The following is a 57,671-nucleotide window of genomic DNA, read 5'->3' on the forward strand; positions in this document are numbered from 1 at the left end:
ACGGTTGTTTCAGCTTGAAAAATACGGAGATAAACTGAATCAAAAGTTAAAGAAGCGGTCGGATGAACAAAAAAATCGCTTAAATGAAATCACTGCTGAGCAAACGGGTCTAGGAGAAGCTTCCTTAGAAACTCTTCAGCAGGCAACCGTTTATCTGAAGGAAAATGAAAAAAAGTTAGAACAGATATCCAAAAAGTACAAAGAAAAAGAAGAGAACCTCAAAAAGCTTGAGGTGTATTGGGATGCTCAAGTTCAAAATGAAAAGCTGATCCAAGAGAGGAACGAACTGAAGAAACTGGAAATCCCTATGGGACGTGTTCAAGGGAATCTAAAGAAAGCTATTTCTGCAGACAAAATTTATCCTTATGCAAACGAATGGAAGCATTCGCTCACAGATGAGAAAAAAATCCGTGGAGAGCAAGAGGAACTAAAAAGACAAACTGAAAAGCTTAAAACCATTCTTGAAGAGCTTGAAGAGAAATATGAATCAGCCAAGAAGGCAATCAATCAGGAAGAGCCTGTTCTTATCGAAAAAAGAAGTGGCTTAAAAGAAGCGGTTGACTGGGAAAAGGATCTTGATAGAAAAAATGAATTTTTGCAAAACGAAACCCAAAAGCATAAACAATTAGTGACATTGTACGAAAAATGCGAAAAAGCTGAGTATGATGCCACGCAAGTACTTAAGCGTGGGAAGGATAAACAATCTGCGTTAAAGAAAGAATTGTCTCAAATTGAAATAACACAAAAAGACCGGACTAAATTTCAACAAGCCATCTTGCTAAATCAACGATTAGAAGATGTTCACGATGAAGAGAAAAAGATACAAAAAGAAATCTCCTTTTCAGAAACTGAAATGATTTCTGCAGAAAAAACAAAAAAACAGATCAGTTCAACAATAGCTGACAGTTACGATGCAGGAAAGAAACTGCTGAAACATATTCAAGATATGTATGCAGAAGTGGCAGAAGCTCTGCGTTCGAATGAAATGGTCTCAAAAAATTTAAAGGCTAACCTTCGTGAATTGAAAAACGAACAAGAAAAAATGAGGATCAACCATTTAGCTGCACAGCTTTCTGCAGAATTAAAAGAGAACGAGCCGTGCTCTGTATGTGGTTCAACAACCCATCCTTCACCGAACCGAATGCATGAGACTTTTGAACATGATAACGAGCGTATTCAAGAATTAGAAGAAGCGAATGAAAGTCTGAAAGAGCATTATCATGTGCTAAAACATCTTAGTGAAGGACTTGAAAAGGATTCCCAAACGCTATGGAAAAAGCTAAATCTTGCTGAAGCGGAAATTGCAGCAGCAGATCAGAGTATGACTTTGGTGGAGAAAGAAAATATCAGCGTGTTTTCTTTGGAACAATTCAAGGATCATGTAACGAGAGTAAAAGGTATTCAGCAAGATAAGCTTCAAGTGGAAGAACGCATGCAGAAGTTATTGTCCAAATTAGAAGAAGATCAAAAACAATATGAACGGATTTCTATTTCTGTTGAAAATAGTGAAGAGACAACGAACAAGTTAAGTCAACAGCTTTCTTTGATATCAACAAAAATGGAACAGATTCATTCGGAATGGAAGCAATCTGAGATACCTTTTTCATCAACAGAGCTGAAAGAGCAGCTAGAAATTTTTCAGCAAAAAGAAAGTCGTCATGCGGAAATCGTAAAAAGCTTGAACATTGCGGAAGAATTTCTAGAAACACAAACGAAAAAAATGGAATCTGCCAAAGAGCAAAAATCTGAGTTGAAGATGAGTTTATCGGTCTCTTCTAATCAACAAGAGATGCTTCAAAAAGAAATTCAAAATTTAAAAGAAAAGTTATATAACAGAGTAGGCAATGAAAAAGTTCAAAAAGTTCTTGTAGAAACACAGAATGAGTTGCAGAATCTGAAGACAGCATACATTGATTCAGAACGGGAGTATGACATTGCGAAGAAGCAATATGTAGAAAGTGATAAAGTATACCATTCTTCTGTTCAACGGATGAATGATGCTGTATCAAGAGTAGAAAAAGCAAAACAAGAATGGAACAAACAGTTAAGAAAGTCAGATTTCCAATCGTATGAAGACTTTGAAAACTGTTTGAAAGATGAGCAAGTTCAGATGGAATGGGAAAAGCAGATAGCGGATTACCATGATCGGTGTAAATCAAATGCTTTGGCTTTAGAAGCGATAAAAGAAAAGCTCCCTGAGGAGATTCTTTCAGATCAACATGTTGAATCTGCGAGAAGCCAACTATTAAGTCTCAAGCAAGAAATGAATCATACGCATGAGGCTGTTGGTGAAGCGCGACAAAGATATATGATGATTGAGAAAAATCATAAACGTTTCAACGAGTTGGAAAAGGAAAAGAAAAAGGTTTCTAACTTATTAGAGCAATTAGGTAAGCTTCAAGTTGTATTCCGTGGAAATGCTTTTGTTGAATTTATGGCCGAAGAGCAGCTGCATCTTGTAACACGCGATGCATCTGGCAGACTCGCAAAACTTACTCGTGGACGATATGCGATCGAAGTAGATTCAGCGGGTGGTTTTGTTATCCGGGATGATGCTAACGGAGGAATCAAACGCCCCGTAACCTCTTTATCTGGTGGAGAAACCTTTTTAACATCACTCGCACTCGCGCTTTCGCTTTCTGCTCAGATTCAATTAAGAGGAAAGTTTCCTCTTCAGTTTTTCTTCCTAGACGAAGGATTTGGCACACTTGACCAAGAGCTGCTAGATACAGTTGTAACTGCGTTAGAAAAAGTTAGGATGGAAAACTTTTCGATCGGAGTAATATCTCACGTTCCTGAGTTGAAAGCAAGATTAACGAAACGACTGATCGTCGAACCTGCTGAACCTTCTGGCAGAGGAACTCGGGTTAAATTAGATCAGTTATAAAAAGGATGCAGGGCGTTTAAGCCTTGCATCCTTTTATTATTCGATAATTCCATGACCGATGACTTTTACCTTAACTGAAGCGGTATAATCGATGTTTGGATACTCTTTGTTCCAATCTAATTTTTTCCATGTTGGGTTGTGAAATGCAATTAGCTTTCTGCCAACGCCGAATGTATCGCTGTTCATGTCTTGTAGTTTTTTAATAATGATGTTAGCATCTTTTGTTAGTGATTTGGTCAACGCGTTTTCGATATTTTGTATTTTCTTTTTTGAAGTAAGGTTATCTCCAGGGTACTCTGTAATAACTACTTTCATATTGAGTTTAATATGAGCAGATATCTTATCATCAGGTGAAACATTTACATTGAAGGTTCGTTTATTTCTCTTCACTTTTATCGAAGCGTAGTTCAGAATTTTGTCCTTATGTTTATCGGAAATCTTTTTTGTCAAAGACATAGAGATCGTCTTCTGTTTTCCGGTAAGCAACGTAAACAATACCGCCTCAGCACCATGCATCTTACCTACCATCTCATAACCATGAAAAATTGCGATTCCATTTACTGAAACGGCATTCTTTTTGGGAACAAGATAAGGTAAAGCAAAATCCTGACCAGGATCAAACATTACTGGACATACGGTCTGAATGTTTTCCGCTGGCACTGTTGAAGCACCTTCTGCAGCACGAATTGATTCACTCAGATACTTACCAATTCCTATGGAGGATTTTGTTTCTTCAAACCTTGCACTGATCACATCTGATGCCTTGCCTTTCGCTACTGCTATCCGAGCATTAAGAGCTGACTTTGGATCTCGATAGAAGACATCTAAAATGTGATAAATGTCCTTCTTTGCTGCCTCTTCTCCGAACACGACAATTAGGTTCTTAGAAGCTTCCACTCTTTCGGAAACCTTTCTATCTAAACGTATTCGACTTTGTCTTGCCGTATTTCCCTTAGCGGAAAATATCTCATTAAATACTTTCCCGGTCCCAGTGTCAGCACTCATTGCCTGCGGTACAGCAGCGGTTGTCTTGATCTTACCATCCTTCGTATAATCAAAACCTGCAGCTCGGATCAGCTTCGATTCGTTAAGCTGTGCTTGATCCCAGCAACCTGATAACAATACTAGGCAAGAAAAGAAAAGGAGTAATTTTTTAAGTATCATGTTGAAGCAGCTCCTTTTTCTTTTCTTTTCCGGATAATGGCAATGAACAATAATAATATTGGGAGTAGAGCTGAAAAGATCATTGCCGTCATTCCGATTGTCTTGGACCACATTTGGACATCTAACTTACTTCCTGGTATTGATGCTATTAAAGCACATATGATTCCTACATATGGTGCGGCAGATTTGTGATGGTGAAGCTTAAATAAGGTCTGAACACCTTTTGCCGTAAAGAATAGATAACTGATCAAAGACGTTGTAACAGAAACGATCCATATCGTTAAAAAGATTAAGTCAGTACGTTCCAAGAATTTAAAAGAGAACGCTTTTAACATATAAAGGACTGGTTCCGGTACGATAACAATCTCTGCAGGGTTAAAGAATATATAAGTTGTAAATGTTACAAAGCAATAAAAAAGTGTAACACATAGTGAGGTATACGACATCGCTTTTAGCTTACTAGTAGACTTTCCTTCCGTATAAGCTAAAAAGACTAAAGCGGTATCAAAGCCAAGTAAGGCGATCAACGCATCAGTAGAAGTAGAGATAATGGTTTTAATACCAGTTGCCCCTACTGGAAAAGCGTAAAGAAGATGTACATCTGTATACGCGTAACCAACAAAGAAAAATAAGATGAGTAACAATGGTGAACAGAGCATTAAAAATCTCGCAATTTCTCTTGCTGTACATGTAATACAATAAACACAAGTAAGAGCTAGGATAATGATGACTATGAATCGCGGCGTCTGAAAAAATATCCATTTTGATACAATGTTATTATAGAGAATTAAAATTACGATACATACTGAGAACAGATGAACGATAAAAAGAATATTTAATAGTAAACCGAGTTTAGTGCCTAAGATCTTAGGCATAAAATCAAAGATTGTCTGTTTTGGATACATCTCGCAGAGCTTCCAAATCGCAAGGATGGAAAACTGTATAAAGATACCTGCTAACAGTAGAGAAATCCATCCATCTGTTTTTGCTTTAGCAAACAACGTGTATGGTAGTGAAAGGACTCCGACTCCGATCTGGGATTGTATGAGAACAAAGAACAGCTGTCTATGAGTAATTGTATGGCTGCTATTCATTGTTTTTCCCACTTTCTAGTGTGATTATCTTCGTCTTTCTTTAACGGCCTAATATCTTCAGGTCGGGAGTTCATTTTGAAAAAGGGTAAACGAATGATTGTATCCTTTAAGTCTCCCATTCTAAAAGGCGCAAGTGGTGCGAAATACGGTGTTCCAAAAGAATAGAGACGACATAGATGAAAGAACATAATGATCAAACCAAAAATAATACCTAGAAACCCGAAAGTTGCAGCAGCTACCATGAAAGGAAAACGTAGTAAACGAACAGCTAAGCTCATCTCGTTTGAAGGTACGGTATAGGCAGCGATTGCCGTTGTAGCCACAACGATAATCATTAGGTTCGAGATCAGCCCGGCTTTAACTACCGAATCTCCAATAACTAAACCACCAACAATGGCAATGGTAGAACCAATTCTTGTAGGCAGACGGATTGCTGCTTCACGGATTAATTCAATCGTCAGCTCCATCACTAACGCTTCAAATAATGGTGGGTAAGGTATATTCTCTAGTGAACTCTTCATCAACAATACTAACGCAGATGGGATGACTTCAAAATGGAAGGAAACGACGGCAATATAAAAAGCCGGGAGTCCTATGGCAATGTAAAAGCTAAACAATCGGATCAGTCTATAAAAGCTTCCTAACATCCAGCGTTTATTATAATCATCTGGTGTTTGATAAAAGACAAAAAAGTTCACGGGAGCAATGTTTACAGTTGGTGAACTGTCATACAATAATGCTATTCTTCCTTCCATAAGGTTTGCAGCAACACGGTCAGGCCGCTCTGTACTTAAGGTTTGTGGAAACAGACTAAATGTTTTATCTTCTATGCTCTCCTCAATATTTCCAGGAGTCATAACAGCGTCAGCTTCTATTGAATTGATTCTTCTTTCCATCTCATGAAGTAGTTCTGGATTGGCGATATCCGACATATAAAGCATGGCTACATTCGTATGTGTCTCTTTACCAACTTTTAAGTATTTAACAACCAACTTTTGACTCTTCAGCCGTTTCCTAATAAGAGCGATGTTCGTAGACATACTCTCTATAAAACCTTCGTGAGAACCGCGAATAACAGCCTCGTTATCTGGTTCGGAAATGTCTCGTTCTGTTTTAATCGGTGTGAATACTGAATAATAACAGGTCGTATCCTTTGTAAATATAATCGTATAAGATTGTAAAAGTAACTCTTCTATATTTGTAAAGTCTGTTTGTTTCCTAAAATCAATATTTATTACTTTTTCAAATGTGCTAAGATCAATATCTTTGTCCAATTCAAACAAAGGATTAAGAATCAAATCCTGAATTTTTTGTTTATCGATGATAGAATCTAAAAATATTAAAGCAACGTCACTCTTATCAGAGGGCATTTCAATCCAATGCGTCTGCAAATCTTGTGATGAAGAAAAACTCTCCTCAATTTCAGCTAACAGTTGATTTATTGTCTTATTTTGATTGTTGCTTTTCTCCTGTTCAAACTGTGAATTTTGAGATGAATTTGTTCTAGCGGATGGATTAGGCTCTTGGTGTTTTTCTGTACTTTTTTGTTCTAGTAATTTTTTTGGTTTTTTAAAGAAAGTCATGATGAACATCATCCCGATTCGCAATAATTTGGTTTAGTTTTTGCTACCCTAATTTATTTATGCGGATAAGGTACTATTTTTCAAAAATGAGTCAGAAATTGTCATTATGAGTAAAAAATTGTGATAACATAGACAGAGATAAAGAGAGAAGGGGGCGGCACCATGACAGGAAGGGCACAATTTATTCCTGCTTTAACTAAGCCGAATACATATTTTGCGTTTTATAATGAATGGAAAGATAAAGAGGGTTTTTGGATCCGTTTTTTTGCTATATTAGTTGCTAGCGGGTTGCTGCATGCACTTTCTTTTTTTGCAGCGTTTCCATCGTTCAAAACTATTTCTTTTGTAGAAACAGCTAAACTAAGTGGAGCGGAACTTGAGCTCTTGCGATACCTTATCGCTTTAGTAGGTGGTGCTTGGGGATTGATCGTACCATTCATAGTAATAAATTCAGGAGCATTATTTTTGTATGTTTTTTTTCGGGACATCGGATATAAAGCACTTTTTTATGTAATGACAGCGGTATATCTTTTATTTATTCTCGGGCTGCTATTCGAACTACCGATCCAGTTTGTAACAGGTGCTGAAGAAGTAGTTCAGCCTTTAGGGTTCGGTTTTGCTGGTGTACTATTCTTTAAGCATGGATTTTGGCAAGAATGTTTAAACGCCATCAATATCTTTACAATCTGGGGTTCTGTTGTTTTGTATTTTGCACTTCGACAATTATCGTTTAAAGAAAAGAATTACTGCCTGATTGTTACACTAGGATTTTTTGTTGTTTTCATTTTATTATCTTCACTATACGCTGCATTAACTAGTGGACAGCTGGTTTAAGGAGGAGACAAGCTTATGAATAAACTAAAATGGGTTGCTGCAGCTATTATAGTCATCCTCCTTGTCGTGATGAACATCGTGATTTTCGATAAAAAGGAATCAGCCGCAGTTGAAGCACCTAGAGTTGAAATGGGTCTATCTACACAGAAAGATTTTACAAAAAAACACGAAACAACAGGTGTTGCTCAGTCAAAGAACACATTTGAGATTTTTGAAAATGCATCACTAGGCTCGATTAAAGAAATAATGGTATCGAAGGGGGAGACCGTTACATCTGGTCAAACTTTAATTACATATGAAAATGCAGAGATTGAAAAAGAACTTCGCAACTTGAAACGAGACCAAGAAGCAGCAGATGTTCGAAGCAGCCATTATTCTGGACAAATAAGTGAATGGAAAAGTGAACTCTCGGATTTTGATGAAGAAAAAGACAGCAAAGATGCTAAAGTACTTCTTCAAGAAAAATTAGCAGAAGCTGAGTTACAAAATGAGTTAGCTGAAAACGAAAGTTCCGTCTTATCAGATGAAATATCAGATCTAGAAAAACAGCTTGATGATCTTAGTGTAAAAAGTCCGGCTGACGGTGTAGTTTCAGAATTAAATGGTGTAGGCGATGATGAACCACTTCTATCCATTGTAGGGCAAGGAAACTTTGAACTTGTTGCTGACATCGATCAGAAAATGGCTTCTCTCGTGAAGACAGGAGACTCAGTTCTAATCAAGTCCAACGGTGAAAAGATGATGAAGGGTACTGTTCAAACTGTATTACCAGCTGATCAGAATAATTTTAAGTTAACCGTTCTCGTAGAGGATGAAGCGGCTTGGGTTGAAGGACAAACTGCTCAGATCATCGTAACAGAAAAACTTGCAGAAGAAGCGATTACTGTGCCAAAACAAGCAATCTTAAAAGATGATGGGAAAACGTATGTGTTAACGATTATGAAAAACAAATTGTATAAGCTGAAGGTTTCAGCCGGTCTTGAGCAAAAGGGTACTGTTCAGATTACCAAAGGACTTAAAAAGGGTCAGGTTGTCGTACTTAATCCTTCGCCTGTTTTTGTTTCAGGGCAGCCGGTCTTAAAGAAGTAATTGCTATTTAGATCTTAAATTTTTACCAATAAAAAACAAGTGGGATTACACTAGTGTTACGTTTTATAAGAAGAAAAAGGGTTTCGCAAGTCTATTACTTGCGAAACCCTTGTTTTTTTACTTAGCTTTTTTTAGTTCGTGTCTTTAATCTTTTTCGTGCTAACTTTTAGGGATTGGAGTGGAAGGGTACTGACTCCTGCGGGACAAGTGGGACAGGTGAGACCACTAAAGGCGTGTAGCGACAGGGGGCTCACCGCCCGCCCCGCGGAAAGCATGTACCCTGTAACGGAGATCCCCGCTTTCACAATTTACGAATTTTTTGTTAGCAATGACTTTTTAGATGTTGTGAACACTTTTGTTGATTGTTGCTTAGGATCAAACAACGCAATAAGTAAGAAATTTTTCTCCCCTTGTGGCACTAGTTGATCTGATAATGGATCAATCGCTGTTTCTGTGACAAAAGCGTGTTTATGCATATCTTTTTCAGAAAGAGCTGGAAAGCCATCGATCATTTCCGGGTATTGAGCGAGCAGCGAAAGCACTCTAGATGTTTCTTCTTTGTTCTGTGTGTTCTCCCACCATGGTTTACGAGGTTTGAACTGTTGTCTTTCTAAATAATCAAGCTTCATCAGGCTTTCAGCAACAGGAAGTGCATGTGGTGCAGCTTCCGTTAAGAATGCGATCAAGCGCGTGTATAAGTCTTCTAATTGATGGCCGATTCTTGACCAACCGCGCGTTTCCCAATAAGTCCCGAATTCTTGGAAGAAATCAAAAGGCGATTGGAATACATGGTGTATCAGGTATTTAACGGTATGATCCATTCGATGGTCGTTCCAATATTTTTCTAATACGTCTTCAACTTGTTTGATACGGATAATCTCATCAAACGTTAAAACGTTGTTTCCTAAGATCTCATATGGAGAATGATCCATATATACATAATCATGTTGTTCGGCTGTTAATCGTAGTCCTGTACCTCTTAACATCTTTAAGAAACCTAACTGAACTTCTTCGATGCCAAAAGCGAATACATCGTTAAATGTCTTTCTGAACGAGTTGTAATCTTCCTCAGGCAAACCAGCGATTAAATCTAGATGCTGAACGATCTTCCCGCCATCGCGGACAGTTGTTACGGTACGAGTCAGCTTTTCAAAATTCTGTCTGCGTTGTACCAATTCGTTTACAGCGTCGTTTGTTGACTGAACACCGATTTCAAAACGGAACAAACCTTTTGGAGCATGTTCATTTAAATAATCGATGACTTCGGGTCTCATGATATCTGCTGTGATCTCAAACTGAAAAACAACTCCTGGTCTTCTGTTTTCTATTAAGAATGAGAACATATCGAGTGCATAGTCTCTGCGAATGTTAAACGTTCTGTCTACAAACTTAATAATCTTTGCACCGTTGTCCATTAAGAAGATCAGATCGTCTTTAACGAGTTTTGGATCAAAATATCGAACACCAACTTCAATCGAAGACAAGCAAAACGCACATGAATAGGGACAGCCGCGGCTTGTTTCAAAATAAGTGATCCTTTTTGATAGTGACTGGATATCTTCTTCGAAGCGGAAAGGTGATGGTACGGCCTTTAAGTCCAGTTTTTCACGCGGACCATTAATCTTTGGCTTTCCGTCTTTTCGATAAGCAAGGCCAGCTACGGAATCAAATCCAGCACCGTTCTGAATTTGAGTCAACAAATGCTTAAATGTTTCCTCCCCTTCATTAACAACGATAAAATCCACTTCTGGAATGCTCTCGAGCCAATGCGCCACATCGTAAGATACTTCAGGTCCACCTAAAACGATTTTCGTTTCTGGCTTGATCTTTTTAAACATCTGAATTACTTTTATCGTCTCTTCAATGTTCCAAATATAGCAGCTGAATCCGAGAACATCAGGCTCTTGGCTGTAAAGATCAGTCACGATATTAAGAGAAGGATCCTTGATCGTGAACTCTCGAATCGTCACAGGGAAATCAGGCTCGCTATAGGCCTTTAAATAGCGCAGCGCAAGACACGTGTGTATATATTTAGCATTTAACGTACTTAGTACAGTTTTCATAATTTGATAACCTCATTACTGTTACCCATTCAATTGGGCGTTTTAGATGACAAACTATTTTACCATATTTTAAAAAGAATCAAAAATGAGTATTGTGTTTTCATACAGCAAATTTCTTTACGGTACAAAGTCAGAACCTATATAGTAGTAATAATTACTTTGTAAGCGTTTGTTAAAAAGGAGGAATTCGTTATTGTGAAATGGGTTACAGCTGTTAGGAATGAAAAGACGTTTATAGGCATCGTAAAAGAAGAAAAGGTATTCAATTTAACAGCACTTGCTAAGAGCAGTGATGTGAAGTTTCCATCAACATTAATTGAAGCTATTTCACTTGGAGAATCAGTTTTTGAGCAAGTCGAGACTTTGATTCATTCTGATTCTGCACAGAACCATACATATGAGTTAAATGAAGTCCAGTTAAAATCACCTATCCCGCGTCCAAGGAAAAATGTATTCTGTATCGGGAAAAATTATCGCGATCATGCGATAGAGATGGGAAGCGAAGCAGACATTCCTGAAGATATCATGGTATTTTCAAAAGCTCCTACATCTGTGATCGGTCATGGAGATGGTATTCCAAATCACTCGTCTATAACCAATCAGCTTGACTATGAAGGTGAACTTGCCATAATTATCGGCAAAACGGGTACAGGTATAAAGAAAGAGAACGCGATGGATCACATTTTCGGCTATACCATCATCAACGATATTACAGCACGGGATCTTCAGAAGAAGCATAAGCAATTTTTGCTCGGGAAAAGTTTGAATGGAACTTGCCCGATGGGTCCATGGATCGTTCATCATTCTGATGTACCAAACCCGGAAAACCTATCGATCGTTACAAAAGTAAACGGAGAAGTAAGGCAGAACGGAAACACATCTGATTTTATCTTTGATATACCGACGATGATCACAGAGCTTTCAAAAGGCATGACGCTTGAAGCGGGAGATATTATCGCGACAGGTACCCCTGCTGGAGTAGGTAAAGGAATGAAGCCGCCTGTTTTTTTAAAGCCTGGAGATTCTATTGAGATTACAATTGAAGGAATCGGGACGCTTCGTAATGAAATAGTAGATTGAAGTCGAATTAACTAGTTACATAGAGGAGGAATTCACATGGAAAAGCTGCTTTATATTAACGGTTCATGGACAGGAGATTCTCTCGAAAAAATAGAGGTTTACAACCCTGCTAACGGTGAAGTGGTAGGAACTGTGGCATCTTGTGGAAAAGAAGAAACAGATGCTGCAATTGATGCAGCTCACAAAGCATTTCCGAGCTGGTCTAAGTTAACAGCTTATGAACGCGCAGACTATCTTATGAAACTGCATGACTTAATGATCGAACAAAAAGAAGAATTAGCAGAATTAATGACGCTTGAGATGGGAAAACCGTTAAAAGAATCAATAGGTGAAGTGATGTATGCTGCATCTTTCATCAAATGGTACGCAGAAGAGGGTAAGCGGATCTACGGCCGTACGATTCCTTCAAGTGCAGAAAACAAGAGAATGCAAGTTTTACGTCAGCCTGTTGGGGTCGTTGCGGCCATCACGCCATGGAACTTCCCAGCAGCAATGATCACTAGAAAGCTCGGTCCAGCGCTAGCTGCAGGCTGTACGTTCATTGTGAAGCCACCAAAAGAAACACCATTAACTGCGATTAAATTAGTAGAATTAGCCGATCAAGCAGGCTTTCCAAAAGGCGTAATCAATCTCGTAACAGGATCATCTTCTGTGATCGGCAAAGCGATTATGGATTCAGAGAAAGTTAGAAAAGTTACCTTTACCGGCTCTACAGAGATCGGTAAGAAATTGATCGAGCAAAGTGCCGCAACTGTAAAGAACGTTTCTATGGAACTTGGAGGTCATGCTCCAGCAGTTGTACTAGAGGATGCAGACATAAAAAAAGCAGTAGCTGGAATTGTAGCTTCTAAGTTTCGTAACGCAGGTCAAACGTGTATTTGTATCAATCGAGTATACGTGCAAGAAAGTGTTTATGAAGAGTTTGTAGAACGAGTAGCTGCTGAAGCAAAGAAACTAAAAGTAGGAAACGGTTTAGAAGAAGGTACAGATATCGGTCCGATCATCAACAAAGACGGATATGAAAAAATCTCCGAGCACGTGGAAAATGCTGTTTCAAATGGTGCAGAGTGTGTAACAGGCGGAAAAGGAAGAGCAGATAACGGTGGGTATTATTACGAGCCGACAGTCTTAAAGAATGTTTCACAAGATATGCTGATCATGAATGAAGAAACGTTCGGTCCAGTCATTCCAATTCACAAGATCAGCAGTGTTGAAGAAGGTATTCGTCTCGCAAACACGAGTCCGTTTGGTTTAGCGGCATATGTTTATACAGAAAGCATGTCCAAAGGAACTCAAGTTGTTGAAGGACTAGATTATGGAATCATCGGCTGGAACGATGGTGTTCCTTCCGCTGCACAAGCACCGTTCGGAGGTATGAAAGAGAGCGGTCTTGGACGTGAAGGTGGCGTAGAAGGTATGGAAGCTTATCTGGAAACGAAGTACGTAAGTTTCGTATTGTAAAATCTCTCTAAGAAACCAGGTGATTGTGATATGGATCTAGGATTAAAAGGAAAAAATGTACTCGTCCTTGCTTCAAGTAAAGGGCTCGGAAAAGCTTGTGCATTGGAATTTGCCCGTGAAGGTGCGAACGTGATGTTGACAAGCCGAGATGCAGATCAGCTTTCTCTGACTGCAGAAGAGATAAAGCGTGAAACAGGTACGGATGTTCATTATAAAAAATGTGACATCACACAGCGTAATGAGATCGATGAACTCGTTGCAGCTGCCGTAGAGAAGTTTGGCAGTGTGGACGTGCTTGTGAACAATGCAGGTGGTCCTCCTGCTGGTAATTTTAATGATTTTGAGGATGAGCATTGGCAGGGAGCATTTGAGTTAACGTTACTGAGCCTTGTACGTACCGTTCGAGCCGTTACGCCTAATATGATTAAAAACGGAGGAGGACGCATCGTAAATATCGCTTCTTCGTCTTTTAAACAACCAATCGACGGACTCATCTTATCAAATACTTTTCGAACAGCGATTAATGGATTATCAAAGAGTCTTTCACAAGAGCTAGGGAAAGATGGCATTCTGATTAATACCATCGGACCTGGACGCATCGGAACAGATCGAGTAGGTGAATTAGATCAGATGATGGCTGATAAAAAAGGAGTTTCTGCTGAAGACGTTAGAACTTCCATGGAAAGCGGAATTCCACTTGGAAGATACGGTAAACCTGCGGAATTTGCTAAGATGGTCGTATTCCTGTGCTCAGATGCAAACACGTATATAACAGGGCAGTCACTGCTGATCGATGGCGGTATGGTGAAAGCACTATAAAGGGAAGAAGCAGCTCATGGCTGCTTCTTTTTTTGAGTTAAGTGAGGGGTATCAGTTCCAGTACAGATGTCGATATTTGCAGACTCGTGGATAAACAGTGAAAACTTTTGGATTGAGAGCTAAAACTTCTGGATAAACCGCTAAAACTTTTGGATTGATCCATAAAAGTTGTGGATTCATCTATTAAAAAGCGGATTAATACCCTAGTCCGTATATGAAATTGAGCTCAATTGTAGCCCTAAAAAAAGCTGACTCCAAAAAGAGTCAGCTCTCAATAAATTAAATTAAACAGAAAGTACGTTTTTAATGCGTTCGATCGCCCAATCTAGATCTTCATCAGAAATGATTAATGGCGGTGCGAAACGAATAACGTTTTCGTGTGTTTCTTTACATAACAAGCCTTGCTCTTTTAAGCGCTCACAATATGGACGAGCTGGTTCGTTCAGTTCAACACCAATGAACAGGCCTTTACCGCGAACTTCTTTGATCACTGGATTATCAATCTTCTTTAACTCGCCTAAGAAATATTCACCCAATTTAAGCGAACGCTCAACTAAGTTTTCTTCTACAAGCACGTCTACAGAAGCGACTGATACCGCACAAGAAAGCGGGTTTCCTCCAAAAGTTGATCCGTGTGATCCAGGATTGAACACGCCAAGTACTTCACGGTTTGCTGCTACACAAGAGATTGGCATTACGCCGCCGCCAAGTGCTTTTCCTAAGATGTACATGTCTGGCTCGATCTCTTCCCAGTCACAAGCAAACATTTTGCCAGAACGGCCAAGTCCAGATTGAATCTCGTCTGCAACAAAGAGTACATTTTCAGACTTACAAACGTCAAGCGCTTCTTTCAAGAAACCTTCACGTGGAATAACGATTCCTGCTTCACCTTGGATTGGCTCTAGAATGAATGCAGCGGTATTAGGTGTAATAGCTGCTTTCAGGGCGTCTAAGTCACCGTAAGGAATCACTTTGATTCCTGGTAGCATAGGACCGAACCCACGTTGGTAATCAGGATCAGATGACATCGAAACGGCAGTCATCGTGCGTCCATGGAAGTTTCCTTCACATACGATGATCTCTGCTTGATTATCCGTAACACCTTTAACATCATATGCCCAGCGGCGTACAGCCTTAATAGCTGTTTCAACAGCTTCTGCACCGGTGTTCATCGGTAACACCATATCTTTTTTTGTTAGGCTTGATACTTTTTCATAAAAGTCACCAAGCTGATCGTTATGAAATGCGCGTGATGTTAATGTAACTTTGTCTGCTTGGTCTTTAAGTGCTTGGATGATCTTAGGGTGGCGGTGTCCTTGGTTTACCGCAGAATATGCACTAAGCATGTCCATGTAGCGGTTACCTTCCGGATCTGTTACCCATACACCTTCAGCTACCGAGATAACGATAGGAAGCGGATGATAGTTTTGTGCACCATATTGTTCCGTTTTAGAAATTACAGTTTCCGTATTTCTCGTTTCTGTCTGTTTCAAAGGAAACACCTCTATTCTGCAAGATTTCTCACATTGCTATTATAGCAATGAAAGTGCTTACTTTACAGAGGGAACTCTTTTGATTGCCTAGTTCATAGCAGTTCATGGTATAGTAATATGGAGAATTATACATAGGAGGATATATTTATGATTCATGCTCATGTAACATCGTGGTTTCTGGCATTAATTTTGTTTTTTGTAACGTATATGCTATACAAAAAAAATGCAGGAAAAAAATCAAAAATTTTGCATATGATTCTGCGCGTTCTGTACTTAGCGATTCTGGCAACAGGTGGTCACATGCTGGCTGGTTATTTAACCGATCCAGGAATTGTTAATCAAGGGCCGATAATTATTAAAGGAACTTTAGGAGTAGTCCTCATTGGTTTAATGGAAATCATCCTTGTTCAAAGAAAACGTGGTGAGAGCCGCCTGCTCAATTGGGTGTTTTTCTGGATTACTTTATTGTTAGTACTATTTTACGGTTATTCCGTACTTGGTTAATGCGTTTTAAGCCGCCCTTGCAGGACGGCTTTTTTTATTGGATAAAATAACCAATCTTTGTTTTGTTAACAATGCCTCCTGTACACCGATATAAATGATAGCACGTATCACTTTATAAATTGGTTCATTGGACAGATGAGGTGTAAGAATGAAAGAGATGGATGAATATTTAGCGCTATCTCATTTAATCAAGATGAATACGAAAGAGATGGAAGAGCTTAATGATAATCTAATTGAATCTGAACAACGTTATAAATCGTTGTTCGATCATAATCCTGATATGATCTATTCTATGGATCTACAAGGTTATATAACGAGTGTGAACCATGCGCTCGTTCAGTCTTTAGCATATTCAGAAGAAGAGTTACTCTCAACCCACGCTCTGCAATTTGTGTGCGATGAAGATCATAAACGGGTTGTTGAACACTTCAGGCTCGCCGTACATGATAAACCGCAAAATTTTATAGCGAGTATCAAGAAAAAAGATGGCGGACACATTTTAAGCAGCATCACGAACATTCCAATCGTCGTAAACGATCAAGTAGTTGGTGTATATGGGATCGGAAAGAACATTACCTGGCAGCAAAAAGCGGAAGAAGAGATCGAACAGCTAGCGTTCCACGATTCGTTAACCGGTTTACCGAACAGAAGTTTATTTGAAAAAAGGCTGAGAGAACTCGTTTCTGAAAGTGATCCTGCAAACCACTTATTAGCTGTGATGTTTGTGGATATTGATCATTTTAAGATTATAAATGAGAGTTTAGGTCATCATATCGGAGACGTTGTGTTAAGGCATGTAAGCAATCAGCTTAGACAAGTAATCCATAGTCAAGATTTGCTATGCCGGTTCGCGGGGGACTTATTTACGTTAATCTTGACGATTGAAAAGCCAGCAGACGTGATCGATACAGCAGATCGGATTGAAGAAGCACTTCAATTACCGATCTATCTTGATGGACAAGAGTATACGGTTAGTACTTCAATCGGTGTCAGTATCTATCCAAATGACAGTACGAGTGCTGATGTTCTTATAAAGAATGCTGACACGGCTCTGCATAAAGCAAAAGAAAAGGGCCGTGGGAAACGTGAATTCTTTACGGGGGATATGAACGCATTCACACTTGAAAGGCTAAAGCTAGAAGGCTTTTTGCGTAAGGCGGTTCAAAAGGGTGAGCTTGAACCTTATTTTCAACCTCAATTTTGTTTGAAAACGGAAATGGTCCTCGGATTTGAGGCGCTTGTTAGGTGGAATCATCCTGACTTGGGCTTGGTATCTCCGATGCAGTTCATACCTTTAGCTGAAGAGATCGGACTTATTGATGAGATCGGTCGGTTTGTTCTATTCGAGTCTTGTAAGCAGCTAAAAAGATGGCATGATGATGGCGCGCCTCATCTTTCTATCTCTGTAAATGTTTCAGGCAGACAGTTTCAAAGGTTGTCATTTGTATATGAAGTAAAAGAAGCGATAGAAACGGCAGGAATATCCGCTGAATATTTACACCTAGAATTAACAGAGAGTACGATGATACAAAACGTCCAATACAGCATAAGCATCATGCAAGAATTAAGAGAGCTAGGTGTTCGTTTATCGATCGACGACTTTGGTACAGGTTACAGTTCTCTTAGTTATTTAAAAGATTTTCCGGTCGATTATTTAAAAATTGATCAAAGCTTTATCAGACATCTGAGTGATGACTTTTTTAATACGAGTGATGCAGCAATCATAAAAGCGATCATCATGATGTGTGAAGGTCTTTCTCTTTCTACGGTGGCAGAAGGTGTAGAAACATATGAACAGATGAAATTACTTCAAGAATATGGCTGTCATACTGCACAAGGCTATATAATCAGTAAGCCTATGCCTGCTTATGAAGCGAGTGAGTTCTTAAAGAAGTTTCGGGCAGAAAAAAACAGCACAACTCCGTAAAGGAAGTGCTGTTTTTGTTCGTGCTATTTTTTCTTTTCATAATACATAAATGCTAGGGCACCAATCAGTATAGAACCTTTTACGATATCTTGTGCGTAGTACGGAACGTTTAACATCGTTAAACCATTAAGAAGTATACCGATCAAAACAGCACCAACAAAAGTACCGATCACATTCGGTTTCCCTGCACCAAATACGGAAAAACCAATAAATGCAGCTGCAACACCATCCATTAACAAAGGAGCACCAGCAGAAACTTGGCCGGTTCCGATTCGTGCCGCTAATAGAATACCAGCAAGAGTGGCAAAGAATGCAGATAAAAGATAAGCATACATCTTGTAACGCTGAACAGGGACACCAGATAGACGAGCTGCTTCTTCATTTCCACCTGTAATATACAATAATCTTCCAAACCTAGTCTGCTGTAGAATGATATGAACAACAATAACGGCGATCAGCATGATAATGACGGGAACTGGAACCGACCATATTTCACCTTGACCGATAAATAAGAAAGAAGGAAGGAAAACCCCAGGTGCTGTTCCACCTTCTGACAAAGGCATGTTGTTGTAGATCGAAAATCCTTTTGTGAAGGTAAGGTGCAATCCATTGATTATATACATAACTGCAAGAGTTGCGAGCAGATCTGGAAGTCTTACTTTTACAACGAAGAACGAGTTTAATAGTCCTACTAATAAACCAATAGCAATGGGAATGAGAATGGCGATAATCGTTTCTTGGCGATACAGAACAAGAGCTGCAGCACTCGTAACGGTCGCAAGGCTTGCCGTTGATCCGACAGAAAGGTCAAAGCCACCAACGATTAAAGAGATGGTTACACCGATCGCAAGCAATGTAATAATGGAAACAGAGCGTAAAATATCCGTAAAGTTTTGATAGCTTAAGAACTTGTCGTTTGCTAGACTAAAGCCTATTACGGTTAATAATATGACAAGAAGCGTGCCGTATCGGTAAAGAAAAGGAAAGACCTTTTCTTGAAGTGAGAGTTTAGTAGTGTTTATGTCGTTCTCAACATGTTCTTTATGAACGTACTGTGCCATAATGACCTCCAGTTGCATAGTGCATAATTTTTTCAGTGGTAGCTTCGTGTTTGTTTAATTCTCCAGCAATTTTACCATCGTACATAATGAGGATCCGGTCACAAAAAGCGAGTAGTTCTTGTATCTCACTCGTGAAATAGAGAATTCCTTTTTTGTTTGCAGCTAAGTTTTTGATGCATTGAAACACATCTTGCTTAGCACCAACATCTATTCCTTTTGTCGGCTCATCGAAAATAAATACATCTCCGTCCGTAAGAAGCCATTTACCGATCGAAGCTTTTTGCTGATTACCTCCGCTTAAATGGTTCAGAAGAAGAGACGATTTTTGTGTCTTGATACCGAGCTGTTTGATCCATTTCTCAGCTTCTGTTTTTTCGCGTTTTCTTTGGATAAACCCAAACTTGGTAAACTGTTTTAAGACGGGTAGTGTTAAGTTCTCAATCACATTGTAATCCACGAGTATCCCTTCTTTACGGCGTTCTTCTGGAACAAAACCGATACCAGCAGAAATGGCTTTTTGAGGGTTAGAGATTCTAACTTTTTTTCCTTTCATGTAAATAGAGTCTCTAGAGGGATCTGCACCAAATAATGCTCTCGCCGTTTCGGTCTTTCCTGCACCTACTAATCCGGCAACGCCAACAATTTCACCTTCTCGAACGGAAAAAGATACAGACTCATTGGTAGCAGGAACACTGAAATGTTTGGCTTCTAAAAGTGTATCGCCCAGTGTTCTGTCTGCTTCATCGTTTAAGAGTTCAACCAATTCATTGCCTAGCATCGCGCGAACTATTTCTTCAGAAGAGCAGTCAGACGTTTCTTTTTGAAGCGTCACATACCCATCTTTTAAGACGGTTACTCTAGTCGACAACTCCATGACTTCAGGTAAACGGTGTGAAATATAGATAATGCCAACACCTTGCTTTTGAAGTTCACGAAGTACAGAGAAAAGATGCTGAGCTTCTTTCGTACTAAGTGCGGCTGTAGGTTCATCAAGAATAATAAAAGATATATTCCGAGAAATGGCTTTTGCAATAAGAACCAACTGTTTTTCAGCTAAAGAGCAATGAGAAAGAGGAAGGGCAGGGTCAAGATGTAGACCAACTCTGTTCAAAAGCTCTTGGGCTACTTTATATCTTTTTTTCCAAGAAAAAAAAGCAGGTCCTGAGATAAACGTATTCATTGTAACGTTCTCAGCGATACTTAATGAGGAAACGAGAGCGGTATCCACTTCTTGAACGACCATCTCAATGCCAGCCTCTTTTGCATGAGCTGGTGTTTTAAGTATCAGCTCTTTTTCATTCAATGTGATAACACCGCCATCACGTTCATAATCACCAGACAGTATTTTCATGAGTGTACTTTTACCAGCACCATTTGCTCCTAAAAGAGCATGGACCTCACCGCTTTTTACGGTAAAGTCCACTCCTTTTAATACAATCTGTTCACCAAACGATTTTTGTATAGAAGTTAATGAGAGTATCGTCATTGTTGGTTATCCTTACGTAAGTTTTCCATCCAAGGAGATGTTCCGGCATCTGATTTGCCCCAGCCTTCTACGTACTTACCGATCTCATCCATAGAGACTTTGGATTTAGGCAGATCCTCTTTTTCTACAAGGTGAGGTTGAACACTATAAATTTGTGGTGTTTCTTCACCGGCTACTTTTTGGTAAAGAAAACGCACTTGCAATTTCCCTACATCAGCAGGATCAGTTGCAGCGGTTGACACCCACGGACTATCACTTTCTTGCATCAGTTGCAGATCTTCGTCACTTAAGTCGATTCCATATACTTTAATCTCGTCACGTCCAGCTTGTTGGATCGCACGCGTTACGCCTTTAGCAAATTCGTCCCAAGGAGCGAATACAGCGTCAATATCACCTTTTTTCGGATATTTCTGTAGTAAAGCTTCCATTTGTGACTGTGTATCAAGTGCAGTATTTTGTGTAGCTGTACCGAATCGAGCGATTTCTTTAATAGAAGGATAACGTTTCTTAAAAGCTTCATACATAACGTTTCTTCGTTCCATCGGTGTAAAACCGCCTACCCAAACGTATACGATCTCACCTTTACCATTTAAGTCTTGCGCCATGCTTCGTAAAGCATTCCAAGAAAGGCTATAGTCATCCTGATCGATGACTGTTACTCCTGGAATGTTGATATCACTATCAAAAGCGACAACTGGTATTCCTGCTGCAACTGCTTTTTTCACACTTGGAGCGATCGCATCTGCACGACCATGATCGATTAAGATTCCATCAACTTGTTGGTTAACGGCTGTTTCAACATATGCTGCCATTTTTGAAAGATCGTTATCAGCGTTATAGATTTGCACCTCACCGCCAAACTCTTCCACTTGCTTTTTTACGCCACTAATATATTGAGAAGAAAAAGTACCGATAGAGAACTGATTAATTGAAGCGATCTTTAAAGGCTTCTGAAGCTGTTTTGGAACTTTGCTTGACGTAGAAGCAGTTACTGTAGAATTTGATTGTGACTCATTTGCTGCAGCAGGTTTTGTTTCTGTCTTATTGGAAAGAGCATCTTGCTCATTGGTGCATCCTGTTAAGAACAAGGCTGACGTTAGGCAAGCGGTTGCCAAGATTCTAAAAGGTCTCAATGCTTTTCTTCCTCCTTAAGTGTGGATAGTACTTCTTTATAATTGCCATTGACGATTCCTTTTTCAGTTATGATCGCTGAGATGTATTCAGCGGGAGTTACATCGAAAGCGGGATTGAACACTTTTATTCCTTCTGGTGCAATGCGAACACCGTTTAGATGCGTGACTTCTTCTTCCGGACGTTCTTCGATCGGAATATCATCACCGCTTGTTGTACTGAGATCTAAGGTAGAAAGAGGACAAGCGACATAAAAGGGAATACCAAGCGCTTTTGCTTGTAGCGCAAGACCAAAAGTTCCGATTTTGTTAGCTGTATCGCCATTCGCTGCCACTCGATCACATCCAACGATCACCGCTTTAATGTTCTTTGTTTTTAGCGTGTGGGCTGCCATATTATCTGTGATCAAGGTCACATCAATATCGTTTGCTTGCAGCTCCCATGCTGTTAAACGAGAACCTTGTAAAACAGGACGAGTTTCGTTCGCGTAAACAGAAAGGTTCCAGCCTTGTTCTTTAGCAAGATGAAAAGGAGCTAACGCTGTTCCATATTTGCTTGTCGCGATGGCACCTGCATTACAGATCGTCATGACAGCGTCTCCGTCTTGGAGAAGTGACAAAGCGTACTCACCGATCTTTCTGCATGTATTCTCATCTTCTTCTCGAATTAAAAGTGATTCAGCTTCAATTCTACTTTTCGCCTCTTCTACTGAAGTTGATTGTTGAGCAGAAGCAACAACACGATCTAATGCCCAAAATAAATTAACAGCGGTAGGGCGGGAAGACGCTAAGTAATCTCTTTGTCTTTGCAATTTAGTTAAAAACGAGGAATGATCCACCTCTTTTTCAGAATTACTCCATAGTGCGAGTCCGAATGCAGCAGCGATCCCAATAGCTGGCGCGCCTCGAACTTTAAGCTTAGAAATTGCGTCCCATACGTGTTCAATCGTGGTTACATTTAAGTAAACCGTGTGATGGGGAAGTTGTTGTTGATCTAATATAAGAAGATGGTCACCTCTGTATCGAACAGAAGGAACCCATTTTTCTGCTACAGTCATCATTTAAGCACCTCTAATCCAGTCAGTAAGTTCTGTGATGTTTGTAAGTTTCCTTTGATTTTTAACAAGTTTTGCCCCTAACGCTAGTGCTGTTTTTTTATAAAAGAGCTCTACCTCTTTTTGGGGGATAGTATCTAGATCAGCAACGTGTGCAAGTCCAATCGTTCTTCGAATAATCTCACAACCAGCAAAACCGATAGCTTCTTGGAAAGTCTTTTCCAAGAAATTATCAAGTACACCGTCAATCTTGGCAAAAGGGTCTGTTGCTTTCTCGTTACATAGTTGTGAGAACGTTTCTCTGTATGTTTCCCAAGTCTTTTCGATCGTTTGTAACAGGTAGGTTTGTAAAGATTCGCGATGAAATGGCTCTTTTGCATGTGCATTCTGAGAAAGATGATTAAGCGCAAGGTTAGCTATGAAGTGAGCGATATCGAATCCGGCTGGCCCATAGAATGCAAACTCAGGATCGATCACTTTAGTAGAATCGCTTTTTACAAAAATACTTCCAGAATGTAGATCTCCATGAAGAAGAACTTCTGCTTTAGTTAAGAATGAGAGTCGCAGTTGAGCTACCTCTTGTAAAAGCTCTTTGTCATTCCAAATTACATCAACTTCACTTTGGAGTTCAGCAGGGAAGTCATTTGTATCATGATTGAAAAATGGATCAGTGAACACTAAGTCTTCCGTGATCTTGCAAAGTTCAGGGTTTGAAAATTGTTTAACTTGTTCTTTTTTTTCAAAAGGATGCAGGTAGAAATCACTAGAATAAAAAGCTGTTTTAGCAGCAAATGTTCCAATGTCATCAGCAAGTTTGGGATAAATTTGACCGTCAATAAGTCCTTTTCGAAGGATGACATGGTCAGACAGATCTTCCATAACTGTGACAGCAAGTGTTGAATCTGAAAATAAAACCTTCGGAACTAAGTGAGGAACGGATTCAGCTTCTTTTAATAACGCATCGCTCTCGATTCGTGCACGATCTAGTGTGAGCGGCCAGCTTTCTCCAACCACTTTTGCATAAGGAAGTGCTTGTTTAACGATTACAGCTTTTTTGGATAGTGCGCTTTCTATATGAAAGACAAGGTTTAAGTTGCCATCTCCAATCTCTCTAACATGCAGTTGGTCTTGTTCGGATGCATCAAAAAATGCTAAAGGTTTTACCACATCAAGCACTGTCAGTTCGTTTAACGGTTCATATGTAGATCTTACTTGTACGCTCATTTTTGTTCCCCCCGGAAAGTTTTTTTACAAATAAAAAGAGCCTCTTTTCGTATAAGAAAAGAGGCTCGGAATGATGATTTCCCGCGCCTCTTATCTTAGCAAAACAAAAATGTTTTGCCGGAATTAGCACCGTGCCATACGCTGAATTAATCAGCGGCTCCCCGTATAATGCGGGCGCCCCATCTTACAATGGTATTACGGTCGGTTGCTGGGTTTCATCGGGCCATATCCCTCCACCTGCTCTTGATAAGAGACCAAAATTATTCGTTTTGTTAATGCGTAACAATATTCACGCAATTCATAATCGTTATACTACAACGTTGTATGGAGATCTGTCAACACTAAATTCTTAAATGGATTTAATACAGATCTGTTCGACGGTCGTTAAATACAGGAACCTTTACACGGACTTCGTCTACTAATTCAGGTGAGATCTCTGCTGTAAGGATCTCCTCTTCGTGCACAGATCCTTCAGCAATGATATCTCCCCATGGGTCAATAATTAGTGATTGACCAGCGAAGGTGTTTTTAGGGTCGCTTCCAACTCGGTTACAAGCAATAACGTAGCATTGATTCTCTATAGCACGTGCGATAAGCAATGCTCGCCAATGAGATTGTCTTTGAATCGGCCATTCGGCAGGAACGAACAATATTTTTGCCCCTTTTATGAAAGGAGCACGGATCCATTCAGGAAAACGGATGTCATAACAGATAGCAAGGGTCGAGAGATTACCGTCGATTGTAAACAGATTGCTATTACTGCCGGGGGAGATATATTTTTCCTCTTCCATAAGTGTGATCAGGTGAGCCTTTGAGTAGGTGCCAACATGTTCACCGTTTCGGTTGTAAGTGAGTGATGTGTTGTAAACTGAGTTACTCTCACGATATGCGATAGACCCTCCGACAATATTAGTATCAAGCTCTTTAGATAACTCGCTTAACCATTTCTTTGCTTTCTCACCATCATGATCGCTAATCTCATCTAATCGGGTAAGATCATACCCAGTATCCCATAGTTCTGGTAGTACGATCGTATCAGGATTATGATGTTTAACGGCTTTACGAATTTTATTTTCGATGTGTTTATAATTTTCATCAGGTTTCCCATATTGAATGTCAACTTGTATGCAGGCAATTTTCATGATTGTACCCTCCAGGTTGTAAAAAAAGTCTTTACAGAATTTCCTTAAGCGTATAACATAACTGATTAGAATTTCAAGAACATTCAAATTAGACTGGAAGTGATCGTCGTGAAACGTTTTGAGCAGGCAGAAGTGATGGGGAAACTGCCAGAGCAATTTTTCGCCAAGCTTGTAAAAAAAGTATCTTACTATGTAGAGCAAGGCTTTGATGTTATTAATCTAGGACAAGGGAATCCTGATCAACCAACTCCACAGCATATTGTTGATGCATTAAAAGATGGAGCCGATAGACCTGATTTTCATAAGTATTCACCGTTTCGCGGACATGGATTTTTGAAGCAGGCAGCTGCCGATTTTTATAAACGAGAATATGGAGTAACACTCGATCCTGAGAAAGAAGTAGCCGTTCTCTTTGGCGGGAAAGTAGGTTTAGTAGAGCTATCGCAGTGCTATTTAAATCAAGGAGATGTTGCACTCGTTCCAGACCCGGGATACCCTGATTATTGGTCAGGTGTTGCAATGGCTGGTGCTACTATGGAGACGATGCCCTTAAGAAAAGAAAATGACTTTCTCCCGAAGTATGATGAGTTACCTGAGACAGTATTGAACAAAGCAAAGCTTATGTTCTTGAACTATCCAAACAATCCTACAGCAGGGGTTGCAACAAAATGCTTTTTTAAAGAAACAGTAGAACTCGCTAACAAACATGATATTCTCGTGTGCCATGATTTTGCTTATGGAGCAATCGGATTTGATGGACAAAAGCCGGTCAGTTTTCTACAGATAGAAGGAGCAAAGGACGTAGGTATAGAGATTTACACCCTTTCTAAAACGTATAACATGGCAGGATGGCGCGTTGGATTCGCGGTTGGAAACGAAACTGTTATTGAATCTATTAACCTTCTTCAAGATCATTTTTATGTAAGCTTGTTCGGAGCTGTCCAGCACGCGGCGGCTGAGGCATTGAACGGACCACAGCAATGTGTGGATGAACTGGTAGATACATATGAACGTCGCCGAAACGCATTCATCGGACGTTTGAATGAAAACGGCTGGAAGGTAGAATCGCCAAAAGGTTCATTTTTCTGCTGGCTGCCTGTACCTGATGGGTATACTTCTGAAACTTTCGCAGACTATTTGCTAGAGAAAGCACACGTCGTAGTCGCGCCAGGCATCGGATTCGGAAGCGAAGGCGATCGGTATGTACGTGCCGGCCTACTAACATCAGAAGAACGTCTGATAGAGGCTGCTGATCGGATTGCTAAATTGATTTAAATTAGTTTTTTGAAAATTTTTTGTTAATAGTGTGTACCTTCATTGACAGTTGATTGCAGTGCAAGATGCGAGACTCCTGGGGGACGAGTGTGTCAGGTGAGACCCTTAAGGGCGCAACGCGGCAAGGGGCTCACCGCACGCCCCCCGGAAAGCGAGCATCTGGAACGGAAATCAATTGCTTTCAAGGGTTGACAGATCCTTCATACCCTGTCATAATCACAATTAAAATTATATTCTAACAATTTGCACTCTTATTAAGAGCAGGTGGAGGGACTAGCCCGATGAAACCCGGCAACCATTCAGTTAATTTAGCTTAACTGAAAACGGTGCTAATTCTTGCAGTCGAACGTTGACTGAGAGATAAGAGGAAGTGGAACTGTCAATATGTAGACACCCCTTCCTCGTGAAGGGGTTTTTTGTGTTTTTGAAAGGAGAACGACAAACATGAGTAAAATTACAGCGACGTACTTAGTACATGATAAGAAAGAAAACTTACAAAAAAAAGCGGAAGGAATTGCACTAGGACTTACAGTAGGTTCTTGGACAGAACTTCCTCAAATTGAGAAAGAGCAGCTAAAAAAACATAAAGGGATTGTGGAAGAAGTCATTGAACTTCCTGAAGATCCACTTGCTGATCAATTTTTAGGAAGTAAAAGAACTAAGGGCTTGCTTAAGATTTCCTATCCATCAGCAAACTTTTCAAATGATATTCCAGCAATTCTAACGACGGTTTTCGGTAAACTTTCGTTAGATGGTGAGATCAAGCTCATAGATTTAGAGTTTGATAGAGAGCTAGAAAAACAATTTCCTGGTCCTAAGTTTGGAATAACAGGAATTCGAGATATCTTAGGCGTACATAACCGTCCACTAGTTATGAGTATTTTTAAAGGGGTACTCGGAAAAGATCTATCATTCTTCAAGCAGCAATTATATGAGCAGGCTTTAGGTGGGGTAGATCTTGTAAAAGATGATGAAATTCTTTTTGAGAACCCACTCACTCCTTTTGAAGAAAGAGTGAAAATCGCTAAAGAAGTATTAAAGTCTGTTCACGAGCGAACAGGCGAAAAGACGCTCTACGCAGTTAACTTAACAGGCAGAACGAGTGAACTTCGAGATAAAGCGAGGCGCGCAGCAGAATTAGGAGCAAACGCATTACTATTTAACGTTTTATCTTACGGACCAGATGTATTGCAAGAACTGGCCGAAGATAAAGAGATTCCACTACCGATCATGGCTCATCCTGCACTATCCGGAGCTATAGGGTCATCATCACTTTACGGAATTGGTTACTCAGTATTACTAGGCAAATTGCTTCGTTATGCAGGAGCAGATCTTGTGTTGTTCCCATCACCATATGGAAGTGTAGCACTTGATCGTCAAGAAACATTAAGCATTGCGGATGCCTTAACAACAGATAGCATCTCATTAAACAAATCGTTTCCAGTCCCTTCAGCTGGTATCCATCCAGGACTAACACCGGTTTTATACAATGACTTTGGTTTGGACAGCGTTATAAATGCAGGTGGAGGCATACATGGTCACCCAGATGGAGCTGCTGGTGGAGCACGTGCTTTCCGTCAGGCGATAGATGCCGTTGTTAAAGGAGAAGACTTTGAAAGTTTTGCTGAAAAACATGCAGAACTTCAAAAAGCATTAGAGCTTTGGGGTGGTGTTCCTGTAAAATGACAACTCAACACCGATCGGTAATCTTTTGTGATTTTGATGGGACTGTTACCGAAAAAGATAACATCGTCGCCATCATGGAAGAATTTTCACCTGAGGGATGGCAGCCGATCGTAAATGAAATCTTGAATGAAACGATCTCGATTCGAGAAGGTGTAGGAAAAATGTTTTCCAGAATTCCTTCGAATAAAAAGAAAGAGATTATTGAATTCGTTTTAACACGTTCTAAGATTAGAGATGGCTTTCAGGAATTTATTCAATTTACTCAAAGCGAGAGAATTCCATTATACATCGTTAGTGGTGGCATTGATTTTTTTGTTCATCCTGTTTTAGAAAACAAGCTAGATTCACAATACGTATTTTGTAATGCCAGTGACTTTACCAGTGACACGATAAAAATCACTTGGCCGAACGCATGTGATGATCAATGTGATAATGATTGTGGGTGTTGCAAACCTTCTGTTATCAGACGACTGGAAGAGAAGTATCCCCGAACAGAAAAGATTGTGATCGGTGATTCAATTACTGATCTTCAAGCTTCTAAGATGGCTGATGTTGTTTTCGCAAGAGATTATCTGATTGAAAAATGCGAAGAAAACCAAATACCCTATACTTCATTTGAAACGTTTCATGACATCATTCATGTCTTAGAGAAAAGAGGTGTGAAAAGTTGAGTAAACATCAGCGATGGATTGAGCTTGCAGATGTAAAGGATGAGCTGGCTTCACGGAACTGGTTTCCCGGAACAAGTGGTAACGTTTCAATTAAAGTAAGTGACACACCGCTCAACTTTTATGTTTCTGCAAGTGGAAAAGATAAAACAAAACGTACCTCTGAAGACTTTCTTTTAGTAGATCAGTATGGGGATCCGGTAGAAGAAACGCATTTAAAAGCTTCAGCAGAAACAGGCATTCATTGTGAAGTCTATCGATTAACGGATGCAGGCTGCTGTTTACACGTTCACACCGTAGATAATAATTTAATCTCTGAGTTATATGGTGATGTAGGAGAGATTACGTTTCAAGGTCAAGAACTGATAAAAGCTTTTGGAATATGGGAAGAAGAAGGAAGTATCACGGTTCCTATCGTTGAAAATTACGGTGACCTTTCGAAGCTGTCAGAAGCGGTAGGTGCTGTTATAAATACGGATACCAAAGCTGTCCTGATCCGCAATCATGGTATTACCGTATGGGGCAGAAATGCTTTTGAAGCGAAGAAACACCTAGAAGCTTTCGAGTTTCTGTTCTCTTACCATATCAAATTACAAACTTTAAACGTTTTAAATAAAAATCAATCATCTGGAGGCGTTAAAAATGGCACAACTACGATTTCATGATAACAACGAAAGAATTGAACAACAAAGCGAGGTAGAATCGTACTTAAACTCACAGGAAGTTATTTACGAAAAGTGGGACATTGAAAAACTTCCGTCACACCTTCGTGAAAATTTTTCGTTAAGTGATGAGGACAAAGAAGAAGTGATTCAAACCTTCCGCAGTGAGATCGATGATATCTCTGAGCGCAGAGGGTATGTAACAGAAGATGTTATCTCCCTTTCTGATGCGACACCAAATTTAGATGAGCTTTTGAAAAACTTCTTAGCAGAACATCATCACACAGATGATGAAGTACGATTTATCGTTTCTGGACATGGAATCTTTGCGATCGAAGGACCTAATGGAAGGTTCTTTGATGTAGAGCTTGAGCCGGGAGATCTAATCTCCGTTCCAGAAAATTTCCGTCACTATTTCACGCTGCAAGAAGATCGTAAAGTAGTAGCGGTCCGCATCTTTAAATCAAAAGAAGGCTGGGTACCGATCTACGATAAACAGCCACAAGAAGCAAAATAATAAACCTGGCACACCATTTTATTTGAATGAAATGGTGTGTTTTCTTTTGTAATGAGAGAGTAGTTGGCAAGTTCAGGCGCTCGTCCGGCGGCTGACAAGCACGCTGGACGAGCGCCATACAGAAAATACGAGCAAAGAAAAAGCATCGGATTCTAATAACCGATGCTTTTTCAAATTCCTCATTATTTTAAAGCTCTTTTGATTTTCTTAGATTGATTAAACGATAGGTGTGCAGGGCGATAACCTTGAGAACCGCATATACTGGAACGGCTAGAATCAATCCAAGGAGACCACCTAGGCTTCCTGCAACAAGCAAGATTGAAATAATGGTAAGCGGATGGATATCCAGCTTTTTACCCATAACTTGCGGAGAGATAACATTACCTTCAATCTGCTGAGCTATAACCATAACGACTAGTACTTTGATGACCATCGCCGGCGAGTCAACGACCGCTACGATCAGTGCAGGAACGACTCCTATTATCGGGCCAAGAAACGGAATAACATTTGTGAACATCGCGATGATGGCTAAGATCAGTGAATACTCGATTCCAATTACAAGGTATCCAATATAGAGCATGGTTCCCACACAGACACTGACCAGGATTTGTCCTTGGATGTATGAACTAAGGGCAATGTCCATGTCTTTTAGGATTTTTGTTCCATTCGTACGCTGTCTTTCAGGAAGCGTTTGAAGCACCATCTGTGGAGCTTTTTCACCTTCTTTTAGCATGTAATAGAGAATGAAAGGAACGGTAACAAAAATCATAATAATGTTTGTGATGATTCCAATAAAGTTTGCGATGTTCGTACCAATTGTTTGAACACTCGTAGACAAATATGCAGTCACTTTATCAGAGATTTCTTTCACATCAAATTGGTCACTTTCTTGGAAACGGCTTACCCATTCATTTTGCTGTAAATCATTTAGCTTAGAACGAATAGCATCGATTAAAGCAGGTGTATTCTCAATTAAATTACTTACCTGTCTTTGTAATATCGGACCAATAGAATAGAATAGCAATACGAAAAGTCCGATCGCAAGCAGATAGATGAGAAGGATGGATAACACCTTCGGAACATTTCGCTTATGTAAGAACTGAACGACTGGCCGGAACAGATAATAAAGAACACCGCCAAGTAAAAACGGGAAAAATAACGTTTGAACGAGAACGACGATCGGCCTGAAAATAAAATCAATCTTGGTTCCTACTAGAATGATTAAAAAAATGAGGAGAAATCCGTAACCGATACGAAAAAATTTCGACTGTGGCATTTAATGATCACCTTTATCTTCTGAAATATGTATTCATTATATACAACTTATAAGAACATACACAAATTTTAAAAAAACACCCGTACAAGGATAAAAGCATATGCTGAGTAATGGGCATAGATACTAGAAATGGAGTTTGTACAGAAAGGATGAAACCAATGTGCGGAATAACGGGTTGGGCAGATTGGAATCGTAACCTCACACATGAAAAAAATATATTAATTAAGATGGCCTCACCATTATCAAAAAGAGGACCAGACGCACTTAATGTATGGAGTACCACACATGCAGGTTTTGGTCACGCAAGGTTAGCAGTTGTAGATATTGAAGGCGGCGTTCAGCCGATGACAAGAACGAAGAACAAATCGAATTATACACTTTGCTATAACGGAGAGCTGTACAACACAGAAGATCTCCGGAAAGAACTTTTACAAAGAGGGTACACGTTTGATGGGCATTCCGATACGGAAGTTTTACTTACTTCTTATATGGAGTGGGGAGAGAGTTGTATCGATCGGTTTAATGGAATATTTGCATTTGGAATTTGGGATGAAGAAAAGGAAAGCTTGTTTGTAGCTCGTGATCGATTAGGGGTAAAGCCATTTTTCTATACTGAAAAAGGCGGTATGCTGTTATTTGGGTCTGAAATAAAGTCCATATTAGCTCATCCAGATGTCAAGGCTGAAATAGATCGTGAAGGACTACAAGAAGTTTTCGGTCTAGGACCATCTCGTACCCCGGGTAACGGAGTATATAAAGGGATAAAAGAACTCCGTCCGGCACATGCTGCGACGTATTCAAAAAACGGGCTGAAAATTTGGCGGTATTGGAACGTAGAAAGTAAACCACATCAAGATTCTTTGCAAGATACGGTTGAAAAAGTGAAATATCTCGTGAATGATGCAGTGACGCGACAACTGATTGCAGACGTACCAGTAAGTACTTTTCTTTCTGGCGGTCTCGATTCAAGTGCGATCACCGCAATCGCAGCGAAATATTTTAAAGAAGAAAACAAAGGTGACCTCCATACGTTCAGCATTGATTATGTAGATAATGATAAGTATTTTAAAGCGAGTGATTATCAGCCGAATTCAGATGCATATTGGATCAATCAGATGGTTGAAGCTACAGGCTCTGTTCATCATAGCTGCGTGATTGATAACGAACTATTAATCAATCATTTGCGTGAAGCTGTCACAGTTCGAGATCTGCCAGGAATGGCTGATGTTGATTCTTCACTTTTATGGTTCTGCCGCCAGATTAAACCTCAGTCAACAGTTGCACTTTCAGGAGAATGCGCAGACGAAATCTTTGGTGGGTATCCATGGTTTCATAAAGAGGAACTCTTGCATCGTCCAATGTTTCCGTGGATGCGTTCAACAGAAGCGCGCCAAAATCTTTTACAAGACTCATGGGCTAGCAAGTTGAATCTAGCTTCATATGTTCAGCAACGATACGAAGAAACAGTGAATGAAACGCCTGTTTTAGAAGGAGAATCTAAAATAGAAGCGAGAAGACGTGAAATCTTCTATTTGAATATGATTTGGTTCATGACGACACTGTTGGATCGTAAAGACCGAATGAGTATGGGAGCTTCATTAGAAGTGAGGGTACCTTTTGCAGATCATAGAATTGTAGAATACGCATGGAACATTCCTTGGGACATGAAAATGCTGGATGGAAGAGAGAAGGGAATACTTAGAAAAGCACTTACTGGGGTACTTCCGAATGATGTACTGTATCGAAAAAAGAGCCCTTACCCGAAAACGTTCCATCCGGATTATACGAACGGCGTAAAAGATTGGTTAACAAGCATCGTCGCGAAAAAGAACTCACCATTGTTTGAGGTATTAAACCGAGCACGTGTTCAAGAAATTATTCAAACGAATGGTGAGACGTTTAAAGAGCCTTGGTTTGGTCAACTTATGACCGGCCCCCAATTAATGGCTCATCTTGCGCAGATCGACAGCTGGCTGACCGACTATAATATTAATATCGTAGATTAAACGAAAAAACCGGAAACATTTCTGTTCTCCGGTTTTTTAATTTATGCAGTTGCTTCATGCTTGACGACTAATTGTTTTTGCCATTTTCTTTTTCGCCACCTCGACAGCATAAAGAGTCCCCGCAGCCATTCATCTGCAGTGAAGGCGAGCCAAATCCCTATTAAACCAAGATCGAAAGTAATCCCTAACAAGTATGCGAGTGGTACACTAACTCCCCACATAGAGATGACACCCATAATGACCGGAAACTTAACATCACCTGCAGCTCTCAAACTTGAAATGATAACAAGATTAAAAGAACGGCCAGGTTCGAGCAGGAGCGTTAAGTATAAAAGAATAGTACCCTCCTTAATAATCTCAGGATTATCTGTGAAAATAGATAGAAGTGGCTTTGCGAATAGTGAAGCTATACCTGCCATAAGAAAACTTATGATCATGGCATACGTCTGACTTTTGAGACACATCTTATAAGCAGAGTCGTACGATTTAGCACCGATTAAGTGACCAATTAATATCTGTGTACCTTGGCCGATCGCTACAGCGAAAAGGAAGATAAACATCATAATATTAAAGGTATATACCTTTGTAGTAAGTGCCGTTGTACCAAGCAGCGTGATGAAGAACGTAATCAGCATCTGAGATCCACTATAAGATAGATGCTCTCCAGCTGATGGCAATCCGATTTTTAATACACCCTTTATATGAAAAGGGGATAATTTGAATGAGCTGGAAAAAGGTAACGGTATAGAAGAGCGCTTAAACAACAGATACAGAATTACAAGTAAACCTAAAAATCGGCTAACAGATGTTGAAATCGCTACACCTTCAACACCTAATACTGGAAAACCGAAAGCGCCGAAGATAAATAAATAGTTTCCAAATACGTTCAAGATGTTCATCCCGATCGTGACATACATGGCATCTTTCGTAAAACCGTAGCTTCTAATGGCAGCTCCGATCGTCATAATAACCGATTGGATAAATGAAAATCCTCCTACGATCATTAAATAGCTCGATGCTTCAGCCATCAACTCTGGTGGCGTATTCATCCATGTTAAAAATACATCGCCAAAGACAAGTAATGCAGCGCTTAAGAGTACCCCAAAAAGCAAGTTCCCTAAGATGGCAACGACAGCTACTTCAGCAGCTGTACGTTCAAGTCTAGCACCTATTGCCTGTGCAATAACCACACTCGCTCCTGTTGCAACAAATCCAAACATAACGATTACGATCGATAACAGTTGATTAGTTAGTCCGACAGCAGCCACTGAATGATCAGAATATTGACTGAGCATAAGAGTATCAGCGTTCCCCATCAACATATGAAGCATTATTTCTATAAATATTGGCCACGTTATGGCAAAAAGGGAAAGCTTAGCAGCTTTGTTGCCTTTCATGTAAATCCCTCTCCATCGTGTTTATATTGTATGGTTTTAACATTTACCTATTGTATCAGGTATGAGTAGTTGCTGAAATAAAATCCCCTCACTTTTTACAGTGAGGGGGAACATGTTTATTTTCTTCTATATATACTAAAGCCGTATCCAGGCAAAGATCCTGAGAATGATGACCCCAAAATATGTGTGTAGCCTTCAGGGATATCAATGGAAAAATCAGCGCTTTCTTCACCCGCATTTAAAAGGATCCATACATTTTCCTCATTTGATGAACGCTCATATACTAATGTTTTCTCATTTGCCTTGATAAACTTCATTTCGCCGTCATTGGCTAGAACTTTATGATCTTGACGAAGAGTTAGCAAAGATTGAATATGTTCAAACAGATCTAAATCTTGTTTGTTTTCATCCCATTCCATACATTTTCTGCAACCTGGATCATTACCACCTGTCATACCGATCTCGTCTCCATAATAGATACATGGAGTTCCTTTAAAGGTTAACATCAATAAGAACAATAACTTCATCTTATCCTTATTCTCATCACAGAACGTTAGAACACGTTTTGTATCATGTGAACCTAATAGGTTAAACGCAGCTTCGTTAACATTTTCAGGATACATATGAAGTACAGCCGTCATTTTTTCAGCAAACACTTTTGCATCAATCGTTTCTTTTGCTACAAAATCAAGAGCCGCATTTGTAAATGGATAGTTCATAACGGCGTCGAATTGATCTCCTTGTAGCCAGTTCATGGAATCATGCCAGATCTCACCTAAGATATATGCATCTGGTTTGACAGACTTAACAGCTGTTCTGAATTCTCTCCAAAATGAATGATCAACCTCATTTGCAACATCTAATCTCCATCCATCAATATCAAACTCTTCCACCCAATAGTGAGCGACCTTGAGTAAGTATTCGCGAACCTCTGGGTTTTCAGTGTTCAGTTTCGGCATCGCTTTTTCGAAAGCAAACGTATCATAATTAGGGCGTGGTTCAGTCTGGATTGGAAATTCTCTTAAATGGAACCAATTTTTATAAGAAGAATTCTCTTGATTCTGAAGTACGTCCTGAAATGGTTCAAAATAGTATCCGCTGTGATTAAACACAGCATCGAGCATAACTTTAATTCCGTTCTCATGACAAATTTTTACTAGTTGCTTGAACGTTTCTTTATCACCGAATTGTGGATCGATCTCTAAATAATCAATCGTATCGTACTTGTGATTAGACTTCGCTTTAAAGATCGGTGTGAAATAAATACCAGTCACACCTAGTTTAACGAGATGATCAATATGATCGATCACACCTTGAAAATCTCCTCCAAAAAAATTGTTAAACTTCGGCTCTTCACTAGCCCACGGAAGAGAACCTTCAGGATCGTTGCTCGTATCTCCATTCGCAAAACGTTCAGGGAATATTTGATACCAAACCGTATCTTTCACCCAAGAAGGGGCACGGAATACATCTATTCCATTTAAGAATGGAAAACAAAAATAATAAGCTGTGTCATCGAACGGAGCTTCATTATAGAAGCCTTTTTCAGTATATACCAACGTCTCATCACCGTTCTTCAGTTCAAATCCATAGCGTAAACGGCGAAACGGGGGAGAGATAGCAATAAAATAGTAATCAAAATATTCATCTGTACCTGATAGAGTCATCAGTGACCGAGACGTCTGCCAGCCATCCTTCGTCCAGTCATAAGGATCACCGTGAATTAACGTAACTGAATCAACATCACCTTTTTTGGTACGAAGACGGATGTGGAGGGTAGTCTCGTCATAAGCATAAGCAAAATTGTTACCTGCTCTGTGGTAGATAGCTTCTTTTAACATAGTTTGATCTCCTCTCAGTTTCGGCAATAAAAAAGGGGCACAACCTATAAAAACTAGGTTGTACCCCTAAAGGAACGTACATTGCCTTCAACTTGTAATGCTGATAGTATAAACCGCTTTCAGCGATAAAATCAAGATAAATGAAAGCGAAACCAAAAATAATTAAAAAAGTATTGTAAAAATTCAAAGCATAGGTATAATGAAATTGAGCAGGTAATGCAATCGTTTTCATAAACGGCAAAAAACTTCATAAGAAGACAGAAAAACATTTTTTTTGCTAATCTGTGCAAACGTTTGTATGCTTTGATCTTTTAACAATAATGGGGGGTACAATTGATGAAAAAGTTATTAGCTTTGCCTTTAACTTTTGCTCTAGCTGCAAGTGCGTTAGCTGCTTGCGGACCGCAAGAAGATAGTTCTTCTACAGGTGGTAAGAAAGAATCTGGCTCAGACAAGCCTGAAAAATTAGTTATGTGGGAAGACCAAGAAAAAGGTGCTGGAACAAAAGATGCCATTAAAAAGTTCGAAGAGAAATACGGCATCAAAGTTGAGCTAAAAGAAATTCCAATGCTAGATCAGCAAGAGAAGCTTCGTCTAGATGGACCAGCTAAAAAAGGACCGGATGTTATTACAACTCCGCATGACCGTATTGGACCATTAGCGATCGAAGGTCTTATCGCACCAATTAAAGTATCTGATGATGTAACAAAGCTTTACACTGAATCTTCAATTAACGCATTAACATATGACGGAAAACTTTACGGTCTTCCTAAGTCAACAGAAACACCAGTATTTATCTACAATAAAAAACAGATGCCTGAAGCACCAGAATCTTTAGAAGATGTTCTTGCATTCTCTAAAGGTGATAAAGGTGGAGCGCAATACGGTTTCCTAGCAAACTGGACTGATTTCTACTTTGCAAATGGTGTGCTTTCTGGATATGGAAGCTATGTATTTAAAGATGACAACGGAACATTAGATCCTAAAGACCTTGGCCTTTCTAACAAAGGTGCAGTTGAAGGACTAGATTATATCACTAGCTGGTACAAAGATGGCTTGTTCCCTAAAGGAATCATCGGTGAAAAAGCAGGACAAACGATCGATGGTCTTTTCCAAGAAGGTAAAGTTGCTTCTGTAATGAACGGACCTTGGTCTTTCCAAGGCTATAAAGATGCTGGAATCGATATCGGTGTTGCACCAATGCCTAAGCTTCCAAACGGTGAAGATGTTAAAACATTCATCGGTGTTAAAGGTTACAACGTAAGTCAGTTCTCTCCTAACCAAGAATGGGCTGCTAAACTGGTTGAGTTCATCACAAACGAAGAAAGCGCTAAGACTCGTTTTGAGAAAACAGCAGAAATTCCTCCAGTTGTATCTTTAATGGAGGACCCAATCATTGCAGACAACGAAGCAGCTAAAGCTGTAGCGGTTCAATCAGAACGTGGAGTTCCAATGCCTAACATTCCTGAAATGGCAGAAGTTTGGGCTCCAGCTGCAAACGCACTTCAATTATCTGCTACTGGCAAGTCTGAGCCAAAAGCTGCTCTAGAAAGCGCAGTTAAGACGATTGGACAAAACATTGAAGCGAACCATGGTAAAAAATAATAAGCAATAAGTGGAAAGCGGTACCCAGACGTCGCGGGTACTGCTTTCTCTAACTATTGTGTGTGTTGGAAAGATTTCGCTTATGTATGGGTCCTAAAATCTTTCGAACTACACACAAAACAGTTAGTGGGGAAAAGAAAGGGGAAACCTGTAATGACACACCGTAAGACGGCAGCTTTGCTGTCCATCATTCCAGGAATGGGGCAATTCTATAACAAGCAATTTGTTAAAGGTTTCGCATTCTTGTTTTTAGCGATATGTTACTTTATTGCATTTCTTGATTTTCTGAATATCGGACTTTGGGGAATCGTAACACTAGGTACAGAAGTGCCTAGAGATCATTCCATCTTCTTACTTGTGAACGGCGTTATTTCCATACTAGTAGTAGGTATCGGTTTAGGGTTTTACTACTTTAATATCTATGATGCGTTCCAAAATGGGAAAAAACGTGATAACGGCTTGAAACTTAACTCACTAAAAGAGCAATATCATAATGTTGTAGACAAAGGATTTCCTTATCTAATGGTGGGACCTGGATTCTTACTTTTGATCTTCGTTGTCATTTTTCCGATCATCTTTATGTTGTTGTTAGCATTTACGAACTATAATCTGTACAACTCTCCACCAGCAAAGCTTGTTGATTGGGTTGGGTTTAAGAACTTTATCGAAATCTTCTCTTTAGATATTTGGCGTGAAACGTTTATCTCTGTATTTGCATGGACGATTATCTGGACATTTACTGCAACAACCCTTCAAGTCGCAATTGGAATCTTCTTGGCGGTAGTCTTGAATCAAAAAGAAATTAAGTTTAAAGGGATTATTCGTACACTTTTAATCTTACCTTGGGCAGTGCCAGCATTCGTTTCAATCTTAATTTTCTCTGGATTATTTAATGATACGTTTGGAGCAATCAACCAATCTATTTTAGCACCTCTTGGAATCGATTCCATACCATGGATGACTGATCCTTTTTATACAAAGATCGCTTTGATCTTCATCCAATCTTGGCTTGGTTTCCCGTTCATCATGGCTATGACTACAGGAGTACTTCAGTCTATTCCTGGTGAACTTTATGAAGCTGCAACTGTAGATGGGGCATCAAATTGGGATAAATTCCGTAAGATCACACTTCCGATGGTCTTATTTACAACAGCACCAATATTAATCACACAATACACGTTTAACTTTAATAACTTTAACGTTATCTATCTATTCAACAACGGTGGACCTGCAGTGGCTGATCAAAATGCAGGAGGGACAGACATCTTGATCTCTTGGATCTACAACTTAACGATGACTTCAGCTCAATATAGTAAGGCAGCAGCTGTAACTGTATTGTTATCGTTGATCATCGTGTCACTTGCATTGTGGCAGTTTAGAAAAACGAAATCATTTAAGGACGAAGGAATGATTTAATATGAGTATAAAAACAGCAAGAAGAATACGATTAACTCTGTCCTATCTAGTACTATTGTCAGCGATTGCGATTGTGGTCTACCCAATTCTTTGGGTAATTGGATCTTCATTCAACCCAGGTAACACTTTATCAAGTTCGACGATCATTCCAGAGAATGCAACTCTAGCTCACTATAAAGAGCTGTTCGCTGAAACGGATTATCTAATCTGGTACTGGAACACGCTAAAAATCTGTTTTATAACAATGGTGCTTTCTGTAATCTTTATTGGCTTAACGGCTTATGCTTTCTCAAGATATAAGTTTGTTGGTCGTAAGAACGGATTGCTTCTTTTCCTAATTTTGCAGATGATTCCACAATTCGTAGCGATTCTTGCAATCTACATCCTAGCTTACCAAGTAGGATTGCTTGATACACACTTTGCCTTAATCCTTGTTTATGTGGGTGGATTGATTCCGATGAACACATACTTGGCAAAGAACTATTACGATACGATTCCAAAAGAACTAGACGAATCTGCGCGAATTGATGGCGCTGGTCACTTTCGTATCTTTTGGCAGATCATCCTGCCACTTTCAAAGCCAATCTTAGCGGTAATCGCACTTTTCAGTTTCATCTCACCGTTCGCTGATTTTATCTTAGCGTCCATTCTGATCAGTTCAGATGAGAAGATGACACTTGCGGTTGGTCTGTTTAACATGATTAAGAACGAATTCGGTAACAGTTTTACATTGTTTGCAGCGGGTTCTGTATTAGTAGCGATTCCGATTGGTCTATTATTCTTATCACTGCAGCGTTACTTTATCTCTGGCTTAACTGCTGGTGGTACAAAAGGTTAATCACAGCACCTTACTATAGGAGGAACGGCGATGGGCAAAAGAATGATATTCTTAGCTATGTCGTTTCTTCTTTTTTTATCTGTTCAAAATAAAGCGCTTGCAGAAAAAAAGGAAGAACGATCATGGAAAGACGAAACGATCTACTTTATTATGGTGGACCGGTTTAATAATGGAAATAAAGATAACGATTTTGATGTAGATCTTAATGACCCCACAGCTTACCATGGGGGAGACTTCAAAGGGATCATGGATAAAATTGATTATCTTGATGACCTTGGGGTTACGGCGATATGGCTAACACCTGTGGTTAAGAACGAACCCGGTGGCTATCACGGTTATTGGACGGAGAATTTCTATGAAACGGAAGAACATTTTGGTTCAAAGGATGAGTTGAAGCAACTTGTTATAAAAGCGCATGATCGTGATATAAAAGTTATATTAGATCTAGTCGTAAATCATACAGGCTATAAACATCCTTGGTTAGATGAGGCGTCAAAAAAGGCTTGGTTTCACCCAGAGAAGGAGATCGGGAACTGGGATAACCAACAAGAAGTTGAGAACGGCTGGCTCGCTGGATTGCCCGATCTGAACACAGAGAACAATGAAACACGTAAGTATTTACTCGACATGGCTGAATATTGGATTAAAGAAACAGATATAGACGGCTACCGTTTAGATACTGTTAAACATGTGCCAAAAGACTTTTGGATAGATTTTTCTGAACGAGTGAAGAAAGCAAAGCCTGGCTTTTATTTAATTGGTGAAGTTTGGCACAATGATCCAAGATATATTGCTGAGTACAATAAAGCAGGAATACAATCGTTTGTAGACTATCCTTTGTTTAATGAGATGGTTCGTATCTTTAGACAAAGCGGGCAATCACTTTCAGAGCTGAACGCTGTATGGGAGCGGAATAAGTTCTATTATAAAGATCCGTATACGTTAGGAAACTTTATTGATAATCATGATAACATTCGATTTGTACGTGAAGTGCTGTTGAAGCAAGAAGATCCCGAAAAAAGGCTGAAGCTTGCTCTTACCTATCTTTACTCGGCACCTGGTATTCCTATCCTCTATCAAGGAACAGAGCATATGATGGACGGAGCCAAAGATCCGGACAACCGTCGCATGATGGACTTTACTCAAAATAAGGAGTTTGAAACGTTCACTTCTAAATTGGGAAAGCTTAGACAAAAACATCCTGCACTTAGACGGGGCGATTATTCAATGATTGTTGATAAAGATGGGAAAGCGGTCTTTAAACGAAAATTTAAAGATGAAACATTATTTATCGTGTTTAACAATGATAAGAAGAAGTCGGGTATTTCTTTTTCAGATAAAAGCCTTCATAATAAAAAGCTTGTGAGTCTTTTATCAAACGAAGAGATAAAGGTGAATGATACTTCTGTTGAAGTGAATATGACTGGGGAAACGGCTGAGATATATGCTGTTCAAAAAGCAGATTCACAATGGAAGCTATATTCGATTGTTGCTGTAGTAATTGTTGTAGTAATATTGAGCTCTTACTATCTAATCAGAAGAAGAAAACAACGCTCATAATTACAAGCTAGTAGCGGAATAAAACGATTTAAGCCTTATAGTCTAAAAGAAACCGTTCAATTTACAAAAATAGTGAAAAACATTAAAAGTGGAAAGGAATTATATTTCTTTTTTCCTACGAATTCTATACAATTATTGATGGAATTAAGTAAGCGTATACACTAAGCCAAATAGTCTGAAAGGAGGACTATATCATGTCAGTTACTATAAAAGATGTAGCAAAATTAGCAGATGTTGCACCCTCAACCGTTTCAAGGGTAATCGCGAATAATCCTCGAATATCAGAAAAAACAAAACGAAAAGTAAAAGAAGCGATGGACTATCTTGGCTATCATCCAAACTTTAATGCGAGAAGTTTGGCAAACCGAAGCACACAGGCGATCGGACTTGTCATGCCTAGTTCTGCTGACAAAGCCTTCCAGAATCCGTTTTTTCCAGAAGTAATCAGAGGTATCAGTACCATTGCACATGAGCAAGAATACGCTCTATACATGTCGACTGGAAATACAGAAGATGAAATATTTGAAGGTGTTGTTCGAATGGTACAAGGACGTCGAGTGGATGGAATCGTTATGTTGTATTCACGTGTAGATGATCGGATCATGTGCTACTTACAAGAACAGAAATTTCCTTTCACGGTAATCGGAAAGCCGTTTAAGAACGCTGAAACAATCACACATATAGATAATGACAACTTCAAAGCTGCTCAAGAAATGACTGAATATCTCATATCACTTGGTCATGAACGAATCGGGTTTGTAGGTGGAAATTTAAATCTAGTCGTAACCATTGACCGGTTATTAGGCTATGAAAAAGCGATCCGAAATGCGGGTCTGCCTTATAAAGATGAGTACATCGTTCATGAGGAGTTCTTAAAAGAAGGCGGGCAGGAAGCAGTTAAAGAGCTCCTCGCGCTAAATGAGCCTCCGTCAGCACTTCTTGTTATTGATGACGTTATGTCCTTCGGTGTGCTGAGCACATTAAACGAGTTAGGAGTAAGCGTACCAGATGACATCTCATTACTAAGTTTCAACAACGTTATGCTATCTGAACTCTCATCACCTTCACTAACATCAGTAGACATCAATATCTTTAAACTTGGTTATGAAGCGGCTAAGGGACTTCTAGAATGTATTCAATGTCCAGAAAAAGAAGCAAAACGAGTAGTCGTACCTTTTCAATTGATCGAAAGGCAGACATGCAGTAAAGTTAGCGAAAAGTAATGATCTGCCTATGGAACGAGCTGTCAGGTGGAGACTCCTTATGGCGTGTAGCGGCTGGAGGCTCTTCGCATCCCCATGGAAAACGTGTTAACTTGAGTGGAACGATAGCAACAAAATATACAAAAAAAGCCTCAAGAAGATTGTTGAAATCTTCTTAGAGGCTTTTTTCTTTAAGAGCATTAATAACAGGTAGGATAGGCTGTTTACTTTTACAAGAATAAAAATTTTTAAACGGGTCACCTACATCGTTTATACGATCGATGATGGTGGTAAGTGGAAATTGCTCAGGCTTTAATGCGGCATTCACTTCTTCCCAGTATAAAGGAGTGGCAACTAAAGCATCATCATTTCCTCTAACAGAATAGGGAGCAATGATTGTTTTGCCTTCTGCGTGTTGAATATAATCAATGTAACAACGGTTGCCTCTGTTCTTTTTTAAACGTTCAATCGTAAACCATTTCGGCTCTCGTTCGATTAAATAATGGGCTAGAAACTCTGTGAATAGTCGTGAGTCTTCGAAGGTAACAGCTTGTTCAGGTAACGGGATGTATATCTGCATGCCTTTATTACCGCTTGTTTTGATAAATGTAGTGAGATGTAACTTGTCACACACTTCTTTTATCAAGAGCGCAGCTTCGACGGAAAGATGAAATTCCTTTCGAGATGGAGGATCTAAGTCCATCACGATCTCAGATGGATGACTATTCTTAACTGTTCGGTATGGAATATGAAACTCAAAGGCAAGCTGGTTTCCTAGCCAAAGTAGTGTAGGTAAGTTATTACAAACGATATAATTAATATCTTCTTCAATACTCGTATGTACATAGTGTGGAGCATAATCAGGACAATTCTTTTGATAAAAGCGCTCCTCACCAACTCCATGAGGATATCTGATTACCGTTAAAGCCCGGTCTGTTAAAAAAGGCAGCATATAAGGTGCAATTTGGGTTAAATAGTTAATATATTCGACTTTTACAATTTCGAGATCTGGCCAAAGTGGTTTGTTAGGGCTTGTTAATGTTACGATCTCGTTGTTTACGTTGAGATCTACTTGTTCTTTTGTAGACTTTCCCATGTACAATCCTCCCAATTTGTATCAAAACGGAATGAAACAAACCTTGGCTGTCTTAATTGATTTTTATATAGTTCTAAATAAGAAAGTTCTACGCAGATTGACGGCTCTATTAAAATAAGAGACCCGTTCCTGCTGGCAATATTTTTCTTCATAATTTGTATTAAAGCTTCCTTCTCTTGAGGGGAAATGCCATGAGAGAATAACCCCACGAATTGAACAGAACGATCTTTAATAACGCCAACGTGAAAAAAACCGTTCTCTGTATCGTAACCTAATAAAATAAAAGGATGGAATTTAAGATTTTTAACTTTGATCCATTCGTTCGTTCGGATGCCAGAAGACCATTTACTATAAAGCTTCTTCGCCACAATTCCTTCGCTATTACTTCCTTTCACATCCTCCATGATTTTAGATTTTTCAGAAGTGAAATTGATAAAATTAAGACGACGATCGGGTGATATTTTAATGTTAGAAATACCTGTAGTCTGAAGCAGTTTCAGCAATTTTTCTTTCCGATCCAAAAAAGGTAGTGTATTCATATATTCATTCTCTATCGCCAGCAGATCAAACGCGCAAAAAGAAGAAGGATATTGTTTAGAAGCTATCACAATTTTATCGAGCTGTTTTAGTCTGCCTCTTTTTTGAATCTGTTCAAAGTTTGCTTTATTTTCATTTTCTAGAATACATAGTTCTCCATCTAAAAGTATGGGGAACAAGTCTTTAACTTTATTTTCGATCGTTTTAAGGTGATCTACAACCTCAGGAAAAATGGTATGCAGAGGATGACCATTTCTAGATGTCATGATAACATTCGCGTGATCCCAATAAAGTAAACATCTAAAACCGTCGTATTTCACTTCATATACCCAATGACTCTCTTCCGGCAATTCGTTTGAAAGAGAAGGGAGCATGGGCTTTAAAAAGTGTTGAATCATGAACTAGCTTTCTTCTTTGCAGATGATTTTTTCTTCTTAGGTTTTGGTTCATCCGCACTTTTACTGTTTTTAGACGAGGTATCCTTTGTTTTCTTATTGTTATCAGTCGATTCTTTTCCTTTACTCTCATTGATGGAGGCCTGAAGTGCTTCCATAAGATCCACAACATTTGTTTTTGGCTTTTCTTTAGCAACTTTCACTTCATCACCAGAAATTTTGCTGTTGATCAATTCGAGAACCGCTTCACGATATTCGTCTTCATACTTTTCAGGCTCAAACGGAGCAGTTAATTGTTCGATAAGCTGTTTAGCCATCTCAACTTCTTTTTCATTTAATGACACTTCATCTGTTAAACCAGGAACATGGTCAACATTTCTTACTTCGTCCGGATAAAAGATAGTTTCTAGAACTAAACCGTTCTTGTACACTCGAACAGCTGCAAGATGTTCCTTTGATCGAAGTGTGAATTTAGCAAGTCCGATCTTTCCGGTATCTTCCATAGCTTTTTTCAAGAGTGCGAAAGATTTTGTCCCATTCTCGCCAGGTCCAACGAAATAAGAACGATTATAAAAGATAGGATCAATCTCTTCTAATTTAATAAAATCAATGATCTCGATCGATTTATCAGATACACCTGCTAATTCATCAAGTTCTTCTTTCTCAACAACTACGAATTTACCCGGTTCATACTCATAGCCTTTAACGATTTCTTTTGAATCCACAGTCTCTTCACATACAGGGCAGATTTTTTCATACTGAACAGGACTATGGCACTTTTCATGTAAATATCTCATCTTAATATCTTTATTCTCAGTTGCGGCAAACAGCTTGATCGGTATATTCACAAGACCAAAGCTAATCGCACCTTTCCACATCGTGTGCATCATGACCATCCTTCCAAACTCATTTACAAATAGTTTCTCCAGACGTATCAACATCATGTATATTTTTCCATAGTTTATACAGATTTCGACAATGCATTGTAGAAACATGTAATATCATTCATAATGAGAATAGAGATTTTCAATAGGCTCTTTTCTAATGATTGTTGCTTTTGATTTCGATTAATAACGCATCATTGACAAGTTGTTTGTAGCATAAGGTTCGAGACTCTTATGGGACGAGCGGGCAGGTGGAGACTCCCCGCACGCCCCATGGAAGGCGAGCAACCTTAGAGCGGAAATCAACAACTATCGAAAGCAACAATGAAAACGAAAACAGCCGCTTTCAATAAAAGGGTGATAACATTGGATAGCAGTACAAACATACAAACAAATACAGAACTTGCTCAATTCTTGAAGATGCAAAAAACAAGCATTGTTGAAAAATGGCTGGAGAACGTACTGTTGCCTCAAAATGACCCTTTCTTTGAAGAAGTGAAAAAGAACGGCCATCAAACAATCATAGAATTAATAAACTATTTAGAAACAGGGTCACTCGAAAGGCTAAAGGCTTTAACAAGCAAGATTGCCAAAGAAAGAATCGAAGCCAAAGCGAACGTAGGCGATTTCGTTCATAACATCAACGTTGGACGAAGCATCGTTTATGAACTTTTAATGTGTTCACTTTTAAATGATCAATTAAAAGGTGATGGGGTATTAAAGATGCAGCGGTATTTTGATCAGCTCGTCTTTTTGAGTGTAAAAGAATACACAGCACTTAAGGATTCAATTATTGATCGGAAAAATCAGTTCATTCAAGAGATGCATCACGATCGATTAACGATGCTTGGGCAGATCGCTGCCAGCTTTGCTCATGAATTCAGAAATCCGCTGACTTCAGTTAAAGGATTTATCTACCTTCTACAAAAGGAATTAAATAAAACAGATCAATCAGAGTATTACTTTGAAATTATTCAAAATGAGATGCAGAGTCTTGAAGAAAAGATAACGCAATTTTTATATTTATCAAAGATGAGAGGCTTAGAAGATAAGCTTGAAAAAGTCTCTTTATCATCGCTCTTGAAAGAAATGCTAAATTTTATGTATCCACGTTTTACTGAAGCGAATATCGTAACCATCTCACAAGTCGAAAATTCCGTATATACCGAAGGAGACAGTTCACAGATCAAACAAGTGTTATTAAATATTCTAGTGAATGCAGTCGAAGAATTAAGCGGTTGGAACGGTGAGAGAAAGATTAAAGTATCACTAAGGGAAAACGAAGAAAACATGGCAGAATTATCAATCTGCAATAATGGTAACCCGATTCCTGATTATTTACTCGAGAACGTGTTTGAACCTTTTGTTACGACAAAGTCACTTGGAACAGGGCTTGGACTTTCTGTGTGTAAACAGATCGTTGAAAAACATAATGGTACGATTGAAGTATCTTCAACGAAAGACGATACTTGTTTTACGATTAAATTTCCAATCATCTAAACGGTGATGATAAATGTTGAATAATGAACAAAAAAAGCTCCCTTTCATAAGGGGGCTTTTCCTATCTTTAAAGATGATCAGGTTTTTTAGAATAAGGTTGTTTTCCGTTTTGTTTATTTTCAAGCTCTGCTTCATTTTTCATTTGATTCATAGCTTGATTATCTGCTGGTCGTTTATTATTGTCTTTCGTATTACGGTGTGTCATAAATATCCCTCCTGATTCTAACATCTGTCAGAAGGGGTTCTATTATTCATCATGTTTTAAGATACATTTTTAGGTGTATTTAAGAAGAATAAAGCAATTGTTCCTGGCCCTGCATGAGCGCCTATCGCACAGCCGATCATGGTAACTAAAATATTTTTGTTTCCTGTTTCTTCAATGATTAAATCTTTTAATGCTTTCGCCGTTTCAGTATCATCTGCATGACTGATGCCGATCGTTATGTCATCAAGAGAAGAAGCTCTTTCCTTCATGATTTCTACCATGCGTCCTAAAACTTTTTTCTTTCCACGCAGTTTTTCGAGTGGAAACAGTTTTCCGTCTTCCATATGAAGAACAGGTTTTATTTTTAAGAGTGTTCCCATGACTGCAGCCGTTTTACTCACTCTGCCGCCGCGCAATAAATATTCAAGGTCATCTACGGTAAAAATATGTTCAAGATGGTTTTGGTAATGTTGAAGGGTTTGAAGGATTTCATCAAAAGATTTTCCTTCCTTCGCTTCTTTAGCAGCTTCATGCACCATTAATCCATATCCTAATGATGCAGATTGGCTATCAAAGACTTCAATCTGAGCGTTTGGAAATTCTTCAAGTACTTCATTTTTCATAAGAACAGCTGTCTGATAGGTTCCGCTGATTCCTGAGGACAAAGTAATATAAATGGCAGGTTGGCCATTCCTTGCAAATGAAGTTAATGTTTCTTTAATAATAGATGGAGGGACTTGAGCCGTTTTAGGAACAGCGCCTTCCTTCATATATGTATATAACTGTTTTGGTTCGATATTAGATCGATCTAAATACTCTTCATCATTTACTTGAACGATTAAAGGAAGCATAATAATCTCGTATTCATCCAAAAGCTGTTTAGGTAGATCAGATCCTGTATCGGTTATTATCGTAGTCATTATTGTTCACCTGCTTGGCTTTTTTCTATAGTTTAACTTGTGATGGAATGAAAAGGCAATGATCATGTTTAAAAAATAGCTCTTATGACTATTGACGCGGGGTATCTTTATCTGTTAAAAATGAATCTTGGATTAATGAAAAAAGGAGGGACTCTCACTTATGTCAGAACGTTTTCGCTTAAGCGACTTAGGTATAACTGAACTAAAAAAGATCTTTTTTATCATTGTAGGAGCCCTGCTTAATGCCGTATCTCTTAACATGTTCTTAATACCGGCAAAAGTTTATGCTAGTGGATTTACTGGGGTTTCCCAGTTGATTTCATCCTTACTCGTTAACACTGCTTTCCCGATCAGCACTGGTATTTTGTACTTATTGTTTAATATTCCTGTTACGATTTTAGGCTGGCTGAAAGTAGGAAAATCTTTTACGGTATATAGCTTCTTGAGCGTTATCATGATCACGGCATTTCTAGAGATCATACCCATAACCGTTGTTTCTTCTGATATTTTGCTGAATGCTGTGTTCGGCGGAGTTATAGCAGCTTTAGGTGTAGGTGTTACCTTAAAGTATGGGGCTTCAACAGGTGGACTTGATATCATCGCTATGATCTTATCAAGAATGAAGAACAAACCGATCGGTGGTTATTTCTTTATCCTAAACGGCTTGATCATCCTCGCTGCAGGTTTCCTATTTGGATGGGAGAAGGCGTTATATACGCTTGTAGCTCTCTATGTATCATCTCGTGTTATTGACGCGGTACATACGCGTCACGAAAAGCTTACGGCGATGATTGTTACTAAGAAGGGGAATGAGATCCAAGAAGCCATCCACGGTAAGATGGTTCGAGGAATAACGATCGTACCAGCAAAAGGAGCTTTCTCTAAGCAAGATAAAGAGATGCTTATCATCGTTATCACACGATATGAACTATATGATTTAGAACAGGTTCTTAAAGAAGTTGATCCGAAAGCCTTCACAAATATCGTGCACACAACGGGCATCTACGGCTTCTTCAGAAACGACTGAGGGGGGTCTGACCCCACACAATTACAAAACTTCACTTTTGTACACACGGTATGGACAAGGTCCATACCGTGTGTTTTTTTGCGAATGTTTTCAATAAAATCACCATATAAAGGTAAGAATGAAAGTGAGGTGATTTGTTAACATGAAGCCATATAAAACGACCGTTATAGTCTTTCTAACCGTTTGTGCGCTTATTTTTCTAATGTCAGCTTGCAGCAAGGAAAAGGAGAAGCCTAAAGAAAAACATGGTGAAGTAGCTTCTCAGCTTAGTCCCGTTCTATCCATCCAACAAAGAAACGATGGCATTGATATACTAGCTGTTCTCGAGAACCAAAGCAATCATACAGTAACTTTATCATTCAACAGTTCCAAGATGTTCGATGTTTCTATAGTGGATTCTTCAAGTAAAGAAGTTTTCAGGCATTCTAAAGGGAAAAACTATGAGAAAAAACAAGAGGATGTACAGATAAAAGCAGGAGCAAGTCACATTTGGAAAACAAAGTGGAAACTTTCTGCTGCAAAAAGAAAAGCCGGGATCTATAAAGTGAACGCAACCTTTCTACCGAATGAAATTTCACCTGGTTCATTGAAGACTGAGAATGTAACAGTGAAAGAAACGCTCACTCTTCAAGGAGGAACTGGAGAACTGAGAAATAATTCTTTTCGAAACATACACTTTTCAGGAAAAGACGGTAGTTACAAAGTTTCAGGAGAGGCGAGAGTATTTGAAGCATCTTTTGGCTATTCAGTATCTGATGGTCATAACGTTTTTATTGAAAGACATGAACAAACAGCTGAAGGTGCACCAGCTTGGGCTCCATTCTCGTTTAACATTAACATTCCAGAGGAAGATTTACCTATAAACGGCACCCTCATGCTTGAATTGTATAACTACAATCCTAAAAATGGGGGAAAATCAGATACACTAGCGGTGCCGCTTCAATCATTCAAATAGACGTTAGTCATGCTTACAAGTTTTTAACAACAAAAAAACCAGCCTAATCATATAGGCTGGTGTGAACATTTAAGCATTCTCTTCTAATGCTTTTTGAATTTCTGGCATTAATTCGTTCCAGTCACTGTCGTTCGTTTTATTTACTGTAATAAAGTTTTCAAAACCAAAAATTGATTCTACGCCATCAATGGATAATAGTGCTTTTGCTAGAGTTGAATCTGATTCATCACCTACGCGTGCAGAAAGTCTTCCTTCTAAAAATTTCTCTGAACCATCAAATTTAATTGCGTTAGGATTAGGTGTTGGTTGGATTGAAAATTCTACTGCCATTACAAACACTCCTTCAAAGTATAGTATTAAAAATGAAATGCATATCTTTTAGAGATGATATCATGGAAATCCAATGAATTATACAGATGCTTCGTAACTGAGTTATTGATACCCGTTTCTAATTCAATGGATTTAATGCCATCTCTTTCGGCCCAATAGATCAAGTGTAGCAAAATTTTACGGGCAATTCCTCTGTTTCGGTGTTTTTCATGTACATAAAGCTCATTTAACCAAAGATATGGTCCGCCGATACGAAGACTTACTCCCAAGTTGAAGAAGGCTAGTCCAATCACGATATTTTCTTCTTCGGCAATGATAATTCCGCTTTTATCTGGGTTTTCAAGTGCCATCTTAATACCAGCAAACGTTCTGGATTTCTCTTCTGGTTCACCGTCCATCGTACGCTGCTGTAAGAATAAATGCGCAATTTCTTCAATGATATGAGATTCAGCTTCATTCGTTACACGATATATTTTCATACAATGCCCCCAAAATTACTCTAAAACATAAGATATCTCGCTCACAAACACATTATAACAAAAATAATGAGAGTTTGACGTTTGATAAATGGTAATTTCTTTCGAATAGTTTAAATAGAGAGATTTAAAAGAGGAGATGAGTAAGAAATGAAGACTCTTGTTTGTTTTGGAGACAGCATCACTTCAAAAGAAAAGAGTAAAGATGGCTCACTTAGATTAACTTCCCGTTTAAGGCAAGAACTAACCGAATGGGTAGTTATGAATGCTGGAATACCTGCAGAAACAACGAGAGCTGCTCTAGTTAGACTACAAGATGACGTTCTAAGGCATCACCCTGATTTTGTAACCATTCTTTTTGGCGCGAATGATTCAAGTGATCATAGACTTATTCCACTAAAAGAGTACGAAAAGAACCTGACTTACATGGTAAATAAAATTGGGGCAGAAAAAGTGATTTTGATCAGTCCAGCTCCTGTGTTTGAGAAAAAGCAAATGGCACGTACAAATGATAGAATGAAAAAGTATGCACAAACGGTTAAAAAGGTAGCGAAACACGAGGGAACATCATATGTACCTTTGTTCGAAACACTGGTGGAAAAGAACATTCAAAAATACGTGATAGATGATGGTCTTCATTTTAATAAATTCGGATATGAAGAATTAAGTGAACTTTTGCTAAGAAATATCAAAACATTGACAGCCATTACATTCCCAAAAAAACAGCTTTCTCCGTGAAAAGAGAAAGCTGTTTCTAGTTCTAGTTTAGGCGATCGGGATTGTCTTCCAATAAGCTTTCAGCGTCTTCTAAACTTAAGCCAGTGGCTTGTGTAAAAGATTGAGGCTGACCTGACTCTGTATGTTGGTTTTCTGCATGTTCAGATGTAGGATTGACAGAAGACGAAACACCAGCGTGGCCATCCAATTCTTTTTGGAACTCAGCCAACTGAGCTCGCTCTGCATCAGACGAATTAGCCATTGCAGAAGAAAGAGCATTCTGTGCAACTTCCTTGTCATGACCAGAAAGTTCAGCATGAGGGGCATGTTCACTGTTAGATATCTTGTTATTTAAATCATGTGTGGAATGTTGTACCTTTCCAACAGCCTGTTGAACAGCATTTCTCGCGATTTGAAATAATCTGTTTGCCATCGTTATATGCCTCCTAATGAATTTCTTTCTTCTTTTTCCCGTTTGCGATCTTGTTGCTCATCTTTACTGAAAGCCATAGTTGTTTCCTGACTTACCATATCGGCTCCTTGCTTAGTTGCTCGTTTGGAACGACTCTTTTTACTCATTTGAAATTCCTCCTTTTCTCCCGTATCTTTAGTTTTTACCGTAAGAAGTACAATATGTAGCTAAAGGCTTCAAACGTTTTAAAAAAGAAATGGAAAAAAGGTCTCCAGCTGACATTCAGCAGAAGACCTTTATCGTGATTAAACAAGTTTTAATATATTTTTTAAGTAATGAGCAATACCTTCTTCTTCGTTTGTAAGGGTTACATAATTCGCTCGGGATTTAAGCTCATCGATCGCATTTCCCATTGCCACACCATGCCCAGCGTATTCAATCATTTCAAAGTCATTGTCTTCATCGCCAAAAGCTACAATCCGATCTTGTGGGATGTTGTAGTATGCAGCGATTTTTTCTAGGCCAGAGGCTTTGCTGATACCAGAACGAATAACTTCTATTATGTTCCATGGAGCTGCCCAAACTCTTTGGTCGACAACTTCGGCATGCTCCTTTTCAAGCATCGCTCTTAACTCTGGAATATGATGATCCTCTGGATGAACAAGAATAGCAGTAGGGTCATCTTTCAAGGTTTTATGAAGGTCGCCAATTTGAAGAGGATTTTCATTCATGATGAAAGTATTAACAATCACTTCATCAGGTTTTTTTAAATATACATCATCAAGAACTTCGACCATAATATTCTTAACTTTAAACGTCTCACAGGCTGAAATGATACGTTTAGCAACGTCAAGTTCAAGTGGAGAATGGTGAATTCCGAAACTTGCATCATGTGGGTGATGAACAAAAGCACCATTAAAGTTCACAATGGGAGTGTTGAGTTCTAGCTCCTCATAATACATGTTTGAAGAACGAAAAGGACGACCAGTAGAAATACAAACATGGTGACCATGATCGATCAATTGAAAAAGTAGTTCTTTTGTTTTTCTAGGAATTTTTTTCTCATCGTTTAATAAAGTTCCGTCAAGATCTAATGCAATTAAGTAAGGTTGTGTCACGAAAGTACCTGCCTTTTTTAGGATGCTTATATAAAGTGTATTATTTTACTTACAAAAAGTCTATTCATACAGGGCGTCTTTCATGAAAAAGAAACATGTCTCATGATAAGATGGAAAAAAAGAGAAAGAGGAGATACACACATGGTATGTATACAAAAAGGAACGATCGGCGATATTCCTTTCTTACTTGCGGAAAAAAAAGAAAATGCAGGTAAACCGTTGCCGCTTTTTATTTTCATACACGGATATACGAGTGCAAAAGAGCATAATTTACATTTTGCATATTCACTAGCTGAAAAAGATTTTCGAGTCATTTTACCAGATGCACTTCATCATGGTGAACGAATCGTTGCAAACCCTCCTAAGTCGATGGAGTATGATTTCTGGAATATCGTTCAACAAGGTATTCAAGATGTGAACAATATAATGGATTGGGCAAAAGAAAACGAATTTGTTTTGGAAGATCAAATTGCGGTAGGTGGAACTTCTATGGGAGCTATCATTACTTACGGTTCACTCGTAAATAACCCGATGATCAGTGCCGGATGTGCACTCATGGGAACACCAGCTCATCAAAAGTTTGCTAAATGGCAGATCGAAAGAATTCAGAAGGCAGGTTACGATATTCCTCTTACACTAGAAGAGCTTGAAGAATCAATTTCTACATTGAAGGATTTCGATCTTACATTAAATCTTGAAAAGCTTAATAACCGTCCATTATTCATTTGGCATAGTGAAGCTGATGCAGTAATACCATATGAGTTTGCAAAACCTTACGTACAAACCTTAACCGAAAAGAATAGTTCATCGGTGTATATGAACGACAAAACCTCCGGACACAAAGTTTCACGTGCTGCCTATTTAAACGCAGTAGAGTGGATTGCACAACAATTGAAAGTAAAAAAAGAAACGGTGTAAAGATTACCCCGTTTCTTCAAGCTTAAGCCTATATGTTCTTTTTGGCTGATACATATGGTCGATTTCGTCAATTTGCTTTTGTAGAGAATGCATGATGCGAAGGGACCAAACTCCCTGTTCGTTAAATTCTTCTGGGATGTCGGTTATGGTTACTTTATAGCCGGATCGGTGGTAATATTCGTAAGAAACCTTCATTCGATCAACATCCTTTCCATAATTTAAAAAAATAATAACAAAGAAAAAGATAAAAGTAAACTGAAAAGTGTATATATTCTGAAAATTAAAGGAGTGGGAATTTTGCCAGTCACAAAAAGAACACCACTACCTATTGCTGAGGCAGTAAATAAAATCATGGCACACACCCGTCTATGGGAAATTGAAAAAGTTTCAATCATGGAGTGTGATCATCGAATATTGGCAGAGGATCTTACAGCTACCCATGATGTTCCTCCTTTCAATCGGTCACCATATGATGGTTTCGCAATTCGTTCTGATGATACGAAACATGCATCACTGGATAACCCCATTACATTAAATGTTGTAGAGACGATAGGGGCAGGACAAGTTGCTATGCGTGAAGTGAAGAGCGGGATGGCAGTTCGCATTATGACAGGTGCACAAATCCCGGATGGTGCTGATGCAGTTATCATGCTGGAACTAGTAAAAGAGCTTGTTAACGATAGCGAAAATCAAATCATCATAAAACGATCTGTTAAAAAGGATGAAAACATTTCCTTTCAAGGGGAAGACACACAAAATGGAACACTCTTAGTAAGAGCAGGAACAAAAATCACTCCAGGAATAGTAGCGATTCTCTCAACGTTTGGTTATCACACCGTTTCTGTGTACAAAAGACCTATCGTAGGTATTCTTTCAACAGGAACAGAACTTCTCGACGTAAAGGAAGAACTGCAGCCAGGAAAAATAAGAAACAGCAATGCATACATGTGTGCAGCACAAGTTAGAGCGATGGGAGCAGAAGTAAAGCTCTATCAACATCGTGAGGATAACTTTGATTCTTTATATAAAAGTATTAAAGCAGCACTGCAGGAAACTGATGTTTTGATCACAACAGGTGGTGTATCTGTTGGTGATTATGATTTTCTTCCAGAGGTATACAAAAAGCTTGGTGCAGATGTTCTTTTTAATAAAATTGCCATGCGTCCAGGCAGTGTTACTACCGTTGCACGTTATGAAGATAAATGGCTTTTTGGCCTTTCAGGAAACCCGTCAGCTTGCTTTGTTGGAGCTGAACTTTTTGTAAGACCTGTAATTTTAAAAGGAATGAACATGTTAAAACCACACTGCACAGTTACAAACGCAATGCTTTCGAGTGATTTTCCAAAGCCTAATCCGTTTACTCGATTTGTTAGAGCTGTATTAACTGAAGTAGGCGGTGGAAACATCGTAAAGCCTGCTGGCCTTGATAAATCAAGCTCAGTTTCCTCTTTAGTAGAGGCAAACTGTCTAATTGTTTTGCCTGGAGGTACAAGAGGTTGGGAAAAAGGAAACGAGGTTGGTGTAATCACATGGCACGGCGAAGGGAGCGAATGGCCGTGGGATCACCCGTTATTCTCCAAGTCGTCGGTTATCAAAACAGTGGAAAAACAACACTAATAAAAAAATTGCTCAAAAGGTTGGCGGAACTCCATCTACAAACAGGAGTGATTAAGCATCATGGTCATGGAGTTCGGGTAGACCATAATGATTCTGGAAAAGATACAGAGCAACATCGAAGCGCCGGTGCGCATGTAACATGTGTGATTTCATCTGAAAACTCAATATTGACTATGAATTCAGAATTACCATTGAATAAAGCAATCGCTATATACGAAACCCTTGAAATGGATTGTATTCTAATAGAAGGTTATAAAAATATACAATTTCCACGAGTCGTACTTTTACGAAACAAAGCAGAAGATATTGAATTATTGATTCATTCTCGTGACGTGATCGCAACGATCCATTTGAACAAGTCTTTAGTAACACCAATTCAGAGAACAGGCAGTCCTAGTCCCAGATTTACAAGGGGTGATGAAAAGAAGTGGTTGGATTGTATAATAACATACATCATTCAAGAACATCGCAAGGAGAGTGGGTCATGAAAAGATTTAATATCACGGAGAATTCTATAAACAATCAAGAAGTCATTGATCAAGTGGTCCATCACAATGCAGGTGCCATTTCTGTCTTTATCGGTACGGTTAGGGAAATGACTGGAGAAAAACAAACGAAGTTTCTTCATTATGAAGCATATGTACCGATGGCAGAAAAGCAGCTTGAAAAAATCGGTATAGAGATTCAAGAAAAATGGCCGAATGCGATTACGGCTATAACACATCGAATCGGAACCCTCCAAATATCTGATATCGCGGTTACGATTGCTGTATCTACTCCTCATCGGCAAGATGCATTTGAAGCAAGTAGATATGCAATTGAGCGTATCAAGGAAATAGTGCCCATTTGGAAAAAAGAGCATTATGCAGATGGAGAAGAGTGGGTAGGCAACCAAAAAGGTACAAAAACTTATCCTGCTGGACACCCAGAGGGAGTGAAGAAATGATGATAAAAATTTTATTGTTTGCAAATTTGGCGCAGCAAGCCGAAACAGAAAGAGTTTCTATTGAAGTAAGATCTCCTCTTTCTGTAGAAGAAGTAAGAAACATGCTTCAAAATCAAGTCGGAAAACTATCTGGAATCGAAAATGCACTCGTTGCTGTAAATGAGGAGTATGTAGATTTAACGGATCAAGTAAACGATGGGGACACGGTTGCTTTCATACCACCTGTTAGTGGGGGTTAATGACTAGTGATTGTTAAAAACCGAGAAGTATTATTTTGAAAGTAGTTGATTTTGACGAAAATCAATTTGCGTATGTAGAGAACTAGAAACATGCAAAAGCAAAAAAACTTATAGAAAAAAATGAAGGAACCTGCCTGACTCGTTACTCCGTAGGGTCCTTTTTGATTTGTTCGAAACAAGATAAACAGAGATTTTGATTATTTACGATGTGACCTTGAAAAAAACCGTCCACACAATATAAATTTTTAGCGCAGATTGCACAGTTCCCTACAAGTTCCTTCATTCCTTCATCTCCTTCGCTTTAAACGGTTTGATTTTTTCATTCGAGGTAACG

Annotated in this window: 54 protein-coding genes and 2 riboswitches (2 of these 56 cut by a window edge); of the genes, 28 read left to right on the plus strand and 26 right to left on the minus strand. The window is 39.0% G+C overall.

The genetic code is table 11. The features are described from left to right. On the plus strand, positions 1-2,887 hold the 3' portion of the coding sequence (locus IHV10_RS04260; RefSeq protein WP_197127469.1) for an AAA family ATPase. The gene continues 515 nt to the left of window position 1, outside the view; only the last 2,887 of its 3,402 coding nucleotides appear in the window; the start codon falls outside the window, past its left edge; the stop codon is at positions 2,885-2,887. A 36-nt stretch (positions 2,888-2,923) separates the two neighbouring features. On the opposite strand, the gene IHV10_RS04265 is transcribed toward IHV10_RS04260, so the two are convergent. The 3 genes from IHV10_RS04265 to IHV10_RS04275 are packed head-to-tail and all read right to left on the minus strand — an operon-like array spanning position 2,924 to position 6,728. Beyond that, positions 2,924-4,051: a Ger(x)C family spore germination protein gene (locus IHV10_RS04265; protein ID WP_197127470.1), complete on the minus strand. Its 1,128-nt coding sequence runs from the start codon at positions 4,049-4,051 to the stop codon at positions 2,924-2,926. After that, on the minus strand, positions 4,048-5,145 hold the full coding sequence (locus IHV10_RS04270) for a GerAB/ArcD/ProY family transporter (RefSeq protein ID WP_197127471.1): 1,098 nt from the start codon (positions 5,143-5,145) through the stop codon (positions 4,048-4,050). The genes IHV10_RS04265 and IHV10_RS04270 overlap by 4 nt, the downstream gene beginning before the upstream one ends. Continuing rightward, positions 5,142-6,728 carry a spore germination protein gene (locus IHV10_RS04275; RefSeq protein ID WP_197127472.1) on the minus strand — a complete coding sequence of 529 codons (1,587 nt, stop codon included), beginning with the start codon at positions 6,726-6,728 and terminating at the stop codon, positions 5,142-5,144. Before IHV10_RS04275 ends, IHV10_RS04270 begins: the two co-directional genes overlap by 4 nt. Positions 6,729-6,890: 162 nt before the next feature. On the opposite strand from IHV10_RS04275, the gene IHV10_RS04280 reads away from it, so the two are divergent. Then, positions 6,891-7,562 carry a hypothetical protein gene (locus IHV10_RS04280; RefSeq protein WP_197127473.1) on the plus strand — a complete coding sequence of 224 codons (672 nt, stop codon included), beginning with the start codon at positions 6,891-6,893 and terminating at the stop codon, positions 7,560-7,562. A 15-nt stretch (positions 7,563-7,577) separates the two neighbouring features. Beyond that, positions 7,578-8,651: an efflux RND transporter periplasmic adaptor subunit gene (locus IHV10_RS04285; protein ID WP_197127474.1), complete on the plus strand. Its 1,074-nt coding sequence runs from the start codon at positions 7,578-7,580 to the stop codon at positions 8,649-8,651. Positions 8,652-8,959: 308 nt separating this feature from the next. Here the strand turns inward: IHV10_RS04285 and IHV10_RS04290 are convergent, their stop codons facing one another. Beyond that, a complete protein-coding gene (locus tag IHV10_RS04290) occupies positions 8,960-10,714 on the minus strand; it encodes a B12-binding domain-containing radical SAM protein (RefSeq protein ID WP_197127475.1) in 1,755 nt (584 codons plus the stop codon). Positions 10,715-10,909: 195 nt separating this feature from the next. On the opposite strand from IHV10_RS04290, the gene IHV10_RS04295 reads away from it, so the two are divergent. The 3 genes from IHV10_RS04295 to IHV10_RS04305 are packed head-to-tail and all read left to right on the plus strand — an operon-like array spanning position 10,910 to position 14,074. Then, entirely contained in the window at positions 10,910-11,794 is an 885-nt protein-coding gene (locus tag IHV10_RS04295) for a fumarylacetoacetate hydrolase family protein (protein ID WP_197127476.1), read from the plus strand. A 36-nt stretch (positions 11,795-11,830) separates the two neighbouring features. Next, positions 11,831-13,255 carry an NAD-dependent succinate-semialdehyde dehydrogenase gene (locus IHV10_RS04300; RefSeq protein ID WP_197127477.1) on the plus strand — a complete coding sequence of 475 codons (1,425 nt, stop codon included), beginning with the start codon at positions 11,831-11,833 and terminating at the stop codon, positions 13,253-13,255. Between the two features lie 30 nt (positions 13,256-13,285). Beyond that, the gene (locus IHV10_RS04305; protein WP_197127478.1) at positions 13,286-14,074 is read left to right on the plus strand and encodes an SDR family oxidoreductase; all 789 of its coding nucleotides are present in this window, start codon (positions 13,286-13,288) and stop codon (positions 14,072-14,074) included. Positions 14,075-14,358: 284 nt separating this feature from the next. Here IHV10_RS04305 and IHV10_RS04310 read toward each other — a convergent pair whose 3' ends face one another. Next, positions 14,359-15,567, minus strand: a complete 1,209-nt coding sequence (locus IHV10_RS04310) for an ornithine--oxo-acid transaminase (protein WP_197127479.1) — start codon at positions 15,565-15,567, stop codon at positions 14,359-14,361. A gap of 147 nt (positions 15,568-15,714) precedes the next feature. Between IHV10_RS04310 and IHV10_RS04315 the strand changes: the two genes are divergently transcribed. Together IHV10_RS04315 and IHV10_RS04320 are read left to right on the plus strand one after the other, a co-directional pair. Further along, positions 15,715-16,071, plus strand: coding sequence for a DUF1516 family protein (locus tag IHV10_RS04315; RefSeq protein ID WP_066392958.1), 357 nt, complete (start codon positions 15,715-15,717; stop codon positions 16,069-16,071). A 148-nt stretch (positions 16,072-16,219) separates the two neighbouring features. Continuing rightward, entirely contained in the window at positions 16,220-17,998 is a 1,779-nt protein-coding gene (locus tag IHV10_RS04320; RefSeq protein ID WP_197127480.1) for a sensor domain-containing protein, read from the plus strand. Positions 17,999-18,021: 23 nt separating this feature from the next. Here IHV10_RS04320 and IHV10_RS04325 read toward each other — a convergent pair whose 3' ends face one another. The 6 genes from IHV10_RS04325 to IHV10_RS04350 all read right to left on the minus strand — a co-directional run bounded on the left by IHV10_RS04325 (position 18,022) and on the right by IHV10_RS04350 (position 25,183). Then, positions 18,022-19,059, minus strand: a complete 1,038-nt coding sequence (locus IHV10_RS04325) for an ABC transporter permease (protein ID WP_197127481.1) — start codon at positions 19,057-19,059, stop codon at positions 18,022-18,024. Then, entirely contained in the window at positions 19,040-20,545 is a 1,506-nt protein-coding gene (locus IHV10_RS04330; RefSeq protein WP_197127482.1) for a sugar ABC transporter ATP-binding protein, read from the minus strand. The genes IHV10_RS04325 and IHV10_RS04330 overlap by 20 nt, the downstream gene beginning before the upstream one ends. Further along, positions 20,542-21,678 carry a sugar ABC transporter substrate-binding protein gene (locus tag IHV10_RS04335; RefSeq protein WP_197127483.1) on the minus strand — a complete coding sequence of 379 codons (1,137 nt, stop codon included), beginning with the start codon at positions 21,676-21,678 and terminating at the stop codon, positions 20,542-20,544. The genes IHV10_RS04330 and IHV10_RS04335 overlap by 4 nt, the downstream gene beginning before the upstream one ends. Next, entirely contained in the window at positions 21,675-22,733 is a 1,059-nt protein-coding gene (gene mtnA / locus IHV10_RS04340; protein ID WP_370629655.1) for an S-methyl-5-thioribose-1-phosphate isomerase, read from the minus strand. The genes IHV10_RS04335 and mtnA overlap by 4 nt, the downstream gene beginning before the upstream one ends. Before the next feature lie 3 nt (positions 22,734-22,736). Continuing rightward, positions 22,737-23,954, minus strand: a complete 1,218-nt coding sequence (gene mtnK / locus IHV10_RS04345) for an S-methyl-5-thioribose kinase (RefSeq protein ID WP_197127485.1) — start codon at positions 23,952-23,954, stop codon at positions 22,737-22,739. A gap of 87 nt (positions 23,955-24,041) precedes the next feature. Beyond that, positions 24,042-24,207: riboswitch (SAM riboswitch) on the minus strand. A gap of 106 nt (positions 24,208-24,313) precedes the next feature. Continuing rightward, a complete protein-coding gene (locus IHV10_RS04350) occupies positions 24,314-25,183 on the minus strand; it encodes a carbon-nitrogen family hydrolase (RefSeq protein ID WP_370629640.1) in 870 nt (289 codons plus the stop codon). 21 nt (positions 25,184-25,204) lie between these two features. On the opposite strand from IHV10_RS04350, the gene IHV10_RS04355 reads away from it, so the two are divergent. The 5 genes from IHV10_RS04355 to IHV10_RS04375 all read left to right on the plus strand — a co-directional run bounded on the left by IHV10_RS04355 (position 25,205) and on the right by IHV10_RS04375 (position 29,904). After that, positions 25,205-26,371 carry a pyridoxal phosphate-dependent aminotransferase gene (locus IHV10_RS04355; protein WP_197127487.1) on the plus strand — a complete coding sequence of 389 codons (1,167 nt, stop codon included), beginning with the start codon at positions 25,205-25,207 and terminating at the stop codon, positions 26,369-26,371. A 248-nt stretch (positions 26,372-26,619) separates the two neighbouring features. Further along, a riboswitch (SAM riboswitch) is annotated at positions 26,620-26,738 on the plus strand. Between the two features lie 77 nt (positions 26,739-26,815). Further along, a complete protein-coding gene (locus IHV10_RS04360) occupies positions 26,816-28,057 on the plus strand; it encodes a 2,3-diketo-5-methylthiopentyl-1-phosphate enolase (protein WP_197127488.1) in 1,242 nt (413 codons plus the stop codon). After that, entirely contained in the window at positions 28,054-28,728 is a 675-nt protein-coding gene (locus tag IHV10_RS04365; protein ID WP_197127489.1) for a 2-hydroxy-3-keto-5-methylthiopentenyl-1-phosphate phosphatase, read from the plus strand. The genes IHV10_RS04360 and IHV10_RS04365 overlap by 4 nt, the downstream gene beginning before the upstream one ends. Then, complete coding sequence (locus IHV10_RS04370) at positions 28,725-29,390, plus strand: methylthioribulose 1-phosphate dehydratase (protein ID WP_197127490.1); 666 nt, start codon at positions 28,725-28,727, stop codon at positions 29,388-29,390. Before IHV10_RS04365 ends, IHV10_RS04370 begins: the two co-directional genes overlap by 4 nt. Next, entirely contained in the window at positions 29,368-29,904 is a 537-nt protein-coding gene (locus IHV10_RS04375; RefSeq protein WP_197127491.1) for a 1,2-dihydroxy-3-keto-5-methylthiopentene dioxygenase, read from the plus strand. Before IHV10_RS04370 ends, IHV10_RS04375 begins: the two co-directional genes overlap by 23 nt. Before the next feature lie 187 nt (positions 29,905-30,091). Here IHV10_RS04375 and IHV10_RS04380 read toward each other — a convergent pair whose 3' ends face one another. Beyond that, positions 30,092-31,180 (minus strand): AI-2E family transporter, encoded by a 1,089-nt coding sequence (locus IHV10_RS04380; protein ID WP_197127492.1) that lies wholly within the window; start codon positions 31,178-31,180, stop codon positions 30,092-30,094. Positions 31,181-31,338: 158 nt separating this feature from the next. Here IHV10_RS04380 and asnB point away from each other — a divergent pair, with 158 nt between their 5' ends. Beyond that, entirely contained in the window at positions 31,339-33,186 is a 1,848-nt protein-coding gene (gene asnB / locus IHV10_RS04385; RefSeq protein ID WP_197127493.1) for an asparagine synthase (glutamine-hydrolyzing), read from the plus strand. Positions 33,187-33,227: 41 nt separating this feature from the next. On the opposite strand, the gene IHV10_RS04390 is transcribed toward asnB, so the two are convergent. Then, on the minus strand, positions 33,228-34,583 hold the full coding sequence (locus IHV10_RS04390) for an MATE family efflux transporter (RefSeq protein WP_197127494.1): 1,356 nt from the start codon (positions 34,581-34,583) through the stop codon (positions 33,228-33,230). A 116-nt stretch (positions 34,584-34,699) separates the two neighbouring features. Continuing rightward, positions 34,700-36,424 (minus strand): glycoside hydrolase family 13 protein, encoded by a 1,725-nt coding sequence (locus tag IHV10_RS04395; protein WP_197127495.1) that lies wholly within the window; start codon positions 36,422-36,424, stop codon positions 34,700-34,702. Between the two features lie 336 nt (positions 36,425-36,760). Here IHV10_RS04395 and IHV10_RS04400 point away from each other — a divergent pair, with 336 nt between their 5' ends. The 5 genes from IHV10_RS04400 (at position 36,761) to IHV10_RS04420 (ending at position 43,066) form a co-directional block, all read left to right on the plus strand. Next, positions 36,761-38,029 (plus strand): extracellular solute-binding protein, encoded by a 1,269-nt coding sequence (locus IHV10_RS04400; protein WP_197127496.1) that lies wholly within the window; start codon positions 36,761-36,763, stop codon positions 38,027-38,029. A 153-nt stretch (positions 38,030-38,182) separates the two neighbouring features. Then, positions 38,183-39,445, plus strand: a complete 1,263-nt coding sequence (locus IHV10_RS04405) for a carbohydrate ABC transporter permease (protein ID WP_197127497.1) — start codon at positions 38,183-38,185, stop codon at positions 39,443-39,445. A 1-nt stretch (position 39,446) separates the two neighbouring features. Further along, positions 39,447-40,283 carry a sugar ABC transporter permease gene (locus tag IHV10_RS04410; protein ID WP_197127498.1) on the plus strand — a complete coding sequence of 279 codons (837 nt, stop codon included), beginning with the start codon at positions 39,447-39,449 and terminating at the stop codon, positions 40,281-40,283. 30 nt (positions 40,284-40,313) lie between these two features. Beyond that, complete coding sequence (locus tag IHV10_RS04415; RefSeq protein WP_197127499.1) at positions 40,314-41,843, plus strand: alpha-amylase family glycosyl hydrolase; 1,530 nt, start codon at positions 40,314-40,316, stop codon at positions 41,841-41,843. Positions 41,844-42,037: 194 nt separating this feature from the next. Then, positions 42,038-43,066, plus strand: a complete 1,029-nt coding sequence (locus IHV10_RS04420; protein WP_197127500.1) for a LacI family DNA-binding transcriptional regulator — start codon at positions 42,038-42,040, stop codon at positions 43,064-43,066. 154 nt (positions 43,067-43,220) lie between these two features. Here IHV10_RS04420 and ligD (IHV10_RS22725) read toward each other — a convergent pair whose 3' ends face one another. Genes ligD (IHV10_RS22725) through IHV10_RS04430 form a run of 3 tightly spaced genes read right to left on the minus strand, consistent with a single transcriptional unit; the run spans position 43,221 to position 45,960 of the window. Beyond that, on the minus strand, positions 43,221-44,141 hold the full coding sequence (ligD, locus tag IHV10_RS22725) for a non-homologous end-joining DNA ligase (protein ID WP_231619414.1): 921 nt from the start codon (positions 44,139-44,141) through the stop codon (positions 43,221-43,223). Next, the gene (gene ligD, locus IHV10_RS22730; protein WP_231619415.1) at positions 44,114-45,076 is read right to left on the minus strand and encodes a non-homologous end-joining DNA ligase; all 963 of its coding nucleotides are present in this window, start codon (positions 45,074-45,076) and stop codon (positions 44,114-44,116) included. Before ligD (IHV10_RS22730) ends, ligD (IHV10_RS22725) begins: the two co-directional genes overlap by 28 nt. Then, entirely contained in the window at positions 45,073-45,960 is an 888-nt protein-coding gene (locus tag IHV10_RS04430) for a Ku protein (protein ID WP_197128198.1), read from the minus strand. Before IHV10_RS04430 ends, ligD (IHV10_RS22730) begins: the two co-directional genes overlap by 4 nt. A 363-nt stretch (positions 45,961-46,323) precedes the next feature. Between IHV10_RS04430 and IHV10_RS04435 the strand changes: the two genes are divergently transcribed. Continuing rightward, entirely contained in the window at positions 46,324-47,457 is a 1,134-nt protein-coding gene (locus tag IHV10_RS04435; RefSeq protein WP_197127501.1) for a histidine kinase N-terminal domain-containing protein, read from the plus strand. A gap of 67 nt (positions 47,458-47,524) precedes the next feature. Here IHV10_RS04435 and IHV10_RS04440 read toward each other — a convergent pair whose 3' ends face one another. Beyond that, the gene (locus IHV10_RS04440) at positions 47,525-47,662 is read right to left on the minus strand and encodes a DUF3941 domain-containing protein (RefSeq protein ID WP_197127502.1); all 138 of its coding nucleotides are present in this window, start codon (positions 47,660-47,662) and stop codon (positions 47,525-47,527) included. Between the two features lie 56 nt (positions 47,663-47,718). Continuing rightward, positions 47,719-48,582: a DegV family protein gene (locus tag IHV10_RS04445; protein WP_231619416.1), complete on the minus strand. Its 864-nt coding sequence runs from the start codon at positions 48,580-48,582 to the stop codon at positions 47,719-47,721. A 160-nt stretch (positions 48,583-48,742) separates the two neighbouring features. Between IHV10_RS04445 and IHV10_RS04450 the strand changes: the two genes are divergently transcribed. Continuing rightward, entirely contained in the window at positions 48,743-49,609 is an 867-nt protein-coding gene (locus IHV10_RS04450) for a YitT family protein (RefSeq protein WP_197127503.1), read from the plus strand. Between the two features lie 142 nt (positions 49,610-49,751). After that, positions 49,752-50,564, plus strand: coding sequence for a BsuPI-related putative proteinase inhibitor (locus tag IHV10_RS04455; protein ID WP_197127504.1), 813 nt, complete (start codon positions 49,752-49,754; stop codon positions 50,562-50,564). A gap of 69 nt (positions 50,565-50,633) precedes the next feature. Here the strand turns inward: IHV10_RS04455 and IHV10_RS04460 are convergent, their stop codons facing one another. Further along, positions 50,634-50,894, minus strand: a complete 261-nt coding sequence (locus IHV10_RS04460) for a NifU N-terminal domain-containing protein (protein WP_197127505.1) — start codon at positions 50,892-50,894, stop codon at positions 50,634-50,636. 26 nt (positions 50,895-50,920) lie between these two features. Then, complete coding sequence (locus tag IHV10_RS04465; RefSeq protein ID WP_197127506.1) at positions 50,921-51,373, minus strand: GNAT family N-acetyltransferase; 453 nt, start codon at positions 51,371-51,373, stop codon at positions 50,921-50,923. Positions 51,374-51,520: 147 nt separating this feature from the next. Between IHV10_RS04465 and IHV10_RS04470 the strand changes: the two genes are divergently transcribed. After that, positions 51,521-52,108 (plus strand): GDSL-type esterase/lipase family protein, encoded by a 588-nt coding sequence (locus IHV10_RS04470; RefSeq protein WP_197127507.1) that lies wholly within the window; start codon positions 51,521-51,523, stop codon positions 52,106-52,108. A 22-nt stretch (positions 52,109-52,130) separates the two neighbouring features. Here the strand turns inward: IHV10_RS04470 and IHV10_RS23080 are convergent, their stop codons facing one another. The 3 genes from IHV10_RS23080 to IHV10_RS04485 form a co-directional block, all read right to left on the minus strand. Beyond that, positions 52,131-52,520, minus strand: a complete 390-nt coding sequence (locus IHV10_RS23080; protein WP_197127508.1) for a DUF3813 domain-containing protein — start codon at positions 52,518-52,520, stop codon at positions 52,131-52,133. 2 nt (positions 52,521-52,522) lie between these two features. Beyond that, entirely contained in the window at positions 52,523-52,666 is a 144-nt protein-coding gene (locus tag IHV10_RS04480) for a hypothetical protein (protein ID WP_186320544.1), read from the minus strand. A gap of 138 nt (positions 52,667-52,804) precedes the next feature. Next, entirely contained in the window at positions 52,805-53,617 is an 813-nt protein-coding gene (locus IHV10_RS04485; protein WP_197127509.1) for a Cof-type HAD-IIB family hydrolase, read from the minus strand. Positions 53,618-53,758: 141 nt separating this feature from the next. Between IHV10_RS04485 and IHV10_RS04490 the strand changes: the two genes are divergently transcribed. Beyond that, complete coding sequence (locus IHV10_RS04490; protein ID WP_197127510.1) at positions 53,759-54,535, plus strand: prolyl oligopeptidase family serine peptidase; 777 nt, start codon at positions 53,759-53,761, stop codon at positions 54,533-54,535. Between the two features lie 3 nt (positions 54,536-54,538). Here IHV10_RS04490 and IHV10_RS04495 read toward each other — a convergent pair whose 3' ends face one another. Continuing rightward, entirely contained in the window at positions 54,539-54,730 is a 192-nt protein-coding gene (locus tag IHV10_RS04495; protein ID WP_153238689.1) for a hypothetical protein, read from the minus strand. 102 nt (positions 54,731-54,832) lie between these two features. Here IHV10_RS04495 and IHV10_RS04500 point away from each other — a divergent pair, with 102 nt between their 5' ends. The 4 genes from IHV10_RS04500 to moaD are packed head-to-tail and all read left to right on the plus strand — an operon-like array spanning position 54,833 to position 57,337. After that, positions 54,833-56,152 carry a molybdopterin molybdotransferase MoeA gene (locus tag IHV10_RS04500; protein ID WP_197127511.1) on the plus strand — a complete coding sequence of 440 codons (1,320 nt, stop codon included), beginning with the start codon at positions 54,833-54,835 and terminating at the stop codon, positions 56,150-56,152. Further along, complete coding sequence (gene mobB, locus IHV10_RS04505; protein WP_197127512.1) at positions 56,092-56,640, plus strand: molybdopterin-guanine dinucleotide biosynthesis protein B; 549 nt, start codon at positions 56,092-56,094, stop codon at positions 56,638-56,640. The genes IHV10_RS04500 and mobB overlap by 61 nt, the downstream gene beginning before the upstream one ends. Beyond that, positions 56,637-57,098 carry a molybdenum cofactor biosynthesis protein MoaE gene (locus tag IHV10_RS04510; protein WP_197127513.1) on the plus strand — a complete coding sequence of 154 codons (462 nt, stop codon included), beginning with the start codon at positions 56,637-56,639 and terminating at the stop codon, positions 57,096-57,098. The genes mobB and IHV10_RS04510 overlap by 4 nt, the downstream gene beginning before the upstream one ends. Further along, complete coding sequence (moaD, locus tag IHV10_RS04515; RefSeq protein WP_231619418.1) at positions 57,095-57,337, plus strand: molybdopterin converting factor subunit 1; 243 nt, start codon at positions 57,095-57,097, stop codon at positions 57,335-57,337. The genes IHV10_RS04510 and moaD overlap by 4 nt, the downstream gene beginning before the upstream one ends. Before the next feature lie 287 nt (positions 57,338-57,624). Here the strand turns inward: moaD and IHV10_RS04520 are convergent, their stop codons facing one another. Continuing rightward, a protein-coding gene (locus IHV10_RS04520; protein WP_197127514.1) for an HNH endonuclease crosses the window boundary here: on the minus strand, positions 57,625-57,671 show its 3' end. It continues 247 nt past the right edge of the window; 47 of the gene's 294 nt are visible here — the last part of the coding sequence; the start codon falls outside the window, past its right edge; it ends in the stop codon at positions 57,625-57,627.

Origin of the sequence: Fictibacillus sp. 5RED26, from assembly GCF_015903895.1 — a bacterium.
Classification (GTDB): domain Bacteria; phylum Bacillota; class Bacilli; order Bacillales; family Fictibacillaceae; genus Fictibacillus; species Fictibacillus phosphorivorans.

What these genes read in the sequence shown, in the direction of transcription:
- IHV10_RS04265 (WP_197127470.1), bottom strand. Translation starts at nt 4,051, where the DNA reads ATGATACTTAAAAAATTACTCCTTTTCTTTTCTTGCCTAGTATTGTTA.
- IHV10_RS04270 (WP_197127471.1), bottom strand. Translation starts at nt 5,145, where the DNA reads ATGAATAGCAGCCATACAATTACTCATAGACAGCTGTTCTTTGTTCTC.
- IHV10_RS04275 (WP_197127472.1), bottom strand. Translation starts at nt 6,728, where the DNA reads ATGACTTTCTTTAAAAAACCAAAAAAATTACTAGAACAAAAAAGTACA.
- IHV10_RS04280 (WP_197127473.1), top strand. Translation starts at nt 6,891, where the DNA reads ATGACAGGAAGGGCACAATTTATTCCTGCTTTAACTAAGCCGAATACA.
- IHV10_RS04285 (WP_197127474.1), top strand. Translation starts at nt 7,578, where the DNA reads ATGAATAAACTAAAATGGGTTGCTGCAGCTATTATAGTCATCCTCCTT.
- IHV10_RS04290 (WP_197127475.1), bottom strand. Translation starts at nt 10,714, where the DNA reads ATGAAAACTGTACTAAGTACGTTAAATGCTAAATATATACACACGTGT.
- IHV10_RS04300 (WP_197127477.1), top strand. Translation starts at nt 11,831, where the DNA reads ATGGAAAAGCTGCTTTATATTAACGGTTCATGGACAGGAGATTCTCTC.
- IHV10_RS04305 (WP_197127478.1), top strand. Translation starts at nt 13,286, where the DNA reads ATGGATCTAGGATTAAAAGGAAAAAATGTACTCGTCCTTGCTTCAAGT.
- IHV10_RS04315 (WP_066392958.1), top strand. Translation starts at nt 15,715, where the DNA reads ATGATTCATGCTCATGTAACATCGTGGTTTCTGGCATTAATTTTGTTT.
- IHV10_RS04320 (WP_197127480.1), top strand. Translation starts at nt 16,220, where the DNA reads ATGAAAGAGATGGATGAATATTTAGCGCTATCTCATTTAATCAAGATG.
- IHV10_RS04325 (WP_197127481.1), bottom strand. Translation starts at nt 19,059, where the DNA reads ATGGCACAGTACGTTCATAAAGAACATGTTGAGAACGACATAAACACT.
- IHV10_RS04330 (WP_197127482.1), bottom strand. Translation starts at nt 20,545, where the DNA reads ATGACGATACTCTCATTAACTTCTATACAAAAATCGTTTGGTGAACAG.
- mtnA (WP_370629655.1), bottom strand. Translation starts at nt 22,733, where the DNA reads ATGACTGTAGCAGAAAAATGGGTTCCTTCTGTTCGATACAGAGGTGAC.
- mtnK (WP_197127485.1), bottom strand. Translation starts at nt 23,954, where the DNA reads ATGAGCGTACAAGTAAGATCTACATATGAACCGTTAAACGAACTGACA.
- IHV10_RS04360 (WP_197127488.1), top strand. Translation starts at nt 26,816, where the DNA reads ATGAGTAAAATTACAGCGACGTACTTAGTACATGATAAGAAAGAAAAC.
- IHV10_RS04365 (WP_197127489.1), top strand. Translation starts at nt 28,054, where the DNA reads ATGACAACTCAACACCGATCGGTAATCTTTTGTGATTTTGATGGGACT.
- IHV10_RS04375 (WP_197127491.1), top strand. Translation starts at nt 29,368, where the DNA reads ATGGCACAACTACGATTTCATGATAACAACGAAAGAATTGAACAACAA.
- IHV10_RS04380 (WP_197127492.1), bottom strand. Translation starts at nt 31,180, where the DNA reads ATGCCACAGTCGAAATTTTTTCGTATCGGTTACGGATTTCTCCTCATT.
- asnB (WP_197127493.1), top strand. Translation starts at nt 31,339, where the DNA reads ATGTGCGGAATAACGGGTTGGGCAGATTGGAATCGTAACCTCACACAT.
- IHV10_RS04390 (WP_197127494.1), bottom strand. Translation starts at nt 34,583, where the DNA reads ATGAAAGGCAACAAAGCTGCTAAGCTTTCCCTTTTTGCCATAACGTGG.
- IHV10_RS04395 (WP_197127495.1), bottom strand. Translation starts at nt 36,424, where the DNA reads ATGTTAAAAGAAGCTATCTACCACAGAGCAGGTAACAATTTTGCTTAT.
- IHV10_RS04400 (WP_197127496.1), top strand. Translation starts at nt 36,761, where the DNA reads ATGAAAAAGTTATTAGCTTTGCCTTTAACTTTTGCTCTAGCTGCAAGT.
- IHV10_RS04405 (WP_197127497.1), top strand. Translation starts at nt 38,183, where the DNA reads ATGACACACCGTAAGACGGCAGCTTTGCTGTCCATCATTCCAGGAATG.
- IHV10_RS04410 (WP_197127498.1), top strand. Translation starts at nt 39,447, where the DNA reads ATGAGTATAAAAACAGCAAGAAGAATACGATTAACTCTGTCCTATCTA.
- IHV10_RS04415 (WP_197127499.1), top strand. Translation starts at nt 40,314, where the DNA reads ATGGGCAAAAGAATGATATTCTTAGCTATGTCGTTTCTTCTTTTTTTA.
- IHV10_RS04420 (WP_197127500.1), top strand. Translation starts at nt 42,038, where the DNA reads ATGTCAGTTACTATAAAAGATGTAGCAAAATTAGCAGATGTTGCACCC.
- ligD (WP_231619414.1), bottom strand. Translation starts at nt 44,141, where the DNA reads ATGGGAAAGTCTACAAAAGAACAAGTAGATCTCAACGTAAACAACGAG.
- ligD (WP_231619415.1), bottom strand. Translation starts at nt 45,076, where the DNA reads ATGATTCAACACTTTTTAAAGCCCATGCTCCCTTCTCTTTCAAACGAA.
- IHV10_RS04430 (WP_197128198.1), bottom strand. Translation starts at nt 45,960, where the DNA reads ATGCACACGATGTGGAAAGGTGCGATTAGCTTTGGTCTTGTGAATATA.
- IHV10_RS04440 (WP_197127502.1), bottom strand. Translation starts at nt 47,662, where the DNA reads ATGACACACCGTAATACGAAAGACAATAATAAACGACCAGCAGATAAT.
- IHV10_RS04445 (WP_231619416.1), bottom strand. Translation starts at nt 48,582, where the DNA reads ATGACTACGATAATAACCGATACAGGATCTGATCTACCTAAACAGCTT.
- IHV10_RS04450 (WP_197127503.1), top strand. Translation starts at nt 48,743, where the DNA reads ATGTCAGAACGTTTTCGCTTAAGCGACTTAGGTATAACTGAACTAAAA.
- IHV10_RS04455 (WP_197127504.1), top strand. Translation starts at nt 49,752, where the DNA reads ATGAAGCCATATAAAACGACCGTTATAGTCTTTCTAACCGTTTGTGCG.
- IHV10_RS04460 (WP_197127505.1), bottom strand. Translation starts at nt 50,894, where the DNA reads ATGGCAGTAGAATTTTCAATCCAACCAACACCTAATCCTAACGCAATT.
- IHV10_RS04465 (WP_197127506.1), bottom strand. Translation starts at nt 51,373, where the DNA reads ATGAAAATATATCGTGTAACGAATGAAGCTGAATCTCATATCATTGAA.
- IHV10_RS04470 (WP_197127507.1), top strand. Translation starts at nt 51,521, where the DNA reads ATGAAGACTCTTGTTTGTTTTGGAGACAGCATCACTTCAAAAGAAAAG.
- IHV10_RS23080 (WP_197127508.1), bottom strand. Translation starts at nt 52,520, where the DNA reads ATGGCAAACAGATTATTTCAAATCGCGAGAAATGCTGTTCAACAGGCT.
- IHV10_RS04480 (WP_186320544.1), bottom strand. Translation starts at nt 52,666, where the DNA reads ATGAGTAAAAAGAGTCGTTCCAAACGAGCAACTAAGCAAGGAGCCGAT.
- IHV10_RS04490 (WP_197127510.1), top strand. Translation starts at nt 53,759, where the DNA reads ATGGTATGTATACAAAAAGGAACGATCGGCGATATTCCTTTCTTACTT.
- IHV10_RS04495 (WP_153238689.1), bottom strand. Translation starts at nt 54,730, where the DNA reads ATGAAGGTTTCTTACGAATATTACCACCGATCCGGCTATAAAGTAACC.
- IHV10_RS04510 (WP_197127513.1), top strand. Translation starts at nt 56,637, where the DNA reads ATGAAAAGATTTAATATCACGGAGAATTCTATAAACAATCAAGAAGTC.
- moaD (WP_231619418.1), top strand. Translation starts at nt 57,095, where the DNA reads ATGATGATAAAAATTTTATTGTTTGCAAATTTGGCGCAGCAAGCCGAA.